Genomic DNA, 57,359 nt, shown 5'->3' on the forward strand with positions numbered 1-57,359 from the left:
GCACCGGACGGCATACGACGCGGCTCGGCAGGCGGCCCGGACTGACCTGTCACTCCTTCACCGACACCGGCGCCGCGCGGCCGAGCGGATTCACCCTCCACATCCCCGTCAGGGACTACGCGCGGCACGACGGGGAGGCCCTGGCCCGCGCGACCGGACTGCTGCACCGCCACGGCATGGACGCCGCCGTGCTCACCCGCGCCCTGGCTGCCGTCACCGACCGGCGGCCCGAGGACGGTGTGGGGCTGATCGCCTATCTGGCGCTGGCCCACCAGCAGGGCCGTCCGCCGCGTGTGACCGCCTACCTCTCCTGTGAGGCGTACGCGGTCAGGCCGCCGGTCGTGGAGGCGGCCCGCCACGCGGTGGCGGCGCGCTGAGCCGGCCGCGGGACAGCACGAGGCTCCCGGTGGAATCCACCGGGAGCCTCGGTGCCGGGGCCGCGAATCCCCCCATCGGATGCGTGCGGCCGGGGCCGCGCCGGCGCTAGACCCTCAGGGCCTCCCGCAACTCCCCCAGGTACGGGCCCACGTCGACCTGGATCGAGGCGCCCCCGGTACGGCCGTACCGCCGGGCGATGCCGTCGAGGTAGGTGCTGATCTCCTCGCGCATCACCTCCGCCGGCGGCAGCTCCTCCTCGCGCTGCACGATCCCCGTCACCCACTGCGCCTGGGCCTCGACCAGCCGGGTGATCGCGCCCACGGGCCGGACGAGGCCGACGAAGTACAGTCCCCGGCGGTCGGGCGGGACGATCCGCTTGTACAGCTCGACCGAGCCGTCCGGTCCCACGGGACAGCCGGCGGGCAGGAACGGGAAGGCCATGCGGAAGCCGGTGCAGTAGATGACCGCGTCCGCCTCCACGGACGTGCCGTCGGTGAAGACGACACGGCTTCCCTCGAACGAGGCGATCGCGGGCTTCGGCGTCACGGCGCCGTGGCGTATCCGGCTGAGGATCTCGTCCGAGATGGTCACGGCGGAGGAGAACACCGGGTGGTCGGGCTCGGGCAGGCCGTAGTCCGCCAGTCTGCCCCGCGCGACGAGCAGGGCCTGCTCCACGAAACGGCGCTGCTCGGCGAAGGACATCTCGTTCCACCACGGGGCTTCGGCGATCTCGTCGACCGACATCCCGAAGAGCTGCTTGGGCACGATGTGCAGGCCCCGGCGCACCGAGAGCACGGTCTGCCCGGCGTGCCGGGAGAGGTCCGCGGCGATGTCCACCGCCGAGGCGCCCAGGCCGACCACGACGACGCGCTGTCCGGCGAAGTCGCTGCCGTCGCGGTAGTCGAGCGAGTGCAGAATCGTTCCGCCGAAGGAGTCGGAACCCGGCGGCAGGGGATCGGGCAGGGCGGGCTCCGTGTGGTGCCCCGAGGCGACGATCACATGCTCGAACCACCGGGAGGCCACCGCGCCGTCCGCGTCCCGGCTGACGACCGTCCACAGCCCCTCGGCGTCCGCGCGCACGGAGACCACCTCGGTGCGCGTCTCGACGTGGTCCAGCACGCCGGCCCACCGGGCGAACGACCGCAGATAGGCGGCGACCTCGCTGTGCCGGGGATAGAGCGGGTACGACTCCGGCATCGGGAAGTCGGTGTAACCGGTCAGCTGCTTGGCGGTGTTGAGGTGCAGTGAGAGATAGCCCGGGCCCCGCTCGCCCGCCTCCGGCTGACGCCAGACCCCTCCGACGTCGGGGGCCTTCTCCAGGCAGACGAACTCGACACCGCGGTCCCTCAGGGCGTGCGCCACAGCCAAGCCCGACAGACCCGCACCGATCACACATACGCCCACGGTTCTCCCCAGGACGATCACCTTCCTTCGCCGAACATGCATTGACTGCCCACACGCATCACCTCGCACACCAGTCACGGCATCGAACAGATGTGTCTGTCCTCACGTTTTGTGCTCCCCGGCTACCGCCACAGCTCCCGCAGCGCGGCGTTGACGGTGGCGGGGTGCTGGGTGTGCGGGTAGTAGCCCGGCACGCGCAGCAGACGGGCGCCGACGGCTTCGGCGACGGCCTCGGCACAGGCGATCAGCGGTTCGCCCGCGTAGGTCCGGTAGAGCTCCGGCGCGTCCTGCCAGATCCCGCAGATCACCAGCGTCGGCCACGGCGCGGACCTCAGCGGTTCCAGCGGTACCGTCGCCTCCCACACCGGGCGCTCCCGCATGGAGGTGGCCACGGCGCGCAGGCGCTGCGGGGTGGGGGCCGGCATGGTCATCCCGAGTCCCTCCGTGGAGGCGCGCAGGTACTGCTCCGGCATGACCGACTCCGGTACCGCGGGGCTGTTGCGCACCCGTTCGAGCATGGCGTCGACGGCCGGGTGACCGGCGGCCGCGGAGAACGCGGCGGGCTGGATCAGCGTCAGGGAGCGCACGAGGCCGGGGCGGCGCCCGGCGGCGAGCATGGCCGCCAGGCCGCCGTTGCCGTGGCCGACCAGGTGGGCGCCGCCGTCCTGCCGCGCCAGCAGGTCCACCAGGTCGTCGGCGTCGGTGTCGAAGTCGCTCCGGTCGGTACCGGGGCTGTGGCCGTAACCGCGGCGGTCCACCAGCAGCAGGCGGTGGTGCGCGGCGAGCGGCCGCTGGGCCGCGAAGCCGTACGCCTCGTCGCTGCCCCAGGTGAAGATGTTGTGCACGAAGACGGCGGGGGCGCCCTCGCCCCCGGTCTCGTCCCACACGGTCGTGTGAAGGTCGGTCATCGGCGGTCCTCCGTTCGCCTCGCGGTCCGACGTCGCGCGTCCCCGTCAGTGCTCCCCACGTCGCCGCCCGGACATTCACGGGACGTGGCCCCGGGCCCCTTGCCGCACGTCACCGGTTGCCTGGCCCTGCCGGTACGAGGGAGCCGTGGCCGTCCGCGGGCGCGCGGCGCACGGTGAGGACATGACCGGTCGCGCCGCCGGCGGCCGAGGACGCCGGCCTTCTCGACCCGGTGTTCCGGGCCGGACTCGCGGCCTTCGGAGCCCGGAGCCCCGAACTCGCCTCTCGCTACCGGGCCGGCTGAACCACCGGCCGTTGCGTGCCGGTCGGGCGCCCGGGCGGGTGCGGCCCTGTGGACCCGGTGGCGGGGTCGCGGGCATCCTGGATGCGGACGGAGGGGGTGCCATGGCGGAGCGGGTTCCGGAGGGTGTCGACACGAGCAGGCCCAGCATCGCGCGGGTGTACGACGCCGTTCTGGGCGGGGAGCACAACTTCCCCGTGGACCGGGCGATCGCGGAGGAGGCCCTGCGGATCGTCCCCGAGATCCGTGATGTCGGCCGCTACAACAGAGCCGTGCTCGGGCGGGGCGTGCGGTATCTGGCGCAGGCCGGCATCAGGCAGTTCCTGGATCTGGGCTCCGGGCTTCCGACCGTCCGCAACACTCATCAGGCGGCCGGGGACGCCGCGCCCGGCTGCCGTGTGGTGTACGTCGACAACGACCCCGCGGTGTCCGCGTACGGACGCGAGATCCTCGCCGCGGACCCCCTCACCGCCCTGCTCACCGCGGACCTGCGCGAGCCCGGCACCGTACTGGACCATCCCGTGGTGCGGCGGCTGATCGACTTCGACGAGCCCGTCGGCCTGATGCTGCTCGGCGTGATCCACCACCTCAACGACGACGAGGACCCCGCCGGCATCGTGCGGACGTACGTCGACGCGCTCCCCCGCGGGAGTCACCTCTTCCTGACCCATTTCTGCGCGTCCGGCCCCGACGCGGCGGAGTTGGAGCGAGCGATGCTCTCCGACCTGGGGACGGGCCGGTTCCGCACGCTGGAGGAGATCACCGCGTACTTCGACGGGTGCGAACTGGTCAGCCCGGGAGTGACCTATCTGCCGCAGTGGCGGCCCGACGAACCCGTCGGACTCCCCCTCACCGTGGGACAGCGCCTGATGGCCGGCGGAATCGCCCGCAAACCCTGAGCACGGCGCCGCCCGGGGGCCGGCTCAGGCGTCGTCGGTCTCGGCCGCCCTCTCCGGGACCGCGATCGTGCCCTGGGCCACGGCGCACAGGGTCTCCACCCCGTCGGCGTCCACGGACGAGATGTCGCAGCGGCACACCACCCGGGAGCGGCCGGCCCGCACGACCCGGGCGCGGGCCCGCAGCAGCGTGCCGGCCGCGGGGCGCAGGTAGTCGATGGTGAAGCCGGCGGTGAGCAGCCGGGTGCCGGCCACGGTGCCCGCGGCGAAGGTCAGCGTGTTGTCCGCGGCGTAGGCGAGCACGCCGCCGTGCACGAAGCCGTTCTGCTGGAGCAGTTCGTCGCGGACGTCCAGTTCGAGGGTCGCCTCTCCTTCGTCGAAGGCCGTCAGCCTGGCACCGAGCAGATTGCTGAACGGCTGGGCCGCCAGCGCCTTCTGGGCGACCGTCAGGTCCGGAACACTCCGCACACCACACCTCGGCTTCCGTGATCGGCCGGCGGTTCCGCCGCCGCGTGCGCGCCGGGACGACGACGACCGGCAAGGGACACTCACCAAACCACGAATGCGTGTGCTCCGCGGCGCGATGCCCGGGAAAATCGGCGCACATGAGCGAAGTGAAGACGTATTCCGGACCGTTTCCCGTCGACGAGGACCTCGTCCGGCGGCTGGTCGCGGGCCGGTTCCCGCAGTGGGCGGGGCTGACGGTGGAACGGTTCCCGTCCGGGGGCACGGTGAACGCCATGTACCGGCTCGGCGACGACATGGTCGTACGGCTGCCGTTGGTGGCGGGCGGGGCCCAGGACGTGGCCGTGGAGCGGGAGTGGCTGCCCCGCCTCGCCGCCCTGCTGCCGACGGCCGTCCCCGAGGTGCTGGGGGCCGGGGAGCCCGCCGAGGGGTATCCGTGGCCGTGGTCGGTGTACCGGTGGCTGGCCGGGGAGAACCCCGAGGCCGGGGCGCTCGGTGAGCCGGTGGGGCTGGCCGGGGACCTGGCGGGGTTCGTGTCGGCAATGCGGAGCGTCACCCTGCCGGGGGCGCCGCAGGCCTATCGCGGCGGGCCGCTCGCCTCGCTCGACGCCTCGACGCGGGCGGCGGTCGAGGAACTGCGCGGGATACCGGAGGAAGGTGTCGACTGCGATGCCGTGCTCGCCGTGTGGGAGGACGCGCTGCGGGCTCCGGACCCGGACGGGCCGCCGGTGTGGCTGCACGCCGATCTGATGCCGGGCAATCTGCTGGTCGAAGCCGGCCGGCTGACCTCGGTGATCGACTTCGGGTGCATGGGGATGGGCGATCCGGCATGCGATCTCTTCCCGGCGTGGAACCTGCTGCCGGCCGACGCGAGGCAGGTCTTCCGCGCGGCGCTCGACGTGGACGAGGCGACGTGGAGGCGCGGCCGCGGCCGGACGCTGTCCCAGGCGCTGATCGCGCTGCCGTACCACCGCAGGAGCAACGCGGCCATGGCGGACAACGCCCGGCACGTGATCCGGGCGGTGCTGGAGGAGGCCGGCTGAGACGCGGCGCCCCGGCCGCGTCACGGGGCCGCGTCACACCCCGGTGACCGTCCGCGGTGCCGCGCCCCTGCCGGGGGGCGTACGGGCACGCCGAGCGACGGTTGTCGCTCGGCGAGCCGGCTGACCTCCGGAGCGCTCAGGCGAGTTCCACCAGGAGGTCACCGCCCTCGACCTGCTGGACGCGGTTGATGGCGAGCCGGGCCACCGTGCCGGCCCTCGGGGCGGTGATCGACGCCTCCATCTTCATCGCCTCGATGGTGGCCACCGTGTCACCGGCGTCCACCTGGTCGCCCTCGGCGGCCACGAGCGTCACCACGCCGGCGAACGGCGCCGCCACGTGCCCGGGGTTGGCCCGGTCGGCCTTCTCGGTCACCGGGACGTCGGAGGCCGCCGACCGGTCGCGGATCTGGATCGGCCGCAGCTGGCCGTTGAGGGACGACATCACCGTGCGCATACCGCGCTCGTCGGCGTCGCCGATGGCCTGGAGTTCGATCAGCAGCCGCACGCCGGGGTCGAGGTCGACGGCGTACTCCTTGCCGGGACGCAGCCCGTAGAAGAAGTCCTTGCTGTCCAGGACGCTGGTGTCGCCGTAGGCCTGGCGGTGCGTCTCGAACTCGCGGGTGGGTCCCGGGAACAGCAGCCGGTTCAGTGTCGCCCGCCGCTCCTTCGCGAGGCCGGCACGGTCGTCCGCGGTCAGTTCCTGTACGGGCTTGGGCTCGGCACGGCCCTGCAGCGCCTTGCTGCGGAAGGGTTCGGGCCAGCCGCCGGGCGGCGTGCCCAGCTCACCGCGCAGGAAGCCGATGACGGAGTCGGGGATGTCGAACCGGTCGGGGGCCGCCTCGAAGTCCTCCGGGTCCACGCCCGCGCCCACCAGGTGGAGTGCCAGGTCGCCGACCACCTTCGACGAGGGGGTGACCTTCACCAGCCGGCCGAGCATCCGGTCGGCGGCGGCGTACATGGCCTCGATGTCCTCGAAGCGGTCCCCGAGGCCGAGCGCGACCGCCTGGGTGCGCAGGTTGGACAGCTGCCCGCCGGGGATCTCGTGGTGGTAGACGCGGCCGGTGGGCGAGGCCAGGCCCGCCTCGAAGGGGGCGTAGACCTTGCGGACGCTCTCCCAGTACGGCTCCAGGTCGCCGACGGCCTGGAGGTCCAGGCCGGTGGGCCGCGGGGAGTGGTCGGTCGCCGCCACGATCGCGGACAGCGACGGCTGGGAGGTGGTGCCGGCCATGGACGCCACCGCTCCGTCGACGGCGTCCGCTCCCGCCTGGACGGCAGCGAGGTACGTGGCGAGCTGGCCCCCGGCGGTGTCGTGGGTGTGCAGGTGCACCGGCAGGTCGAACTCCCGGCGCAGGGCCGACACCAGGGTCGCCGCCGCCGGTGCCCGCAGCAGGCCGGCCATGTCCTTGACGGCCAGCACATGGGCGCCCGCGTCCACGATCCGCTCGGCCAGGCGCAGGTAGTAGTCGAGGGTGTAGAGCTTCTCGGAGGGGTCGGACAGGTCGGAGGTGTAGCACAGGGCCACCTCGGCGACCGCCGTGCCGGTCTGGCGTACCGCGTCGATGGCGGGCCGCATCTGGTCGACGTCGTTGAGGGCGTCGAAGATGCGGAAGATGTCGATGCCGGTGGCCGCGGCCTCCTGCACGAAGGCGTCGGTCACCTCGGTCGGGTACGGCGTGTAGCCCACGGTGTTGCGGCCGCGCAGCAGCATCTGCAGGCAGATGTTCGGCACCGCTTCGCGCAGGGCGGCCAGGCGCTCCCACGGGTCCTCGGCGAGGAAGCGCAGGGCGACGTCGTAGGTGGCGCCGCCCCAGCACTCCAGCGACAGCAGCTGGGGCAGGGTGTGCGCCACCGTCGGGGCGACGGCGAGCAGGTCCTTGGTGCGGACCCGGGTGGCGAGCAGTGACTGGTGGGCGTCGCGGAACGTGGTGTCGGTGACGCCGAGGGTGGGTGACGAACGCAGCTCGCGGGCGAACCCCTCCGGGCCGAGCCCGGCCAGCCGCTGCCGGGATCCGGCCGGTGGCCGGCCGGTGGGCACCGCCGGCAGCTTGGTCGTGGGGTCGATCAGGTCGGGGCGTTCGCCGTGCGGCTTGTTGACGGTGACGTCGGCGAGGTAGGTGAGCAGCTTCGTGCCGCGGTCGGCGGAGTGGCGTGCGGTGAGCAGGTGCGGGCGCTGCTCGATGAACGAGGTGGTGACCTGGCCGGCCTGGAAGTCCGGGTCGTCGAGCACCGCCTGGAGGAACGGGATGTTCGTGGCGACGCCGCGGATGCGGAACTCGGCCACGGCACGCCGGGCGCGGCCCACCGCCGCGCCGAAGTCCCGGCCCCGGCAGGTGAGCTTGACCAGCATCGAGTCGAAGTGCGCGCTGATCTCCGTACCGGCGTGGGTGGTCCCGCCGTCGAGGCGGATGCCCGAGCCGCCGGGCGAGCGGTAGGCGCTGATCCGGCCGGTGTCCGGGCGGAAGCCGTTGGCCGGGTCCTCGGTGGTGATACGGCACTGCAGTGCGGCGCCCCGCAGGGTGATGCTCTCCTGGGCGAGCCCGAGGTCGGCGAGCGTCTCGCCGGCGGCGATGCGCAGCTGCGACTGCACGAGGTCGACGTCGGTGACCTCCTCGGTCACCGTGTGCTCGACCTGGATGCGCGGGTTCATCTCGATGAAGACGTGGTTTCCGTCGCGGTCGAGGAGGAACTCCACGGTGCCGGCGTTGCGGTAGCCGATCTGCCGGGCGAACCGCACGGCGTCGGCGCAGATCCGCTCGCGCAGTCCCGGGTCGAGGTTGGGCGCGGGGGCGAGTTCGATCACCTTCTGGTGGCGCCGCTGCACCGAGCAGTCCCGCTCGAACAGGTGGATGACGTCGCCCTGTCCGTCGGCGAGGATCTGCACCTCGATGTGGCGGGGTTCGACGACGGCCTTCTCCAGGAAGACGGTGGGGTCGCCGAAGGCCGACGCCGCCTCCCGGGAGGCCGCCTCGATCGCCTCCCGCAGGTGCGCGGGGTCGTCCACGCGCCGCATGCCGCGTCCGCCGCCGCCCGCCACCGCCTTGACGAACACGGGGAAGCCGACGTCCTCGGCGGCGCGGACGAGTTCGTCCACGTCGGTGGAGGGCGCCGAGGAGCCCAGCACCGGTACCCCGGCCTCACGGGCGGCGGCCACGGCGCGCGCCTTGTTGCCGGTCAGCTCCAGGATCCGGGCGCTCGGTCCGACGAAGGTGATGCCGGCCTCTTCGCAGGCCCGGGCGAGTTCGGGGTTCTCGGACAGGAATCCGTAGCCCGGGTAGACGGCGTCCGCTCCGGCACGGCGGGCCGCACGGATGATCTCCTCGACGGAGAGGTAGGCCCGCACCGGATGCCCGGGCCGGCCGATCTCGTACGCCTCGTCGGCCTTCATCCGGTGCAGCGAGTTGCGGTCCTCGTACGGGAAGACGGCGACGGTTCGGGCGCCCAGCTCGTAGCCTGCGCGGAACGCGCGAATCGCGATCTCACCACGGTTGGCGACCAGCACCTTGCGGAACATTGTCGATCCCTTCAGCCTGCCGGTGACGAAGACCATGGTGTCGACGGCACCCCCGCTACGCCATGTGAGCCGGGCCACTCCCGGTCATCTGCCCGCCACTGGCGGGGACATAACACCGTGTTATGGGAGATCGGTATTGGTGATCACGGATCCGGCACCGGAATCCTGAGGCTCCCCACACCCCACACACGCCGCCGTGCGTGTCAGCGGAATCGAGGAGCCTTGCGCATATCCAGACTGATCCCTGCCCTCATGGCCGTGGTGCTGTCCGTCCTCGCCCTCGCTCCGAGCGCCTTCGCCGCGGACCAGCGACCCGGCAGCGGCGGCCCCCAGCCGATCATCGGCGGAGGCTACGCGCAGAACGCCCCCTGGGCGGCGCGGCTGTTCTCCAACGGCACCCAGACGTGCAGCGCCACCATCATCGCCCCCACGTGGATCCTGACCGCCAGGCACTGTGTCGGCGGGGGCGGGCTGTCCTTCCGGATCGGCAGCCTCGACCAGAGTGCGGGCGGCACCGTCGCCAATGCCACCCAGGTCCAGACCCACTCCTCGGCCGACCTGGCGCTGGTGCGGCTGGACCGGTCCGTCCCGGCCTCCTACGCCCAGCTGGGTCAGCCGGGCACGGTGAGGGTCGGGCAGTCCGTGCAGGTCTACGGCTGGGGCGCCACCTCCCGGTGCGGCTCCGAGATCAACTGCCAGTCCCGGTACCTGAAGGTCGCCAACCTGAGCGTGACCGGCGGCTGCCGTGACGCCTACTACGGCTCGGCGATCTGCGCCCGCCCCGGTGACGGCATCACCGCGGGCGGCGACTCCGGCGGCCCGATGATGGCGGGCGGCGTCCAGGTGGGTGTCGCCTCGACCAGCGACCGGCAGACCACCACGGCCTACACGAACGTGACCGCCTACCGCTCCTGGATCCAGTCCATCGCGGGCGTGTGACCTCGTCCGGGCCGGCCCGCCCGCAGCACCGGAGCCCGCGGACCGTGTGACGAGACCGGGGCGAGGACGTCCACCGACGGGACGTCCTCGCCCCGGCGCGCTCAGAGCTGGTCCAGGGCTATCTCGCACCACACGGTCTTGCCGGCGCCGCGGGGTTCGATGCCCCACGAGGTCGCGAGTTCCTCGACGAGCAGCAGCCCTCGGCCCGAGGTGCACTGTTCCGTGGCGGCCCGGCGCCTGGGGGTGACCGGTGAGGCGTCGCTCACCGCGAGCCGCAGGCCCCGGCCGCCCCGGTGCACCGGCCTGGCCGTCAGTGTGGCGTCGCGGCCGGTGTGCAGGAGGGCGTTGGTGGCGAGTTCGCAGGCCAGCAGCTCCGCGGTGTCGTCGAGTGCCTCCAGCGACCAGTCGTGCAGTGCCGCGCGCAGGGCGAGCCGTACGGCCACGAGCGCGTCGGGGTCGGCGGGGGAGATCGTGGCTTCCATCTGCGGCACCGGATCCGGTCCGGCGGCCCGGGAGCGCTGCAGGACGAGGAGGGCCACGTCGTCCTCCTCACCGGTGTAGGCGGCCATGGTGTCCAGCAGGTGGTCGGCGAGGAATTCCGGGGGCCCGGGGCCGGTGCGGATCGCCTCCAGCAGCCGGGTGCGTCCCTGGTCGATGTCGCGGGCACGGGCCTCGATGAGTCCGTCGGTGCACAGCACCAGGGTGGAGCCGGGCTCCAGGACCGTCTCCAGGGCCGGGTAGGCGGGCTGGGTGCCGGGGGCGGCGAGACCCAGCGGGAGGCCGCCGGGAGTGGCGATCCAGACGCTGCTCCCGTCCCGCCGGCGCAGCACGGGCTCCGGATGGCCCGCGCGCACGATGGAGGTCGTCCCGGTGCCCGGATCCAGCTGGGCGATCAGGCAGGTGGCGAAGCGGTCGGTGTCCAGTTCGGCCAGGAAGGCGGAGGCGCGGGCCATGACGGTGGCCGGCGGGTGCCCCTCGGCGGCGTAGGCGCTCAGCGCTATGCGCAGCTGTCCCATGACGGCCGCGGCCGTCACGTCGTGGCCCTGCACATCGCCGACGATCGCGACGATCCTGCCGTCGGGCAGGCAGAGGGCGTCGTACCAGTCGCCGCCGATGCCGCCGCGGGCCCGGGTGGGCCGGTAGCGGGTGGCGAGGGCCAGGTCGGGCACCTGCGGCAGGCGGCCCGGGAGCATCGCGGTCTGCAGTCCGGCGGCGAGTTCGTGCTCCTGGTCGTACAGGATGGCACGCTGCAGGGACTGGGCGATGACCTTGCCCAGCGCCGTCAGGACCGTCCGCTCGTCCGGCGGGAACCGTGCACCGTGCTCGTAGACGAGTCCGACGGCGCCGATCGGCGTGTCCTGGGCGATCAACGGCAGGAAGGCCGCCGCCGCGGTCTCGGGGAACCTCTTCAGGTACGGCTGCAGCGCCCGGTAGCGCACCGCGATCTCCGCCCGGCCGGTGACGAAGACCGGCCGGCGGGTGCGGACGGCCTCGGCCAGGGGCAGGGGCGCGCCCAGCCGGGACAGGTGGAAGTCGCGGACCAGCTCCTCGGGCAGGCCGTTCGCCCCGACCAGCTCCATGCGCCCGTTGTCGATCAGGCCGAGAACGATGCCGGAGGCGCCGACCCGCTCCAGGAGGCGGCTGGTGGTCAGCGCCTCGGCAACGTCCTCCACCGTGACGGTCGGGACGAGCACGTCGCTGACGTGCCCCACGATGTCGGCCTGACGCCGGCGGTCGTCCCTGGCCTGGCGCAGTTGCTCGATCTGGTCGAGGGCCAGGAGTTCCTGACTGGCGTCCCGGATGATGCCGATGACCCGGACCGGGCGCCCCTGCGGGTCGCGGACGATGTGCCCCTGGGTGTGCGTCCAGCGCAGCAGGCCGCCGCGGTGCCGTACCCGGAAGTAGAGGCTGAAGCCGGAACGCTCCCGCAGCGCGCGGTCCACCAGTTCCCTGATCGCCGGCAGCTCCTCCGTCACCATGCGCTCCCCCAGGGTCGGCAGACGGCCGTCGAACTCGCCCGGGCGGAATCCCATCACCGCCAGTCCGGCATCGTCGTAGTGCATCACGCCCTCGGCGACGTCCCAGGTGAAAGTGCCCATGCCGTTGACCGCGAGGGCGACGTCGGCGGTGGTGACATGGGGGCTGCGGGCCTGCGGCGGGCCGTCCGGTGCGAAGAAGCGATGCATGACTTCCTCCCGGGCCGCACGCTCTCAGTGCCAGGTGATGCGCCGCGACTACGACAGCTCGGACGTGGCCACGCCTTCATTCTGCGCGGAATCGTGCGCGTGCGCCCGTCCGGCACCGGTGGGCCGGGAGGCCCCCCGGCGCCCGGTCGGCAGGGCGACACGCCGGGGCCGCCACCCGTTCGGCGGGGCCGGGCCGTGAGCGTGTCGGCACCTCCGCGTCTAGGGACACGCCCATCGCCTACGCCGGACGGGGGAGACACGCAACACGACATAGCACCTGGTTCCGGAAAAGCTGGGACGAACATGTCCGCACCCGGAGTCGGAGGATGTCATGCCCGTCAGGAAGACCGTGGTCTTCGCGATCAGCGCGGCCGTGTGCACGGGCGCGTTGGGGGGCGGCTGCACCCAGGCGCCACAGAGCCCCTCCCAGGACCACGGCACGCCCAGCAGCGCCGCTCCACGCCCCGCGCCACCCCGCCCCGCCGCTCCGCCCCCGCCGGTCCGCCTTCTCCCGGAGCTGGGGCCGGCCATGCAGGCCCGGGTCCCCGCCGACACCCGGCAGGCCCTGGTGGTCAGCGGCAGGACGCAGGAGGCGAATCGGGCGCGGGCCGCGCTCTACGAACGGGACACCGGACACGGCTGGCGTCTCGTCGCGGGCCCCTGGCGTGCGCACAACGGCCTGCGCGGCTGGACCAGTGACCACTGGATCGGCGACCTGCGCACTCCCATCGGGGTCTTCGGCCTCAGTGACGCCGGGGGCCGGCTGCCCGATCCGGGGACCAGGCTCCCCTACGACCAGGACCCGCTGTTCCGCGCCGAGGGCACCGGCCACCTCGGCGAACCGCTGGAAGGGTCGTTCGACTACGTGGTCGCCGTCGACTACAACCGGGTCACCGGCACGACTCCGCTGGACGAGACCAGGCCGATGGGCGAGGCGAAGGGCGGCGGTGTGTGGATCCACGTGGACCACCAGGGGCCCACCAGCGCCTGTGTGTCGCTGAGCGAGGACCACATGCGGGCGCTGCTGCGCGCGCTGGACCCCGAGAGGAAGCCGGTCGTCGTCATGGGGCCGCGGGCGGACCTGGCGCAGTAGCCCCGGCGTCGGCCGGGGCCCCTCCTCCGCAGCCCGGGGCAGCCGGCGTCCACCTCCCGTAGACACCCGGTGCGAAACGGCGGCGGAGCACTACGTCTTCGGGCCGAGCCGGGGGTACCGAATCGCCTCACGCGGACTTGACGGGGCGGAAGGGCACTCGGCCTACTGGAAGGCGCAGTAGGGGCGCATTCGGGGGACTCGTCCGGTGTCAGGCTGTATGTCGGCCCCCGCCGAACCAGGTCAGGAGTCCGGCAGTGCGGCATCGATGGGCGGCGGTGACGGTCCTGCTGGCCTGCGTGCTGCTGCGTCTGTTCGTCCCGGAGTCCGCGCCGGACCGGGTGGCGTCGGTGGAGGCCACCGTGGCGGTGGACACGGGAGCGCCCGCCGTTGCGGCCGGAGCCGGCACCGAGACCGCCGGCACATCGTCCCCGTGCGAAGAGGACCCGTCCGTCCGTCATGTCGCGGTGCGGCCGCCGAGGGCCGCGGGAGCGGCCGGGACGGGCGGCCAGAAGCCTGCCGGAACCCCGGCCCGGGCGGGCACCGTGGTGCGTGGCGCCGCGGAATCCGGCGCTCCGGGAACCGGGCACGCACCCGGGACGCGTGCTCCCGGCCCAGGCGCACCCGGACTGCAGACCTTCCGCTGCTGAGTGACGGCGGTACGACCCAGGGCCTGTGCCGTGCGGCCCGCGTACCGCCTGGTGCCGGGACGGGACACGGTGTCGAGCAGGCCCTCGTGTGTTCTCCATCGACGACGCAGGAGGCGACGGACGTGTCGGGAAAGCGCATTCTCGTGGTGGGACCGGGCGAGCTGAACGCGGACGACCGGAAGATCTGGCGCGACATCAGAACGGCTGCCGGAGCCCCGGCGAACCCCTTCATGGACCCGGCGTTCACCACGGCCGTCGGGCAGGTCAGGCCGCAGGCCAGAGTCGCGGTGCTCCAGGAGGACGGCTGCCCCGTCGGATACTTCCCGTACGAGAGGGGGTTATCGGGGCGGGGCCGGCCCGTCGGGGCGGGGGTGTCGGACAGTCAGGGTGCCGTTCTGCGCCCGGGAATCCGGCTCGACGCCCGCCGGCTGTTACGGGCGTGCGGACTGGCGTCCTGGGAGTTCGACAACCTGGAGGACGGTCAGCACGTGTTCGTGCCGCACGCGGTGGAGGAGCTGGCCTCCCCCGTCGTCGACATCGGGGCGGGGTTCGAGCGTTACACGGAGGGGCTGCGCCGCAGCTCGCCCGCCTTCCTCAAGCAGATCCTGGCCAAGGAGCGCCGGCTCGCCCGCCGGGTCGGCGAGGTGCGCTTCGCGTACGACGCGCGGGATCCCGGCGCGCTGCGGGCGCTCATGCGGTGGAAGTCCGCCCAGTACCGGCGGACCGGCCGGCGGGACCGGTTCGCGCAGGAGTGGATCACCCGGCTGGTGGAGCTGCTCGCACGGAGCGAGGAGCCCGAGTGCCGGGGGGTGCTGTCCGTCCTGTACGCGGCCGGCCGGCCCGTGGCGGCCCACTTCGGGCTGCGCTCGCAGACGGTGCTGTCCTGGTGGTTCCCGGCGTACGACCCCGCGTACGGCAAGTACTCGCCCGGGCTGGTCCTGCAGCTGCGGATGCTGGAGGCCGCGGCGGCCGACGGGATCGGGACGGTCGATCTCGGCAGCGGGCCGGCGCGCTACAAGGACTCGTTCAAGACGCGTGACCTGCGGGTGTACGAGGGTGCCGTGGTGCGTCCGGGGCCGGGTGGGGCCGTGCACTGGCTGGGCAGGGAGCCGGCCCGGGCCGCCCGCCGCTTCGTACGCGACCGGCCCCGGCTGGCCCACGCCGCCCGCAGGGTGCTGGCGGAGGCCGGACGCCTGCGGGACCGCTGAACGCCCGTGCACCCGCCGCAGCGACCCGCCACGGCCGCGGCTGCGGTGGCCGTGGCGGGCGGGCGCTGCGCGGCGGGGGGGTCAGGTGGCCGTGGCCCGCCAGCGCTGGCGGGCTCCCCCGTCGTCGGTCGCCTGGACGACGAGGCCGTCGGCGGTGGCGGTCAGGGAGAGTCCGCTGTGCTTGGCCCTCAGCGTCAGCGTGCCCTGGTCCTCGGTGACGGTCCAGCGCTGGTTGGCTGTGCCGGTGCAGGTGTACTGGACCACCTCGGCCCCGGACGCCTGCGAGCTCGCGGCCACGTCCGCGCACAGTCCGCTGCCGGCGTTCTTCAGCTGGTAGGTGCCGTCGTCGTCGCGGGTCACGTTCCACTTCTGGGCCGGCGACGTCGAGGCCTGCCCGATCCGCAGCCGGCCGGCGCCGGTGTCGCCGGGGGCCTCCAGCCGTCCGCCTCCCCCGGTGGTCGCCAGCGCGTACTGGCCGTCCGGCACCGGCGGCGGGACGATCTCCTCGTCGCCCACGTCCAGGGCGAAGACGTGCACGGCGCTGTTCGCCGGCAGGGTGACCGCGGCGACCTCCTTGCCGGGGTCGATGCGCAGGGTCTTGGTGTAGAGGCGGTACTCGACGGTCTCGTAGGCCGGTCCGGACGGGGTGTTCTTGCCCTTGGTGGTGATCGCCGTCTTCGCCCCGTACCGGTCGGCCGGCAGACAGCACCAGTTGGGAAAGCCCAGTTTGGCCTCGGTGGCCGTGCCGTCGGTGTAGTGCACGGTCGCCGTGCCCTCGGCGCTGCCGCTGGTGCCGGTGCCGAGGAAGGCAAGCGCGTTGCCCTTCTGCTGACCGGAGACCTTGATGGTCTGGCCCTTGCCCGTCACGTTGTCGGGGGTGCCCGGCTCGGCGTCGGGCCAGGTGAAGGTGAAGCCGTTCGCCGCCACGGTGGCGCCCGGCGAGACGCCCTTCGCCGCCAGCCGTTCGGCGATGAAGCTGGAGCCGCCGCCGTCGATGTCGCCGGGCGCGGGGTCGTCCTGCCTGGTCACGCCGACGTTGTCGGCGGCCGAGGCGAGTGAGGGGTGGGCCAGTGTGGTCCCGGTCCGGGTGCGCACGGTGTACTCCTTGTTCCGCGTCGCGTAGGACGCCGTGGCGGAGACCTCGTACTTCCCCGGGCGGGCCTCGTCGGCGGGTGTCACCGTGAAGCGCGCGGTGAAGGTGGCGCCGTCGGGCAGGTCCCGGGTGCCCGTCGGTCCGGCGGCGTCCGTCTTCCAGCCCTCGGGTGCGTCGACGGCCGTTCCGGTCACCGTCACGGGCTTGCCCGTGTCGTTGGTGAACGCCACCTCGACCTGCTGGGACCGGCCGACCGTGCCGACGGCCGCGGTGGTCGCGTCGAGGCCGACGGCACGGTCCTGGGGATGCGTGCCGCCGACGGAGCCGGCGCCGTCGATGCGCACCGTCAGCCGCTCGCCGGTGGGCACCTCGGCGGTCTTGACGTGGACGACGCCGGTGCGGCCGTCGTAGTACCAGCCCGAGGGCGCGGTGCCCAGTTCCCGCTCGGAGGCCACCTCGCGCAGTCGCTGTCCGGCGGCCCGCACTCCGGACGGGGCGGTGTCGGTGTGCACGGTCAGGCCGTAGCGGCGCTGGACGGGCTTGCCGTCGTAGGCGCCCCTCAGTTCGCCGATGCGGATCTCCACCGGGCCGCGACGGCGGGCGTCCGGCGCCGAGACCTCGATCTTCTGGGCGGCCGACTGGCCCGTGGCGTGGTCCCGGGTGCGGCCGTCGTCCTCGTGGAGCGTGAAGGAGGAGTCGCCCTCGGGGTAGACGTCGAGGTCGAGGCGCCCGGCCTTCTTGCCCTGCGCCCAGTCGGTGGTCCCCTCGGGGAACATCGGCACGATCGCGCCGGCGCGGACGAACAGCGGGAGCGTGTCCAGCGGTGCCCGGTAGCCGTCGAGGGTCCGGCCGCCCTCGTGGACGCGGCCCGTCCAGTAGTCGACCCAGCGGCCTTCGGGGAGGTGGATGCCGTCCCGGACGTCGCTGTCCTCGTAGACGGGGGCGACCAGGAAGTCGTCTCCGGCGAGGAACTGGTACTTGGCCCGGTCGCCCCATGTTGCGGGGTCGTCGGGGTAGTTCAGGTACAGGGGCCGGGTGGGGCCGACGCCGTTCCTCGCCGCGTTCGCCAGGTGGGTGGAGAAGTAGGGCAGCAGGCGCTCGTGGAGCAGCAGGTACTTCTTGTTGATCTCCGTGTACGGCTCGCCGTAACGCCAGGGCTGCTTGTCGCTCGCCGCCCAGCCGCTCATGCCGTACGTCATCGGCAGCAGCATCTTCCACTGCAGGTCGCGCACATAGGTCTCGGCGCTGCCGCCGAAGATGCCGTCGATGTCGCCGGTCGTCACGGCCTGGCCGGACATGGTGGCACCGGCGTAGGTCGGGATCTGCCAGCGGATGTAGTCCCACGAGCCCGACTGGTCACCGCTCCACATCGCGCCGCAGCGCTGGGTGCCCGCCCAGCCCTCGATGGTGAGGACGGTCGCCCGGTCGCGGCTGTGCCGCTCGATGCCGTCCCGGGCCTTCTCGCAGGCGTCGAGGGCGAAGCGGTAGCCGGGGCCGACCCAGGCGACGTCGGTCTTGCGCACCCGCACCCCGGCGGCGACCTCGGACTCCTGTTCCGTGAGGTCCGCCTCGGTCCACAGGCCGAGTTCGGCGCCGTGCCCGTGCAGCATGTCGCCGGTCTCGGGAAGGTCCTCGTAACCGCAGCCGTAGCCGTCGTTCACCAGCATCCAGCCGAGCGGGATGCCCCGCTCGGCATAGCCGGCGGCGATCTCCCGGGAGTCGCGCAGCGTCTCGCGTTCACCGCGGTTGGCGTTGTGCAGGTAGCAGTCGGCGTCGCCGATCTCCAGGGCGTACATCGGCAGCAGGGCGGGGCGGCCGGTCAGTTCGGTGTAGCCGTCGATGACGTCCTTGGCGTCGCCGACGAAGTAGTAGGCGTCGAAGCGCTGTTCCGCGTGTGTCGTCCGCACCGGCGCGCCGAAGTCGTACCGGCCCGGGGCGAAGGTGTTGCGCAGCACCCCGTAGCCGTTGCTGGAGAGGTAGAACGGGGCCGCGTTGGGGTTGCCGCCCTCGTTCCAGTCGTAGTCGCGGCTGATGTCGATGGTCTCGCCGCGGTGGCTGAAGCTGCCGTTCTGCATGCCGCCGCCGAAGAACTGCTCGCGCTCGCCCTGCCGGAGGGTCTGCACGGTGCCGTCGTCGGACCAGGCGAGCGGTGCGGTCTCCCGCCACAGCTGCCGGCCGTCCTCGTCGGCGAGCGCCAGGGTGACGGGCGACTTGGTGACCGTCAGCGTCGCCTCGTCGGTGCGGATGACGTAGGCGTCGTCGGTCTCGGTGTGGGTCGAACGCGCGCCCTGGTAGTCGTTCTTGACGACGATGTCGGCGTCGGGGGCGTCCGGGTCCTCGGGGTCGTCGTTGGCCGGATCGGAGAAGCGGCCGTCGGGTGCGAGGTGGACGCGGAAGAGGTCGTCGTCGGGGAAGCTGATGCGCAGCTCGGCGTCGCCCGCGGTCACGGTGTAGGTGTCACCGTCCGCGGTGAAGCCGGTGGCGTCGCCGAGCCGGCCGCCGGCGGCCTCGGACGTGCCGGACGGCTGGGCGGCCGCGTACGACGGCACCAGTGCCGCGACCAGCGCGGCGGCCAGGGCGGAGACGAGCAGTCGCGCTCGGGACTGACGGTTCACGGGGTCCTCCGGTGGACGAGCGGGGGAACGCCGGGGCCCAGGCCCTCGGTCCTGCGGGTGTGCGGCCGGCCGGCCGCGGTGCCGTCGTACGCGCACGGTGTTCAGCCGACGGGCGGCATGTCGGTGGGGGTCGAGTCGAGGCCCGGCCTCCGCTCACGCCAGGCGCCCCGGGTGAAGTCGGGTATCTCGACCGGACGGCCTCCCCTGGCCAGGGACGCGGCGCTCAGCGGTACCGGCGCGCACCAGGCCGCCGAGTCGTACACGTCGATGTCCGGCACCAGTCCCGCGCGCATCAGCTGGACGGTGCGCCACTGCAGGACGTAGTCCATGCCGCCGTGACCGCCGTTGTTCGCCGCGTCGTCGCCGACCTTCCGCCACAGCCAGTGGTCGTACTCCTTGCGGTAGTCGGCGAAGTCGCGCCATGTGTGTCCGCCGTGGTCGGGTTCGAGGTAGACCCGCGCGCCGGTCGGGGCGGGCCCCGCGTAGTCCTCGACGATCCCGCGGCTGCCGGCGAGGGTGTTGATCCGGCTGTAGGGCCGGGGCGAACTGACCTCGTGCTCGGCCCGGATGGTCCTGCCCCGCTCGGTCTCGATCATGCAGGTGATCAGGTCGCCGTTGATGTAGGTCTCTTTCCAGGACGGATGGTCCCGGGGGACGAAGCGTTCGCGGTAGTCGGCCAGTCCCCTGGGGGCGGTCGCGGTGGCGCTCAGGGTGGTCATGCGGTCGCCGCGGTTGATGTCCATGGCCGCCGCGATCGGGGCCAGTCCGTGCATGGGGTAGAAGGAGGCCGTGCTGCGGGTGTGCCACAGCCGCCGCCAGGAGTCGGTGTAGTAGGTGTCGGAGAAGAGGAGTTCGCGCAGGTCGTGGCAGTATCCGCCGTGGCCGTTGGTGATGTCTCCGAACAGGCCGGCGTGCGCCATCCTGAGCATGGCGAGCTCATTGCGGCCGTAGTTGCAGTTCTCGGACAGCATCAGGTGCCTGCGGGTGCGCTCGGAGGTGTCGACGAGGTCCCACAGCTCGCGCAGTTCGGTGGCGATGGGCAGCTCCACCACGGCGTGCTTGCCGCTCAGCAGCGCCGCCCTGCCGTGTTCGTAGTGGAACTCCCACGGTGTGGCGACGTACACCAGGTCGATGTCGTCGCGCTGGAGCATCTGCGCGTAGGAGTCGGCGGAGCCTCCGTACTCGGCCGGCCGGGGCTCGCCCTTGCTCACCAGCCGGTCGGCGGCACGTTTGGCGCGGTCGGCGCGGATGTCGCAGACGGCGGTCACGGTGCAGCCGGGGACGGCCGCCCAGCCCGTGATCATGCCTGCGCCCCGGTTTCCCAGGCCGATGACGCCGACACGGACGGTTCTGTGGGCGTCGTAGGGGACGCCGATCATCGACTTCTGGCCGGGTCTGCGGCGGGGCGCCGGCTCGGCTGCCGACGCGGTCGGGGCCGCGGCGGTCATCCCGGCCGCGAGCGCGCCGGTGGCGACGGCTCCCCCGAGGAGCAATCGACGTGAGACAGCGGGCATTTCGGACATGACGGCAACACTCCTCAGTGGGTGGCCTGCATCACTGTCGGAGCATGACTCTGCGGGCTCGCCAGTTACATGTCAATACGTGCTCGATATGAAGCCGTTCCGAGCAGTACCGAGCATCAAGGTCGCCGGCCGGCACGGCCCGGTGCCGGTGCGGTGCTGGCGCGCACAATCAGCGCGGGCTCCACGGAGGCGGGCTCCGGCGGTGCCTCCGGGTGCTCGACGAGCCGCAGCAGATGGGTCACCGCCAGCGCTCCCATCTCGGCGAACGGCTGGGCGACCGTGGTCAGCGAGGGCGAGCAGTACTCGGCCAGCGCGATGTCGTCCACGCCGACGACGGAGATGTCCTCCGGCACCCTCCGGCCGAGCTCGTGCAGGGCGCGGATCACCCCGAAGGCCATCTCGTCGCTGGCCACGAACACCGCGGTGACGTCGGGGATCTTGCCGAGGATCAGCCCGTTGCGGTAACCGGAGGCGGGCGTCCAGTCGCCCTCCAGCACCGGCGGGACCGACAGCCCCTCCGCCTCCAGCGTGTCGCGCCAGCCCTCGACGCGGCTGGCGGCGTCCAGCCACTCCTTCGGCCCCGCGACGTGCCAGACGGTCTCGTGCCCCAGCTCGATCAGGTGACGGGTCGCCAGACGCGCCGCCAGCGTCTGGTCGACGGCGACGACCTCGGTGGCGGCGGTCCGCGATCCGTCGACGGTGACGGTCGGCACCGAGCGGGTGAGCTGCTCGATCCTCGGGCTCACATGGACCAGCGGCACCGAGAGGACGACCCCCTCGACCCCCTGCTCCGCCAGCCGGGACATCGCCCCCTCGATCGCCGCGGTGTCCAGCGACGCGGTGGTCGCGGTGCTGACGGAGTACCCGGCCTCGCGCGCCGCCGTCTCGATGCCGAAGGTCAGGTTCGTGCGCGAGTAGAAGTTGGTCTGCAGGGTCACGACACCGATCGTCCGGCTGCGGCCCGAGGACAGTGTCCGCGCCGCGTTGTTCCTGCGGTAGCCGAGCTGTTCGACGGCGGCGAGCACCTTGGCCCGGGTCTTCGCCTGCACGTTGGGGTGGCCGGCCAGGGTCCGGGACACCGTCTGGGCCGAGACCCCCGCGAGCCGGGCGACATCGGTCATGCCGGGCTGCCGCGCGGCGCCGTCACCGGCCGTCCGCCCGGTGGTGCGCCCGAGTCCCTCGCCGGCTGCCGGTGTTCGCGATGCCATCGCTCGTTCTCCAGAGAAAAACCGCGGCTCTCGGCCGCTTCGTCGCAGGTGCTGCTCCCGCGAGGCAGTCTAGCCACGCGGGCCCTATTGGCATCGATAACATCCTCTGCCATAGTTCCGGCCATTGCCCGGGACCGGTTACGCGGGCTCCCGTGTGGGGAGCCGATGCCGACGAGGGGACGGAATCACAGCGAGATGGCATCGATAACATCACAGGGAGCCGCCACGTGAGCAGCACGCCGCCGCAGGATCCCCCGCCCGGGCCGGAGCCCGTCCTCACCCACGCCGACGGCCGGTTCCTGCGCTCGGGCCGGCCGCACCGCGTACTCGCCGGATCGCTGCACTACTTCCGGGTCCACCCCGACCAGTGGGCCGACCGGCTCCGGCGGGTCGCGGCCATGGGTCTCAACACCGTGGACACCTACGTCCCCTGGAACTTCCACGAGCCGCGCCCGGGACGGTACCGCTTCACCGGCGGACACGACGTCGAACGGTTCCTGCGCACCGCCCAGGAGACCGGCCTGGACGTGATCGTGCGCCCCGGTCCGTACATCTGCGCCGAGTGGGACAACGGCGGGCTGCCCGTGTGGCTGACCGGGCGGCCGGGGATGCGTCCGCGCTGCTCCCACCAGCCCTACCTGGACGCCGTGGGGCGCTGGTTCGACGAGCTGGTACCGCGCATCGCCGCCCTGCAGGCGTCCCGTGGCGGTCCGGTGGTCGCCGTCCAGATCGAGAACGAGTACGGCAGTTACGGGGACGACCACGACTACGTCCGCTGGGTGCGGGACGCCCTCGTGGCGCGCGGTGTCACCGAACTGCTCTACACGGCCGACGGGCCGACCGAGCTGATGCAGGACGGCGGGTCCCTCCCCGGTCACCTCGCGGCGGCGACGTTCGGCTCGCGCGCCGACGAGGCCGCCGCGCTGCTGCGCACGCGCCGCGGGGACGAGCCCTTCGTGTGCGCCGAGTTCTGGAACGGCTGGTTCGACCACTGGGGCGAGAAGCACCACGTCCGCACGGTGGAGAGCGCGACACGGACGCTCACCGACATCCTCGACGCCGGCGGCTCGGTCAGCCTCTACATGGCGCACGGCGGCACGAACTTCGGCCTGTGGGCGGGGGCCAACCACGACGGTGACCGGCTCCAGCCGACGGTGACCAGCTACGACTCGGACGCGCCGATCGCCGAGCACGGCGCCCTCACCCCCAAGTTCTTCGCGTTCCGGGAGCGGCTGCGTGCCGTCACGGGGGTCCCGGAACGCCCGCTGCCCCCTCAGCCGCGCCTGCTGGCCCCCCGTACCCTGCCCGTCACCGCGGGAGCCGGTCTGCCGGCAGCGCTGAGGGCGGTGTCCGAGCCGGTCCACTCGCCCCATCCGCTGAGCTTCGAGGAGCTGGACCAGGCCTCGGGGCTCGTCCTCTACCGGGCGCTGCCGCGGCTGCCGAACGGCACCCACACCCTGACCGTCTCCGGCCTGCACGACCGCGCCCAGGTCTTCGTCGACGGCGTTCCCGTCGGCGTCCTCGACCGGGAGACCGCCTCGCTCGGCCTGCCGGGCCGGGGTGAACGCGTCCGTCTGGAACTGCTGGTGGAGAACCAGGGACGCGTGAACTACGGGCCGCTGCTCGGCGCGCACAAGGGCATCCTCGGCGGCGTGTCGGTCGGCCGCCGGCTGGTGCACGGCTGGACGATGCACCCGCTGCCGCTCGACACCTGGACGCCGGACGACCTCGCACACGCGGTGTCGGCCGCGGCCCCGGACGGCCGCGCCGGGTTCGCGACGGCACGGTTCACGCTCTCCGAGCCGGCGGACGGCTTCCTCGCCCTGCCCGGTTTCGCCAAGGGCTTCGTGTGGGTCAACGGCACGCTGCTCGGCCGGTACTGGGAGATCGGCCCCCAGCGCACCCTGTACCTGCCCGCGCCGCTCCTCGTCCCCGGTGAGAACACCCTCACCGTGCTGGAACTCCAGCGGCTCGGCGACCACGTGGAGCTGCGCGACCGGCCCGAACTGGGGCCCGCCGAGGAGTACGTCGAGACCTTCTCCTGACCGCCCGTCACCACTTCACCACCGTCTCCCGCCCCTCACCCGACCCGAGGAGGAAGTACCAGGTGGAAACCATGACGTCCCCGCCGCCCCGCCCGCCCCGGCGCAGACGCGTGCCGCGTCCCCGCGCCGTGGCCGCGGCGCTGGGCCTGTCCCTGGGCATGCTGTCGACCGCCGCCGTCCCCGCCGGCGCGGCACCCCCGCACGCCGCTTCCGCCCCGGCCCCGGCGGCGACGCCGGTGGAACTGAGCCGGGGCGGACTGACCGTCACGGTGGCCAAGGAGTTCCCCCAGGTCATCTCCTACCGGCTGGGCGAGCGCAGCCTCGGCGGGCAGGCGGCCGCCCTGGACACCTTCACCGTCAACGGCACACCGCACCGCGCGACCACCACCATGGAGGCGGAGGGGAGCAGGGCGACCTACACGTCCACCTTCGAGGACCTGCCGGACCTCACGATCACCTCCACCATCACGGTGACCGAGGAGACGACGGTCGTCTTCGCCGTGGAGAAGATCTCCGGCGAGGCCGCCCCGACCGTGCGCACCCTCGCCGTCCCGGGCCAGTCCCTCGTCTCCGTCGACTCCTCCGACCCGGGCGCGAACCTCGCCCGGACCAGGATCTCCACGGACTCGACGACGACCGCCGACCGGTTCATCCCCATCACCGCCGGCACCGCCCCGGACAAGGAGCCCGTCGGCACGCCGTACGCGTTCGTCGGCAACGCCCAGCTGTCGGCGGGCATCATCACCAACGCGACCGAGGACTCGCCGCAGAACGACAACACCAACTGGAACACCCGCCTGCAGTCGCGCATCGTCGACACCGGCGACGGCCGGCGGCGGGCGGAGCTGTCGGCCGGCACCTACACCCACGCGCCCCAGGGCGCGACCGACCCGCGGGTGCGCACCTACGAACTGCCCCGGGCGACCGTCGTCCTCGCCGCCGACGCCAACGACGACGGCACCGTCGACTGGCAGGACGGCGCCATCGCCCACCGTGAGCACATACGGCGCCCGTTCGGCGCGGACCGGGTGCCCGAGCGCGTGGTGCAGCGGATCCCGTTCAACTTCGCGAGCCAGGCCACCAATCCGTTCCTGAAGACGCTGGACAACACCAAGCGCATCTCCATGGCCACCGACAACCTCGGGCAGTGGGTGCTGGAGAAGGGCTACGCGAGCGAGGGCCACGACTCCGGCCACCCCGACTACGGCGGCAACGAGAACGTCCGCGCGGGCGGGCTGAAGGACCTGAACAGGCTCACCTCGACGGGCGCCCGCTACAACGCCGACTTCGGCGTGCACGTCAACGCCACCGAGGCCTACCCGCAGGCGAAGACCTTCAGCGAGGACCTGGTCAAGGGCCAGAAGAACGGGTGGGACTGGCTCAACCAGGCCTACCACATCGACCAGCGCAAGGACCTCGGCACGGGCGCCGTCCTGGACCGGTTCGAGCGGCTGCGCAAGGAGGCGCCGGGCGTCCGGACCGTCTACGTCGACGCCTACTACTCCAGCGGCTGGCTGGCCGACGGACTGGCCGCCGCCCTGCGCAGGACGGGCTTCGAGGTCGCCACCGAGTGGTCGTACAAGTTCGAGGGCTCCTCGCTGTGGTCCCACTGGGCCGCCGACAAGAACTACGGCGGCGCCACCAACAAGGGCATCAACTCCAACATCGTCCGGTTCATCGCCAACTCCGACCGTGACGTGTGGAACGTCGACCCGCTGCTCGGCGGCGCCAGCATCGTCGAGTTCGAGGGCTGGACCGGCCAGGACGACTGGAACGCCTTCTACCGCAACATCTGGACCGACAACCTGCCGACCAAGTTCCTCCAGCACTTCCAGGTGATGGACTGGGACTTCGGCAGGTCCGCGAGGCTGACCGGCGGCGTGAGCGTGAAGTCCGTGGACGGCCGGCGGCAGATCTCCATGGGCGACGCCGTCGTCCTCAGGGGCGACACCTACCTGCTGCCCTGGGGCGAGGCCCGCGGCGGCAACGGCACCTCGTCGCCCGGCGACGCCGACAAGATGTACTTCCACAGCGCCTCCGGCGGCACGCACACCTTCGACCTGACCGACCAGTTCGCGGGGACCGAGAACTTCACCCTCTACCAACTCACCGACCAGGGCCGGGTGAAGACCGCCCGGGTGAAGGCCCACGACGGGCGGGTGACGCTGACCGGTGAGAAGGGACGGCCCTACGTCCTGGTGCCGAACGGCGGCAAGGCACCGCACGAGGACCCGCACTACGGCGAGTTCTCCGGGCTGTCCGACCCCGGTTTCAACGCCGGGAACCTGGACGACTGGAACCCGGGGGGCGGCGCGGAGATCGTCCGGGCCGGCAACGGCGACAACGTGGTCCGGCTGGGCAGCGGCGCCTCCGGCATCTCCCAGAAGGTCTCCGGCCTCGCACCGGGCAAGCGGTACACCCTCAGCGCCGACGTCGAGATCGGCCCCGGCGAGCGCCGGGCCACGACGCTCCGGGTGCGCGGCGGCGGCGACGGGGCGGTGAAGACCTTCGACATCACTCCGGCACTGAACAAGATGGCCGCCGACGAGAAACGCGACACCTACGCCCAGCGGGCCGCCGTGTCCTTCACGGCACCGCGCAGCGGCCGGGTCACCGTGGATCTCGCGGCCGTCGCGGGCACGCCCGCGGTCGTCCTGGACGACGTACGCGTCATGCAGGACACCACCGCGCCCCTCCCCCGCGGCAAGGACGGCACCGTGATCGCCCACGACGACTTCGAGGGCAACCAGCCGGGCTGGGGGCCGTTCGTCAAGGGCGACGCCGGCGGTGTCACCGACCCGCGCACGAGCATCAGCGACCTGCACGAGCCGTACAGCCAGAAGGAGTGGAAGAACACCTACTCCCCGTACGACACCGGCACGTTGAAGGGCAAGGCGGTCGACGACGTGCTCGCCGGGCGGCACTCGCTGAAGTCGCACGCGGAGAACACCGGGCTGGTCTACCGCACGACCCCCGCCACGGTGCCGTTCGAGGAGGGGCACAGGTACGCGGTCTCGTTCTCGTACCAGACCAACATCGAGGGACAGTGGGCCTGGGTGACCGGCGCGGACCGGATCGCGGACGGCAGGACCGGCACGCGGGACATCTTCCGGGACGTCCTGGAGCCCGCGCTGGACACCGCCACCTACACGCGTGAGATCGTCGCGGGCTGCGGGGACACCTGGGTCGGGCTGCGCAAGCTCGGCAGTGCCCGCGGCACCGACCTGGTGATCGACGACTTCACCGTGACCGACCTGGGCGAAGCGGAGAACGCCGCCGCCTGCGCCGACGTCACGGTCCCGCCCGGCACCGAGCTGAGCCCGGGGGTGCCCGGTGAGTACGTCACGACGTTCACCAACCACGAGTCGGCCGACGCCGTCGACGTCGGCGTCCGGCTCCAGGGGCTGCCGGAGGGCTGGAAGGCGGAGGTCGAGGAGAAGGACGGCAACCTCTTCGAGACCGTGAAGCCGGGCCAGAGCGTGCGCACGACCTGGCTCCTGACGCCCCCGGCGGACGCGGCCGGCACCTCCCCCGCCTGGAAGGCGACCGCGACGTACGACCACGCGGGGACCACGAAGACCGTATCGGCCGACGCGCGGGCCGCGGTGGCCACCGAGCCCGTGCTCTCCCCCGGCTCGATGACGGCGACCGCCGACTCGGAGAACCGTTCCTCGGGCCCCGGGGAGGGTCCGGTGTCCAACGTGCTCGACGGTGACGCCGGAACCATCTGGCACACCGACTACACCGACTCCCAGGCCCCGTATCCGCACTGGGTCACGCTGAAGCTCGGCGGCGCCGCCGACGTCGACGGCTTCGGCTACCTGAACCGGCAGAGCGGCGGCCAGAACGGGCGCGTCGCCGGCTACGAGGTCGCCGTGTCGGACGACGGCACGACCTGGACGACCGTGGCCAGGGGCACCCTGAAGGACGCCCCGCAGATGCAGCGGATCTCCTTCGACCGGGTCCGCGCCTCGCACGTGCGGTTCACGGCGCTGAACGCGCTCAACGGGCAGCCGTTCGCCGCCGCCGCGGAGATGCGCGTGTACGGCACGCCGGTGGACCTCCCGACGGGGTATCCCCCGGGCGAACGGCCCGCCGACCGCCGCTGAGCCGGCGTCCGCGGCCCGGCGCGCCCGGCCGCCGCCGCGTCGTGCGCGGTGGCGGCCGGGCGCGGCCGGTGTCCCGCCGGGCGGTGGGGCGGGCACCGGTCAGGGCACGGCGGGGCCGGTGATGGGCCGGCCGCTGGCGTCGTAGGGCCAGACGTTGACCTTGCAGCCGTGCAGCCCCTTGATCTGCTGCATCATCACCGGCGCGAGCCGGCCGGTGCCGGGGCAGGTCTCGTGGCCGTGGCCGAGGAAGTGACCGACCTCGTGGTTGATGATCAGCGCGCGGTAGGAGGGCACGTCGTCCGCGTAGTACTGGGTGGCCAGCAGCCACCGCTTGAGGTTGACCATGACGTTCTGTCCCACGTTGCAGTTGACCTCGCCGCCGGTGTCCAGGCCGTACTCGCCGCATATCCGGTCCACCGTCCCCGCCGTGGCGAGCCGCACCCGGAAGTCGGAGGCATCGCCGGACACCCGCCGGAACCCCACCTTCCCGTCGGCCGTCCAGCCGCGGGGGTCGGCGAGGATGTCCTCGACCTCGGCCGCCACCTCGTCCGGTGAGATCCCGATGCCGTCCTCCACCTCGACCCGGTAGGTCAGCATCCTCTGGCTCCCTCCGACGTGCCCGCTGCCGCCCCGGGCCGTGGCGAACGTCCCGGGTCCCGACGCCGGGATCGACGCGGTGGAGGCCGGGGCCTTCTCCTCGTCCTCCTCCTTCTTCTCGTCCTCCTCCATCTCGTCGTTCTTCTTCTCCGCGGACCCGCTCGGCGCCGAGCTCACGGTCTTGGCGGAAGCGCCGGGCGACGCCTCCCCCTGCACGGTCGACGTGGGTGCGGCGGCAGGGTCCGGGTGACCCGAGCCGGTCCGCCCCTTGAGGGCCATGCCGCCGGCCACGAGCAGCACGACGGCCGCGAGACCCACCCACAGGGCGGGCCTTCCGCCCCGTCTTCGGCGGGCGCGGCCCTTGCGGCGGCGCCGGTGGGCCGCGGCGGACGGCGGGGACGTCGATCGGTGCACGTTCATGATCATTCAGAGTGCCGCCGTCGTGTGATCGGCCGTGGACCGCTTTTGGACCGCTCTGTAACAGCCACCACCCGGCCGACGACCCGCGATCGTCTCCCCGCATACTGAGGTCCATGCCACGTGTCCTGATCATCGAAGACGACCGCGCGGTCCGGGAGGGGCTGCGGCTCGCCCTGCGCCGTCAGGGGCACGAGGTCGCGGCGGCCGCGACGGGCGAGGACGGCCTGGAACAGCTGCGGTCCTTCCGGCCCGACGCCGTGATCCTCGACCTGATGCTCCCCGGCATGCCCGGTCTGGAGGTGTGCCGCCGGATACGTGCGCACGACCAGGTGCCGATCATCATGGCCACCGCCCGCGGCGACGACACGGACGTCGTGGTCGGACTGGAGGCCGGGGCGGACGACTACGTCGTCAAGCCCGTCCGTGCCCGGGTCCTCGACGCACGCATCCGGGCGGTGCTGCGGCGTGCGAGCGGACCGCCGGCCGAGTACGGCGCACCGCCGACCGAGCACCACGGGGACCTCGCCATAGACCGCGCCGGGCTGACCGTCACCCACCAGGGGCGGCCCGTCGCCCTCGGCCCCTCCGAGCTGAGGCTGCTGCTCGCCCTGTCCGCCTCGCCCGGGCAGGTCTTCAGCCGCCAGCAGCTCCTGGAAGCCGTGTGGGAGCACAACTACCACGGGGACGCCCGGCTCGTGGACGCCTGCGTCAAACGCCTCCGGTCCAAGATCGGCGAGGCTTCGGGCAACCCGCGCTACATCCACACCGTGCGCGGCTTCGGCTACCGGTTCGGGGCCCGGTGAGAGCTCCGCGACTGCTGCGCGCGCTGAGCAGCCTGCGCGTCCGGCTGGTGGTGGCCTTCGCCCTCGTCGCCGCCGTGGCCACGGTGACCACCGGCGCGCTCACGTTCCGTGAGGCGCGCACCGGGGTGCTGCAGCAGAGTCAGGACACGGTGATCGAGGACTTCCGGGAGCGGGTCAACACGCTGGTGCCCAACTACCGGTTCCCGCCCGCCCGGCCGGACCTGGAGGCGTTCGCCGCCGACATCGCGCGCGGCGGACGGTCGGACAACTGGCGGGTGCTGGCCGTCTACCGTGAACTGAGCGCCACCTCCGTCCCCGCGGACTCCTTCCGGGAGCTGTCCCCGGCGATGCGCGAGGCGGTCCACTCGGGCAGCGCCACGGTCTTCCAGAGGGTCACCCGGGACGCCCGGTCCTCGCTCGTCGTCGGCATGCCCGTCACCTTCGCCGGGCAGCACGCCGCCGACCGGGGCCCGTCCGGGCTCGAGGTCTATCTCACCGTGCCGCAGACGGAGGAGCAGGGCTATGTCGACGCCCTGGTCACCGCCATCGAGCGGGCCACGGTGCCCGCTCTCGCCCTGGCCGTGCTCCTCGCCCTCCTGGCGGCGCGCGGGGTGCTGCGGCCGGTCAGGGCACTGCGCCGGGCCACCCGCAGCATCGCCGAGGGCCGTCTGGACACGCGGCTCAAGGTGCACGGCTCCGACGAACTCGCCGACCTGTCCCACACCTTCAACGAGACCGCCGCGGCGCTGGAGGAGTCCGTGGCCGAACTGCGCAGGATGGAGGCCGGTGCCCGCCGGTTCGCCGCCGACGTCTCGCACGAGCTGCGCACGCCCCTGGCGGCGATGTCGGCGGTGACCGACGTGCTGGACGAGGACGCGGCGGGCCTGGACGACGACACCGCGATGGCGGTACGGCTCATCAGCGAGGAGACCACGAAGCTCGCCGACCTGGTGAACGACCTGATGGAGATCTCCCGGTTCGACGCGGGCGCGGCCGCCCTCCACCTGGACGACATCGATCTCGCCGAGTCCCTGCGGCGCACCCTCGCCTCCCGCGGCTGGCTGCACACGGTGCACACCAGCCTTCCCGAGCCCGGTGTGCTGCGCGGCCGCGTCGACCCGCGGCGCCTCGACGTGGTCGTCGCGAATCTGGTCGCCAACGCCCTCAAGCACGGCGGACTCCCGGTCCACCTGCGTCTGTACGAACAGGAGGACGCGGAGGGGGGACGGCAGGCGGTCATCGAGGTCGCCGACAGCGGGGACGGCATCGAGGACGGCGTCATGCCGCATGTCTTCGACCGCTTCTACAAATCGGACACCGCCCGGACCCGCAGTGAGGGAAGCGGGCTCGGGCTGGCCATCACCGCGGAGAACGTGCGCCTGCACGGCGGTACCGTACGGGCGGCCAACCGACCGCAGGGCGGTGCCGTCTTCACGGTCGTACTCCCCCTGGAGCACGACGACGCGGCGCAGCGGACGGCCCGCCCGGGGAAGGGAGACCGGTCATGACGCCTTCGACGGCGAGGGGCGCGACGCCGGCCCCGGGACAGAGCCGCGGCGTCCGGCGCGGGCTTCCGCTCCTGCTGGCGGCTCTCCTCCTGCCGCTCTCCGCCTGCGGCATCCCGGCGACCGGTGTGGTGGGGGCGGGCGAACCCGCCACCGGTGTCCGGGACCCCGGCAGCACCGCCGTCCCGGACCGGGCCCCGAGCGCCGCGGTGCCCGTCAACTCGGTCCCGCTGTACTTCGTCGGGGACGGTGGCCTGGTGGCGGCGGCGCGGCCGGTGCAGGTCTCCGCCGAGCCCACGAGCGCCGTGCTCATGGTGTTCAAGGGCCCGAACCGCCGGGAGCGGGAGGAGGGACTGACGACGGAGCTGCCGCGGATCACCGTGGCGCCGACGATCCGCATCGACGGCGCGACGGTGACCATCGAACTGCCGCCGGAGCTGAGGGGACTGAGCGACACGGCCATCGACCAGCTCGCCTGCACGGCCGCGGCCGCCCGTCTCCGGCAGGATCCCGCGCTGGACACGGCGCAGGTCACGGTGGAACAGCCCGACGGCCGGCTGGCCGGCCGGTCCAGCGACAACTGCCCGGGCCTCGCGGGCACGCCCGTCGGCATCACGAGCCCACCGTCGTCCGGCTGACGCCCAGGGCTAGGAGGTCCGGATGCGGGCCCACTCGTGGTCCAGGATGGCGTGGACGACGGAGTCACGCCACGCTCCCGCCTTGCGGACGTGTTCGCGGATGGTGCCCTCCTCGGTCAGGCCGGCGGCCGCCATCGTCCGCGCCGAGGCTTCGTTGAGGGGGCTGCGCGCTCCCCACAGGCGATGCAGGCCCAGGTCGTCGAAGCCGAGGGCGAGCAGGAGACGTACGGTCTCCAGGCCGTGGCCGACGCCCCAGGCGTCCGGGCGGAGGGCGAAGCCGAAGGTGGCGGCCCGCGGCTGGTGCGGGTCCAGGGCGATCCTGCCGGAGCCGATCAGCCGGTCCGTGTCCCGCTGCACGACGGCGAGCGCGTACTCGCTGCGGGGTTCCGCCAGGGCCGCGGCGACGGAGAGGACCACGTACCGGCCGACCTCGTCGCGGGTGCGTGGTTCGAAGGAGAGGTGGCGCGTGGTCTCGGGGCTGCCGTAGACGGCGTGCATGGGGTCGATGTCCTCGACGGCGAGCTCCCGCAGTTCGAGTCGCGGGCCGGAGCGCTTGACCGGGTACATCCTCCGGACCCTACCCAGCGGCGCAGGGTCCGGACAGACGGCAGGGTCGGCGGCCCCGTCCTGCCGGGTGCTTGCGCCAACGGGTGACGGCGTCGCCGGCGCTCACGCCGCGCGGGCCCATCGCTGGACCGCGCGCGGGGCCGGACCCGGGTCGTGCGCCGCACGCACCCGGTACGTCGTCCTGCTCGGATCGGTGATCGCCTCGCCGAGGCTGATCCGGCCGGCGGCGTGCAGGGCGTCGCACGCGGCGGTGGGCAGCGCCACGTAGCAACCGCCGCGGCCGGTGCGGGAGTCCAGCGGCCGCCAGTAGCTGTACCGGCGCCGTCCGCTCGCGAACTCGGTGACGAACACGGGCGTACGCGCGTCGGCGACTATCCGCAGAACGTCCGCCTCGTCCTGGCCGAGCGGGGTGCAGGCGCGCACGGCGGGTACGCCGTGGGCCGGTGCTCCACGCCCGAGGCGGCCCGGGAAGCGGGTGTCGGAAACCGGCGGCAGGTCGGCAGTGAACGGCATCGGTCAGGGCCTTTCCAGAGCAGGGGTCGAGACCGCCTGCCGGGTCAGGCCGGTCATGATCTCGTCAGAGGCATTCTCCAATACCGCACTGACAGCCCGCCCACCTTTTCCTGTTGACGGCATGTCGCACACCGGCACCCGGACGCGGATCAGCCCCGGGGCGCCCCTGCGTCGCCTCGCGCACGCCGGACCGGGGACGGGTTGAGCCGGGCGAAGCCCTCCTGGCGCTCGTAGGGGAAGTGGGGGTACGGAGCCGTCCTGGCGCTCGCCGCGTCGAGCCTGGCCACCTGGTCCTCGGTCAGGGTCCAGCCGACGGCACCGAGGTTCTGCCGGAGCTGTTCCTCGTTGCGGGCGCCGATGATGACGGAGGAGACCGTCGGGCGTCGCAGCAGCCAGTTGAGGGCGATCTGGGGCACGGTCCTGCCGGTCTCCTCCGCGATCTCGTCCAGGGTGTCGACCACCCGGTACAGCAGCTCCTCCTCGACGGGAGGGCCGTAGTCCGCGGTGTCGTGCAGCCGGCTGCCCGCGGGCAGCGGGCGTCCCCGGCGGATCCGGCCGGTCAGCCGTCCCCACCCGAGCGGGCTCCAGACGACGGCGCCGACGCCCTGGTCGAGGCCCAGCGGCATGAGCTCCCATTCGTAGTCCCGGCCGACGAGGGAGTAGTAGACCTGGTGCGCCACGTACCGCTGGTGGCCGCCGGCGTCCGCCTCGGCCAGCGACTTCATCAGCTGCCAGCCGCTGAAGTTGGAGACGCCGGTGTAGCGGAGCTTGCCGGCCCGTACGAGATCGTCGAGGGTGGAGAGCACTTCCCTGACCGGGGTGCCGGCGTCGAAGGCGTGGAGCTGGAAGAGGTCGATGTAGTCCGTGCCGAGCCGGCGCAGGGCGTCGTCGACCGCCTTGACCAGGCGGGCTCGGGAGGTCCCGGCGTCCATCGGCCCGTCGCCGGTCGGCAGGCCGGCCTTGGTGGAGAGGATGACCTGGTCGCGGCGCCCCTTCACGGCGGCACCGAGGACCTCCTCCGACGCGCCGCCCGAGTAGACGTCGGCGGTGTCGAACATGGTGACGCCCGCGTCGAGGCAGATGTCCACGAGCCGGCGCGCCTCCCTCTCGTCGGTGCTGCCCCAGGCACCGAAGAGCTCTCCGCGCCCTCCGAACGTGCCCGCGCCGAAGCTCAGTGCCGGGACCATGAGTCCGGATGCGCCCAGCCGCCTGTGTTCCATGACCGTTTCCCTCTCTCCGCTGTCCCGCGAGCCGGGCCGGAGGATGACGACCCGACCCCACTCACTAACGGGACACAAGTTCCGTTAAGATGGGGCAGAGCCTAGCAGAGGCCGACGACTTAATGGAACAGGAGTGCCGTTATGACTGCTGCAAGCGCGGGACCCGGCGCTGTCCGCCCGGGCGGCCGTACCGCCCGGGTCCGGGCCGCCGTGCTCCGGGCCGCCGGCGACGCACTGGCGGAGGGCGGCCTGGCCGGCCTCGACCTCGCCGATGTCGCCCGTCGCGCGGAGGTCGGGAGGACGACGGTCTACCGCCGTTGGGGAAGTCCGGCCAACCTGGTCGCGGATCTGCTCGCGGACATGGCCGAACAGTCGCTCCCGCGCACCGAGACGGGCACGCTCGCGGGCGATCTGCGTGCCAACGCCCGGCTCGTGCAGCGCACCCTGGCCGACGCCCGTCAGGGCGCGCTCTTCAAGGCGATGATCGCCGCCGCCACCTGCGACGAACAGGCGGCCGCCGCCCTGCACCGCTTCTACGACACCCGTGTCACGGAGTGGGAGCCCTGCGCCCGTCAGGCCGTCGCCCGGGGCGAACTGCCCGAAGGCACCGACACCCGCGAGGTGATCCGGGCGGTCTCCGCGCCGCTCTACTACCGGCTGCTGACGACCGGTGAGCCCCTGGACGAGGCGGCGGCGGACCGCGCCGCCGACGCCGCGGTGGCGGCGGCGAAGGCGGGGGTCTTCGTCACGGCCCAGCCCTGAGAGGGAGACGGAATCGAGGGGCCGGGACGGAAGGGTCCGGGCCGGCCCCGCTCGGGCCGGCCCGGACCTCCGGTCAGACGAGGTCGAACCGGTCCAGGTTCATCACCTTGTCCCAGGCCGCGACGAAGTCGGTCACGAACTTCTCCTTCGCGTCGTCGCTCGCGTAGACCTCCGCGAGGGCGCGCAGCTCGGAGTTCGAGCCGAAGACGAGGTCGGCGCGGCTGCCCGCCCACTTGACCTCGCCGGTGACCGAGTCGCGGCCCTCGAAGGTGTTCGCGTCCGCGGAGGTCGCCTTCCACGTCGTTCCCAGATCGAGCAGGTTGACGAAGAAGTCGTTGGTCAGGGCCCCGGGCGTGGTGGTGAGAACGCCGAGCTGGGTGCCCTGGTGGTTGGCGCCGAGCACGCGCAGGCCGCCGACGAGGACCGTCATCTCCGGGGCACTGAGGGTCAGCAGGTTCGCCCGGTCGATCAGCAGGTACTCGGCCGGCAGCCGGTTGCCCTTGCCGAGGTAGTTGCGGAACCCGTCGGCGGCCGGCTCCAGCGCGGCGAACGACTCCACGTCGGTCTGCTCCTGCGAGGCGTCCACCCGGCCCGGCGTGAACGGGACCTCGATGTCGAAGCCGGCGTCCTTGGCCGCCCGCTCGACCGCGGCGGCACCGGCGAGCACGATCAGGTCGGCGAGCGAGATCCGCTTGCCGTCGGTCCGGCCGGCGTTGAAGGACTCCTGGATCCCCTCCAGGGTCCGCAGGACCGTCGCCAGCTGCTCGGGCTCGTTGACCTCCCAGCCGCGCTGCGGTTCGAGCCGGATGCGCGCGCCGTTGGCGCCGCCGCGCTTGTCGCTGCCCCGGAACGACGAGGCCGACGCCCAGGCGGTGGTCACCAGCTGGGCCACCGTCAGGTCCGAGGCGAGGACCTGGCTCTTGAGGGAGGCGATGTCGTCGGCGTCGACGAGGGCGTGCGTCACCTCGGGCAGCGGGTCCTGCCACAGCAGCGTCTCCGCCGGCACCTCCGGGCCGAGGTAGCGCACGACGGGGCCCATGTCGCGGTGGGTCAGCTTGAACCAGGCCCGGGCGAAGGCGTCGGCGAACTCGTCGGGGTTCTCGTGGAAGCGCCGCGAGATCGGCTCGTACACCGGGTCGAACCGGAGCGAGAGGTCGGTCGTCAGCATCGTCGGGGCATGGCGCTTCGACGGGTCGTGTGCGTCGGGCACGGTGCCCTGCCCGGCGCCGTCCTTCGGCCGCCACTGGTGGGCGCCCGCGGGGCTCTTGAACAGCTCCCACTCGTAGCCGAAGAGGATGTCGAAGAAGCTGTTGTCCCAGGTCGTCGGGGTGTCCGTCCAGATGCCCTCGAGACCGCTGGTGATCGTGTCACCGCCCTTGCCAGTGCCGAAGGAGTTGCGCCAGCCCAGGCCCTGCTCCTCCAGCGGGGCGGCCTCGGGGTCGGGGCCGACGTGGTCGGCCGGGCCCGCGCCGTGGGTCTTGCCGAAGGTGTGGCCGCCCGCGATCAGCGCGACGGTCTCCTCGTCGTTCATCGCCATCCGGCGGAACGTCTCCCGGATGTCGCGGGCCGCGGCGATCGGGTCCGGATTGCCGTTGGGGCCCTCCGGGTTGACGTAGATGAGGCCCATCTGCACCGCGCCGAGGGGGTTCTCCAGCTCACGGTCGCCGGTGTAGCGCTCGTCGCCGAGCCAGGTGGACTCGGGACCCCAGTAGACGTCCTCCTCGGGCTCCCAGACGTCCTCGCGGCCGCCGGCGAAGCCGAAGGTCTTGAAGCCCATCGACTCCAGGGCGACGTTGCCCGCGAGGATCATGAGGTCGGCCCACGACAGGCTCTGGCCGTACTTCTTCTTCACCGGCCACAGCAGTCGGCGGGCCTTGTCGAGGTTGCCGTTGTCCGGCCAGCTGTTCAGGGGCGCGAAGCGCTGCTGGCCGGCACCGGCGCCACCGCGGCCGTCGCTGATCCGGTAGGTGCCCGCGCTGTGCCAGGCCATGCGGATGATGAACGGTCCGTAGTGGCCGAAGTCGGCGGGCCACCAGTCCTGGGAGGTGGTCAGCACCTCCGCGATGTCCCGTTTCACGGCCGGGAGGTCGAGGCTCTTGAAGGCCTCGGCGTAGTCGAAGTCCTCACCGAGGGGGTTGGCCACGGCGGGGTTCTTGGCGAGGATCTTCAGGTTCAGCCGCTCCGGCCACCACTGGCGGTTCCCACCGCCCTGCGTCGGGTGCGGGGCGCGCCCGTGCGCGACCGGGCAGCCGCCGACCTCCTCGGTCTTCGCGTCGGTGACGATTGCGTCGTGGTTCTCGGACATGGGAATCCTTCCGGACCAAGCGGATCAAGGTGCTCAGGTACTGCGGGCTGTGGAACAGTCGGGGCACAGGCCCCAGTAGATGACCTCGGCCTCGTCGACGGAGAAGCCGTGGTCGTCGGACGCGGTCAGGCAGGGCGCCGCACCGACCGCGCAGTCGACGTCCGTGACCACTCCGCACGAGCGGCACACGAGGTGGTGGTGGTTGTCCCCGACGCGCCCCTCGAACCGGGCGGGGCTGCCGGGTGGTTCGACGCGGCGCAGGAGTCCCGCCGCGGTGAGCGCGTGGAGACCTTCGTACACGGCCTGCAGGGAGATGTGCCCCACGCGGTCACGCACCCCCGAGGCGATCGCCTCGGCGTCCAGGTGGTCACCGGCCCGTACCGTCTCCAGCAGCGCGACGCGGGCGGCAGTCACCCGAAGACCGGCGTCGCGCAGTACCTCGGCGGTGTTCGGCGCCCGGGATCCGGTCATGGCGGCGAACTTACCGCCCGGACACGAACGGCTCAAGGAAGCGAACGGTTCAAGTTCGGCGGGGTGTCCGGCGATAGCAGGCGTATTGTTGAATTTGAAAGTATCATGGGTGCCGGAGGTGTCCCGATGAGCAATGTGGAGACGGAACCCGCGCAGATGCGCTGCGGGCCCGAGGGCGGCGGCGAGCGGCCGGAGGGATGGCGGATCGACGTACTCACCCCGCGCGACGTGCCCCTCGGCGGCCCGCGCGCGATGACGGTGCGGCGCACGCTGCCGCAGCGCGCCCGGTCCCTGATCGGCGCGTGGTGCTTCGCCGACCACTACGGCCCCGACGACGTCGCCCGCACCGGCGGCATGGACGTCGCCCCGCACCCGCACACCGGGCTGCAGACGGTGAGCTGGCTGTTCAGCGGGGAGATCGAGCACCGCGACAGCCTCGGCAGCCACGCCTTCGTACGGCCCGGCGAACTCAACCTCATGACGGGCGGGCACGGCATCAGCCACTCGGAGGTGTCCACCCCGGGGACCACCACCCTGCACGGTGTGCAGCTGTGGGTGGCCCTGCCGGACGCCCACCGCCACGCACCGCGCGACTTCCAGCACCACGCGCCGGCGCCCGTGCGGACCGACGGCGCCGAGATCCGCGTGTTCCTCGGATCGCTGGCCGGCGACACCTCACCGGTGCGGACCTTCACGCCCCTGCTCGGCGCCGAGATCGTGCTCGACCCGGGCGCCTCGCTCACGCTCACCGTCGACCCGGCCTTCGAGCACGGCCTCCTCGTGGACCGCGGCGACGTCCGGCTCGCCGGCACCCTGCTGCACCCGGCCGAGCTGGGCTACGCGCCTCCCGGCGCGCAGACGCTGACGCTCCTCAACGAGTCCGACGGGCCCGCGCGCACCGTCCTGCTCGGCGGGCCCCCGTTCGAGGAGGAGATCATCATGTGGTGGAACTTCATCTGCCGTTCGCACGACGAGGTCGTGCAGGCTCGCGAGGACTGGATGAAGGGAACCCGTTTCGGCGAGGTGCACGGCTACGACGGGGCTCCGCTGCCTGCTCCCGAGCTCCCGAATATCCCGTTGAAACCGCGAGGAAACGCACGCTGACCAGCTCAAATGGAGTAGGCGAAGCCGTCGGGTGCCCCAGATGACCGCAGTGATCACCAGCAATACAAGGCTCCCGAGGCAGCCGCTCTGCTGCTGTGTGCTCGCATCGACGGAGGCGCCCACGTCGTGACGAGGCTGGCCGCGCCGTCTCTGCTTCTCTCTCCGTGCGGGCCCGGATTCCTTGTAGTCGCAGTCAGACGTGGCGGCGATGCCACCGACCGGCTCACACCTTCCCACGACTTCATGGTTCCGGAGCAGGCGCGTGCCGCGGTCACCAGGCGGCGACCCGGCATCTCCGGGCCGGCGGGCCGGCGGAGTTCGACGACGGCCATTCCCTGAAGGCGGGAGCCCGACGGGACGGGGCGGCTGCCGTGGACGCACTACCAGTGGCACCTATCACGTTGCGGATGGCGAACCGCGGCGGCCGGCGGACCGTTTCGGGCCATCAGGGTCTGTCTCTCGGACGAGCGCAGTTCAGCGGGCACCGGCTTCCTGGTCGGACTCCTCGCGCCTGGGGGGATGTGCGCGCAGTGAGCCGGGGTGGGCCTTGGCGGTCGGGTCGTGCCTCGTCTTGATCAGGCTTGCCACGGTGACGACCGCGAGTACCAGGGCGATCACGCCGAGGCTGATCGGGGTGGGAATCTCGGGGGCGGCCTCGTGCACGTCGACATGCGCCCAGTGAAGGATCAGCTTGATGCCGATGAACGCGAGGATCAGCGCGAGCCCGGCGGACAGATACACCAGCCGGTCCAGCAGCCCCTTGACGAGGAAGAACAGGGCGCGCAGGCCGAGCAGGGCGAAGGCGTTGGCGACGAAGACGATGTAGGGCTCTCTCGTGACCCCAAACACAGCGGGGATGGAGTCGAGCGCGAACAGCAGGTCGATGCTGCCGATGGCGAGCAGGACGATGAACAGCGGGGTGACCATCCGGCGGCCGTCGACGCGGGTGGTGAGCTTGCCGCCGACGTAGTCGTCGGTGATCGGCAGGAGCCGACGGGCAGCTTTGACCATGACGTTGTCCTCGATGTCGGGATCCTCGTCACGGTGGCGGAACAACTGCACGGCCGTGTAGATCAGCAGCAGGCCGAACAGCAGGAACATGAAGGAGAACAGCGCCAGCAGGGTGGCGCCCAGCGCGATGAAGATCGCACGCATGACCAGGGCGAGCATGATCCCGAAGGTGAGCACCTTGTGCTGGTGTTCCGCCGGCACGGCGAAGGTCGTCATGATGATCACGAAGACGAACAGATTGTCGACCGACAGGCTCTTCTCCACGATGTAGCCGGCGAAGTACTCGGTTCCGAACTCGCCGCCGTATCGCGCGGCGAACCAGACGCCGAAGCCCACGGCGACGAGGATGTAGAACACCGACCACGCGGTGGCCTCGCCGAAGCCGACCAGGTGCGGGCGCGCGGCAGCAAGGATCAGATCTAGGGCGAGCAAGGCGAGAATCAGGCCGACGGTGACGGCCCAGGTGAGTGCACTGACATCCAGCACCGGTCCTCCATTCGGTTTCCGGGTCGGTCTCAGTCGGTCGTCGTTCGGCGGGGGTGACGTGGTGGTGGGGCCGGTGCCGGCCTGGGCGGTGACCAGCAGGCGTTTCGCCTTCAACCGCAGCGTCTCCACCCGCGCCGGAGCACGTCGCCGGAGATTTGTAACTCTATGAGCTTGCAGACGGCTCCGCAGAGGGCGGCTCCTCGGACGACGCATAGCGTGTGCGCAGCTCGTGGACGAGGCCGAAGGCGGCGGCGGTGACCGGTACCGCAAGGAGCACTCCGACGATCCCTGCCCCGGACGCGCCTGCGGTGAGCTTCACCAGGATCACCACGGGGTGCATCCGCACGGTTCGGCTCCGGATCATCGGCTGCAAGACGTTCCCCTCCAGCACCTGAACCACGAGAACCACCCCGAGTGCCCACGGCGCGATGACGAGCCCTCGACCGGCCAGCGCCACCAGCACGGCCACGCCCCCGGAAACGAAGGCACCGAGGCACGGCACGTAGGCGCCGATGACGGCAATCGTGCCGAGCCCGAGGGCGCCCGGCACGCTCAGGATGAGCAGGCCGACGGTGATGAAGACCGCGTCGATGAAGGCCACCACGGTGGTGCCCCTCATGAACCCCCCGACGCCCTCAAAGGCCCGCCGGGCCATCGCCTCGACGGTGTCCGCGCCGCCGCGTGGGACGACCGGGCGCAGGGTGCCGGCGGCGCGGTCGGAGTCGCGCAGGAAGAAGAGACCAGCAGCAGCGCGAGCACCGCCATGCCGAAGGCCGGGGCGACGGGGCCGACCCCGGTGACGACACCGTAAGCGGCCGTCCCGCCGAATCTGCCCAGCGGTCCTGGGCGTCGTCGGCGAGATCCTCGACTATCGTGTCGGCCGCCCCGGAACTGATGCAGGCGACACCGGCGACCGACAGGTTCACGGCGCACCGGGCGGCAAGCCGACGAACAGGCTCCGGAAGCATCTGCACGCGCCCAGCCTTCGCACCGGCCGCACTGTCCGGAGCGAACGGCCCGCTGGGCAACAGAGCATCAGCCGCCGGAGCCACCGACTCAACGTGGTCCGACGGCACCGCGTCTCGTGCTGGCGTCATTGCCCAGAGAGTGAACTCGGAATGACCGCCCTTTTGGGGTGCAGTCTCAATATGGGGTGGTCGGCCTCTCGGATCCAGGTCGTGGGACTCTGGCCACCGACCTGCACGCGGGAGATGACGCCATCCAGATCATCGACCCCGACGGAGAGTTCCCACTGCGGGGTGGCGATGGGTTCACGCGTCGCGATGAATGCAGCAGCCTCCCACTGCCTGGGCAAGGTCGTTGGTGGCGGTGCAGGCGGCCTGGAGCTGGACCAGGAGCGCGAGCACCTGCTTGCCGAGCGCGTCCTCGATGAGGGCTGGTTGATGGGCGTAGTCGTCGCGACTGCGGTGGAGTCGCTGCGTGTACCTGGGTCGCGTCCTGCTGCCACTGCTGGACCAGGAGCCATGGCGTCGGGATCGCCGCCGAGAGCGGCTGCACTCCCGGGGCATTGACGTGGCGGTGGGGGAACGGCTCATGAAGGCCTTCGCGTCCTTGGCCGCTCACGCTGTCGCGGTGGACGCTTCCTTGTCCGCTTCAGAGTTCGAGACCCTGCCCCTGAGCGTCGTGGCCGACGCGGCGACCGGCAAGCAAGACTTCGAACTACTCGCTGGCCTCCCAGACACCTTCGCTGACGACCGCGACGACGTTGCAGTCAAGGTTTTCCGCTTGTACGCCGGTACTGACCTCTGCTCGTCGGGGTGAACCGTGGTGAAGTTCCCGAGGTGATGTCGTGCTGTCGGCGCCTCGTAGGCGTCCACTCCCGCACGATGTCATCCGCTCCTGAAAGCTTCGACACGCCGCCGGTGTCAGCCGGCTTGTAGACCGTCGAGAAGAACGGTCAGCACCAAGTGGTGACCGTGTGCGGGATCAGGCTCAAGTCCCAGCACACATCCCCGTACCGCTGGGGCGCCGGTCAGCCGCAGCACGTCCTGCCAGGCCAGATCCCGGCGAAGACGTCCCTGGTCCTGAGCGCGTTCGATGACCCTCCGGGTGAGGTCGAGGAGCTCGTGGCGCTGCTGGGCGACAGCGGGCCCGCCGTGCTGGTCCAGGGAGCCGGACAGTCCCGCGTTCTGAGCGGTGCGCAGGGCCAGGCCGGTGAAGAGCAACGAGAAGCCCTCCCAGGCGTCATCGCAGTCCAGAGCCTGGTGTGCGGTGTCGATCAGTTCGGTGAGGATGTCGCTCAGCACCGCCGCCATGAGCTGGTCGCGTTCGGGGTAGCGCCGGTAGACGGTGCCCACACCGACGCCGGCCTCCCGCGCGATCTCGTGATAGCTCACGTCCAGCCCGGCAGAGGCGACGGCACGACGCGCGGCCGCGAGAACCCGCGCGGCATTGCGCTGGGCGTCGACGCGCACAGGCATCGCCGTCCCCTGGGACGCCGCGGGCCGCTCCGTGTTCATCACCCCATCTTATCCATAAGTGGACAGCCTCTGTCCGCCTCCTCTACTCTCGCTGAAACGGACAAGATCGGTCCGTTTGTTTGGCTCGTGCGAGAGGTGCGAAGCATGGGGTCCCGCGTGTGGCTGGTCACCGGCGCGTCCGGCGGGTTGGGCCAGGCCCTGGTCAGTGAGGTTCTGCGTTCAGGTGAGCGAGTGATCGCGGTCACGCGCCACGACGAGCCGCTGCAACCGCTGACCGCCGCCTTTCCCGGGCGTCTGCGCACCGTGAGCGTGGACATCACCGACGCCGGTACCCTGCGTCCGGTACTGGATGACGCGATCACCAGGTTCGGCCGCCTCGACGTCGTCGTCAACAACGCCGGCTACGCGCTGGCGGGCCCCTTCGAGGAACTGGACGACACGGAGCTGCGCGCCCAGTTCGAAGTGAACTTCTTCGCCGCCGCCAATGTCCTGCGCGCCGCTCTGCCACATCTGCGCGCGGCGAAAGCGGGCCGTGTGCTGCAGATCAGCTCGCTGGCAGGGCAGATCGGCGCGCCGGGGATGAGCGCCTACACGGCCAGCAAGCACGCCCTCGAAGGTCTGAGCGTCTCACTGGCCGCCGAGCTCACCCCGCTGGGCATCCGGACGACGATCGTGGAGCCCGGAGCAGCCCGCACCGACTTCCGCGCCAACTGGTCAAGCCGGCTGCCCAGCGGCGCCGCCCTCCCCGATTACCTTCCCGTGCACGAAGCGCTGGCGCGCTCCGCCGGCGCCGTGGGAGGCCAGGTCGGCGACCCCGCCCGCATGGCCCAGGCCCTCGTCGTCCTCGCCGATATGCCGAGCCCCCCGCTGCGCCTTCCTCTCGGCAGCGACGCCCTCGCCGGCATAGAGCACGCCCGCAGCGACCAACTCGAACAGCTACGCCGATTCGCGACCCTGAGTGCTTCCACCGACCACACAAAGGCGATCTGACATGTCCGAGCACCGCACCACCAGCCGTTTCGCCGTCGTCACCGGCGGCAGCGAGGGCCTGGGCCTGGCCATCGCCGATGCCCTCGCCCACGACGGAGCGGACCTGATCCTTGTCGCCCGCAACCGCGGCAAGCTCGAGACCGCCGCCAAGGAACTTGGCCGGCACGGCACCACCGTGCACACTGTGCCCGCGGACCTCTCGGCGCCCGATGCCCCCGCCCGGATCGCCGCGCACGTCGGAAACCTGACCGACCGGGTCGACACCCTCGTCAACAACGTCGGCACCGCACACTTCGCCTCCCTTGCCGACACCACGGTCGACGAGATGAACACCATGTGGCACCTCAACGTCCAGGTGCCGCTGCTGCTGAGCCAGCAACTCCTGCCCGCCCTCCTGAACGCTCGGGGAAGCATCATCAACATCAGCAGCTACTGGGCCCGCAAAATGGTCGCCGGCCGTCATTCGGCCGCCTACTCCGCCACCCGCGGAGCGCTCAACTCCATGACCCGGGCGCTGGCCAGTGAACTCGGCCCCCAAGGAGTCCGTGTCAACGCCATCGCTCCCGGCGCCGTCCGCACTCCCAAGTACGAACGCTCCTATATCGCCCCCATGACCGCAGAGGAACGCACCGCACACGACGAGCAGATCGAGCACTCCTACCCCCTGGGACGCCTGGGCACTGCCGAGGACGTCGCCACCGCGGCCGCCTACCTGGCCTCGGCCCAGTGGACCACCGGCACCATCCTCACCGTCGACGGCGGCCTCACCATCCGCTGACTTCTGCAAGGTTCCTACCCTGCTCAACGCCGTGAATGACCAGGTCGCGGGCATCGGGCAGATGGTCGTGCCGGGCACCCCGCGCGACTCCCTGCACATCCTTGACACGCTGCTGAACCTGGACGCCGGAGTGAAGCCCGAGATGGTGGCCACCGACAACGTCTCGTACTCCGACATGGTCTTCGGCCTGTTCTCCCTGCTCGGCTACAACTTCTCCCCGCGCTTCAAGGACCTGGCCGGCCAGCGGTTCCGGCGCGCGGAGATGCCCGGCATCACCACCGGCGGCTACGGGCCGCTGGAGGGGCTGGCGCGGAACCGCGTGAACCTGAACAAGGTCGCGGTGCACTGGCCGGACATGCTGCGCGTGGCAGGCTCCCTGGTGAACCGCGACGACGCTCCCTCACTCAGGGAACGAAAAGCCCAGCTCACGCAGACGGGGCAAACACTCTGCGAGGCATTGCTCCACAGACGCGGCATCAGTTCGCACAAGGACGTCCTCGCGCAACGGGGCCCCACTGGCGACGAAGGTCCAGGGCCTGCGCCTCTCTGCCATCCGCTCAGCGTCGGCCTTGAACAGCACCGTTACGCCCTGCTCAGCCAGTGCTTCCATGATCGCGACGACGTCCACCGGCAGTCCCCCCCCCGAAGCGCCACCACTTGACCCTTGCCACCTGCTTCAAGCCGCTGCAATCGACAGCGCGCGGTGACGTCGGGTTCTGCGCGAAGATATGCCGGGGATACGTGCCTCAGCCGTGGTCCCGCACCGCCGCGAGGCACTGGTCGTAGAGGTCTGCCAGGTCGATCCGTCCGTCATGTCCGGCCCAGAGTTCGGTTGCCGTGTCGATACAGGCGAAGACCGTCGCGACGATCGCTTTGGCCTGCGTGTCGGGAGCCGGGCGGCCGGGGCCGCTGCCCAGCCGCGCCCGGATGACGGGGACGAGTTCGGCCTGCCAGCGCAGGCGCTTCTCGATGTAGCGGGCATGCAGCGAGGGCGTGTCGAAGATGAGGCGGGACAGTTCCAGCGCACGCTCCGGGGGGTGGTTGGCGGTCAGAATGACCTCGAATCCGGCGCGCAGGGCATCCCAGGCGGACATCTCGGCCGGTTGCTGCTCGACGGTCCGTTTCAGCAGCTCGCCCAGCGCCTCCTGGTCGCCGCAGACCAGGTCCTCCTTGGTTCCGAAGTAGCGGAAGAGGGAGCGCTGCGAGATCCCCGCCTCTCGCGCGATCTGCGCGATCGTCGTCTGCTCGTAGCCCTGCTCGGCGAACAGACGAACCGCCGTATCCAGGATCGCCTGGACGGCAACCTGCCGCGAACGCTCCCACAAGGTCGTCATGGACATCAGGGTACCCCTCTAGACAGCGACCGCCTACTTGGCATTAACTGCCAGAAAGGCAGCGACTGAAAGAAGGACGACCATGCCAGCCGTCGACTACCACGGACACACCACCCTCATCACCGGGGCCAGCGCGGGCCTCGGCGCCGAGTTCGCCCGCCAGCTCGCCGCCCGCGGCTCCGACCTGGTGCTGGTCGCCCGCCGCAGGGAACGCCTGGAGAAGCTGGCCACCGAGCTGCGCGAACAGCATCGGATCCAGGTGCACGTGGTCGAAATGGACCTGGCCACGGAACACCCCGGGCAGGCGCTGGCCGCGCAGGTGGCCCAGCTCGGCCTGCACGTCACGAGCCTGATCAACAACGCCGGGTTCGCCACCTTCGGCCCCTTCCACCAGGCGGAACCGGACCGGCTGCGCCGGGAGATCGCGGTCGACGTGACCGCGGTCGCCGACATCAGCCGTGCCTTCATCGACCAACTGCGTACCGCGGGCCGCGGGGTCCTGGTCAACGTGGCGAGCATGGCCGCCTACCAGCCCAACCCGCGCATGGCGCTCTACGGGGCGACCAAGGCGTTCGTACTCAGCCTCACCGAAGCGCTGTGGGAGGAGTCACGCGGCACCGGTCTGCGGGTACTGGCCCTGTCCCCCGGAGCGACCCGGACCGAGTTCTTCGAGGTCGTGGGCACCCCACAGGCCGCCGGAGGGACCAGGCTCGCCTCACCCGTCGACGTCGTCCGCACCGCGCTGGCCGCCCTGGACCGCAGGAACCCGCCGCCCAGCGTCATCGCAGGCCGCATGAACCGGGTGATGGTCTTCCTCGCCCGCCGCCTGGCCACTCGGCGCCAGGTCATCCGGGCCATCGGCCGGCTCACCGCCAAGGGGGCATGACGATGGGCGGAAAGGCCGTAGGGACTCCCGAACTCATGCCGGTCATCTCCGTCCCTGGGGCGTTGCCGTTCCGAGGGCGACACACGCCGGTCGAGCGAGTGGACAAGGCAGTGACGGGGCTTCCGGACCAGGCGCCTGGAAAGTCACATACGTTCGTCCGGCCGCGTGCACGGCGGCCCGGTTTCTGGATGCTGCCGCCGAACGCGGGGACGAACCTGTTCCCGCATCGTTCGAACACGCCCGCATCGCCTGGGTCCGCGATGGCTACGACATCGCCGGGCGGGTCGCCGCGATCCCCGTGCTTCCGCCGAAGTGCTGGGAAAGCCGAGCCATCTCGTTCATGTCCGAGGTCCGGTGGCACGGAACCGACTTCCTGCCGCAGGCCATCGCGTTGGACAACACGTTCCTGCTGCATCACGCCGCTGTACACACGGTCAGCGCCGGCGGGCGGGCCCTGCTCGCGTTGAATCGGACGCTCTTTCGCGGGCCGAGGTACCTCGACGCCACGCTCGCCACGCTGGACCGAATCCCGGACGGATACAGCAACCTCGCACGACAGCTCATCACCCAACCCAGCCGAGAAAGCGCCGACGCATACGTGCAGGCCCTGGAGGACTTTCACCCCTGGCCAGTGGATCCGGCGGCAAGTGCCTCGATATTCATCCGGGACAACGAACTCGCCTGGCTCACCGGGATACTCCCGCCGGAGCTCAGCTGAGCTGACCCCTCGCCACATCACATTCGCCACAGCTGTCGGCGAGCCGGGGAGGGCCGGATCGACGGATGTAGTGGTTCCCAATCGTCTGGGCGGCTATCCGGCTTCGTCGAGCAGGCGGGGTGGGTCGAGGACGGTAATGCGGCCGCGGGCGAGGCGGAGCAGGCCGCGGTCGGCGAAGTCGCGCAGGACCTTGGTGGTCGTTTCGCGGGAGGTGCCGGCCAGGGCGGCCAGCTGTTCGTGGGTGAGGGCGATCTGGGGGTGGCGCGGGCCCGGACGGAGCTTGCCGGCGGGAGCGTCGGTGCGGGTGGCGAGGGTGGTCAGGGTGGTGGCGATGCGCTGGGGGACGGACTTGAAGACGCTGTCGGACAGGCGTTGTTCGAGGTCGGCGAGGCGGCGGCCGAGGATCTCGGTGATACGGGCGGCGATCCGCGCGTCGGACAGCAGGAACTTGTGGACGTCGGCGCGGCTCATCACGCAGACGGTGACGTCGTCGAGGGCTTCGGCGAAGTTGTCGAACATGCGCTGGCCGAGCAGGGCCATCTCGCCGAAGATCGTGCCGGGGCTGATGATCGCGCAGGTCAGGGCGCGGCCGTCGGCGGAGACGCGGAAGATGCGGACCCGGCCGCGTTTGAGGATGAACAGTACCTCGGACGGCTGCGCCGGGGAGTGGAGCGGGGAGACGTGCGCGGTGGTGGTCATGATGGTGATCTCCTCTCCCTTCCGGTCGTTCCGCGTTCGCTTGTGACGCTAGGCGGTGGACCGGGGCACGTATGTGAGGGCGCTTACGTACGGGCCGGTAGCAGAGTGGGAGCAATGCTCCGTACCTGTGGATCACCGGTGGTGGCGGGCGGCGGTGCTGGTCAGGCCGTCGTGTCCGATGGGCCCACGAATCCGGCCTGATCCACACCAGGCTCGGCGACCTTGCCGCCGCTGACGGACTGGACTGCAGGAGGACACGGGCCATCGTGCTCGCCGACCTCGGCCATGTTCAGCACGAACGCGGCAACACCGAGGCCGGTCTGGCCAGCTGGAGCGAAGTGGAACCGTGGGAGGATTGCGAGAGTGACAGCAAGAACCAGTGATATCGAGAAGGCGACCGGTGTGCTGCGCGCCGGCGGTCTGGTGGCCCTCCCGACCGAAACCGTCTACGGTCTGGGCGCCAACGCCGAGGACCCCACCGCCGTCTCGCGCATCTTCCAGGTCAAGGGCCGTCCGCCCACCCATCCGCTGATCGTCCACATCGGCGGCGCGGAGCACCTGGGCGACTGGGTCCAGGACGTGCCCGCGACGGCGCGCCTGCTGGCCGAACGCTTCTGGCCGGGCCCGCTCACGCTGGTCCTGCGGCGCGGTCAACGGGTGCCCCTCGAAGCGACCGGTGGTCTGGAGACGGTCGCCGTGCGCGTGCCCGACCACCCCGTCGCACTCGCGCTGCTGTCGGCCTTCGACGGCGGTGTCACGGCCCCGTCCGCCAACCGCTTCGGCTCTGTCAGCCCCACCACGGCGGACCATGTCCGTGCCGAGCTCGGCGACGCCGTCGACTTCGTGCTGGACGGCGGCCCTTGCGAGGTCGGTGTCGAGTCGACCATCGTCGACGCCACGGGCGAGATCCCGAGCATCCTGCGACCTGGCGGGGTGACGCGCGAGGACCTCGAAGCGGTGCTGGGGTGCCCGCTTGCGGTCCCCTCGACGAGCCGGGTCCGGGTGCCGGGCCAGCATCCGTCGCACTACGCGCCGCGCGCACGGGTCGTCCTCGTCGAGCCGGAAAAGGTCGTCGCCGAAGCGGAACTGGCGCAGAAGCTGGGGCACCAGGTGGGCGTCCTTCTTCCTGCCGCCTTCGCCGACGCCACGGTGAAGGCCCACGCGGTGGTGACGCTCCCCCGTTCGACGGCCCTCTATGCACGCGGGCTGTACGGGTTCCTGCGCGAGCTCGACCAGCGGGGGTGCGACCTCATCGTCGCGTCCTTGCCGGTGGAGGAGGGGCTGGGGCTGGCGATCGCCAACCGGCTCCGCCGCGCCGCGGGGCCCCGGTCCACCGTGTGACCGGCACCGACGCCGTGCCCTTACTGCCCCCGAATGCGGGAGCCGGGCGGATTCGTGACAACTTCGGCTGGGCTCCCGCCGGTCCGGCAGGCCGGGCACAGCTCGTGCCACTCGTCGTCGGTGACGATCGTTCCCCACCCCCGGCCACCTCGCGGCCCTCGGCCCGCGCCAGGCCGGCGGGGGGCCGAGGGCCGCGCCAGGTCGGCGCGGGGACGGTGCTGGACGCGTGGTCGGCTCCGTGAGCCATCGGGCGGTGCCCCTGCGTGGATGACCGAGCGGCGAACCCGGTGGTTCCTCATCCACCTGTACGGGTCTCCTGCGGCCGGGTCAGATCACGCCGGGTCAGCCATGGCCGGGGTGGTCAGGACGCGGCGGGTACCGGCGCATCGAGGCCGCGGGAGGCGACGAGCTGTGCACTGCCGTCGGCCAGCCGGTAGGACAGGCCCACCACGCCGAGACGGCCGGCGGCCACCCGATCGGCCAGGACGCGGGAGCGTTCCAGCAACAGGTCGACGGTGTGCTCGATGTGCTCGGCCAGGATCTCTTCGGGCTGGTCGCGTCCGGCGGCGCGGGCTGCCAGCACGCTGGGGGTCACCCGTTCGACGACATCACGGACGAAGCCGGCGGGCACCCTGCCACCGTCGGCTGCGGCACGGGCGGCTGCGATGGCCCCGCACGAGTCGTGGCCGAGCACGACGACGAGCGGGGCGTCGAGCACGCTCACGCCGTACTCGATGGAACCGAGGACCTCTGCACCAGCGACATGACCCGCGGTGCGCACCACGAACAGGTCGCCCAGGCCGCGGTCGAAGATGATCTCGGCGGCCAGCCGGGAGTCGGAGCACCCGAACAGCACGGCGAAGGGCTGCTGGGCCGGGGCGATCTCCGTGCGGCGGGTGGCGTCCTGGTTGGGGTGCTCGGGGGTGCCGGCGACGAAGCGCTGGTTACCGGCCAGCAGCAGCTCGAAGGCGTCGCGGGGCGTCAGGTTCTGGATCTCGGTCATAGCCGCAGCCTACGATCCGGCACCAGCCGTCACACCGCCTGGTCCCGCCGGAGCTCACCGGATCGGGCCACACTGACGGCCTTGGCGGGCCTCAGGGCCCCCTGGCAGGCCGCTCCCGTCCGAACCGCGGAGCCGCCACCTCGGGGGCCCCGCAGCCGGGCGACGGGCTGCGGGGCCCCGAGGCTCATGGCGTCACGCACCCGTTGAGGGACGCATGCGGGTCGCTGTCTCTGCTGACGGGGCGGCCTATGCGCCGGCGGGCTCGGGGTCTGGCTGCACCAGCGCCTCGGCGAGCTGCTGCAGCTGGACCCCGCGGGACGCCTTGACCAGGACGACGTCACCGGCCCGGAGCGTGGAGCGCAGCAGGTGCAGCGCGGCGTCCTGGTCGGGCAGGTGTACGGCCTTCGCCCCGGCGTCGCGGGCGGCCTGCTGGATCCATCCGGCTTCGTCCCCTCCTACCGCGATGATCTGGTTCAGGCGCAGGCCGGCGGCGTGCCTGCCGACGTCCTCGTGCGCTGTGCGCGTGTCGTCGCCGAGTTCGTTCATCTGGCCGAGGACGGCGATGGAGCGCTGGTCGTGACCGCGGGTCATGGCTGCAAGCGCGTCGAGGGAGGAGCGCATCGAGTCGGGGTTGGCGTTGTAGGCGTCGTTGATGACGGTGACGCCGTCGGCCCGGGTGTGGGTCTCCATCCGCCAGTGGGACTGGGGGGTGGCAGCGGACAGCAGGTCGGCGGTCCGGGCGGCACCGAGGCCGGCTTCGCGGGCGACGGCGGCCGCGGCGAGGCTGTTGTGGACCTGGGGGCGGCCGACGAACTGCAGCCGCACCGGCGCGGTGCCCTCGGGTGTGTGCAGAGTGTAGGAGGGCCGGCCGTACTCGTCGAGGACGATCTCGGTGGCCCGGATGTCGGCGGCCTCGGCCAGGCCGTAGGTGATGACGCGGGCGGTCGTGCGTTCGGCCATGGCGTGCACGCGGGGGTCGTCGGCGTTGAGGACGGCGAGCCCCTCTTCGGGGAGGGCTTCGACGATCTCGCCCTTGGCGCGGGCGATGTTGTCCTGGCCGCCGAACTCGCCGACGTGGGCGGTGCCGACGTTGGTGACGACGCTGATGCCGGGTGGCGCGATCCGGGTCAGGGTGCGGATGTGGCCGATCTTCCTGGCGCCCATCTCCAGGACGAGGAAGCGGGTGGAGGGGTCGGCCGTGGTGATGGTCAGCGGCAGGCCGATCTCGTTGTTGAAGCTCTGCGGGGTGGCGACCGTGGGACCGGCGGCGGGCAGGAGCTGGGCGATGAAGTCTTTGGTGGAGGTCTTGCCGGCGGAACCGGTGATCGCGACGACCTGGGTGTCGGGGAGGGTATGGGCGACGAGATACCGGCCCAGGCGCGCGAACGCTGCGAGGACGTCGTCGACGACGATCGCGGGGGCGCCGACGGGCCGGGTGGCCAGCGCTGCCACGGCACCGTTCGCGGCTGCCTGCTCCGCGTAGTCGTGCCCGTCGCGGGTCGTGCCCGCAAGAGCGATGAACAGCGAGCCGGGCTTGGCCTGTCGCGAGTCGAACACGGCCGGCCCCGCGACGAGGGCTTCCGGGTCGGGGACGTCGGTCAGGCGGCCGCCGACGACCTCGGCGACAATCTGCAAAGGCAAGGGCTGCACAGTTATCTCCCAGCACAAGAGACTTGCCTTGAACGCTACCGGGCTGAGCCTGACAGGCGGTCGTGACAGGCCCGCAGAAGGCACGGGGGTGAACAGTCCGTCGTGCTTCAGCGGCTGCAGGGAGCTGAAGACGGCGGACGGACACGCCGAACTCGGCTGCGAACAGCCTGCACCGCGTGGACATGACTCCAGAACCTCTACCCGCGCACCACCGCCACCTGCCCGTACGCCGAGCTCGAAGAGCACAACGACGGCATCTGGACCTGACCGACTCCAGCGCCGGAGTCCTGCCACCGCTGCTGATCACCCATGAGGGCGACACACGCTACCTGGACGGAGGTCACGGCCTCCTGCTCGGCGTCGACCCCGATGCGCCCCGCCCCCCATGCCACCGAACGCCTGCCCGACCGGTCTACGCCAAGCCGGGAGTCGTCCCGATCGGCCTCTTTTTCGAGTCAACCGTCACCAGCCACCCTCCCTCTCCTGCGCCTGCTCATCACGCCTCCATCCGAAGGACCGGCCGCACCGCGTCCTCTCGCGGGCGGGCCGGCGCTCCGGACCACTTTTCCGGAGCGCTGAAGGAGAGCCGGACCTGGCGTGTCGGGCCCTGGGCGACGTCCGGCTCGCCAGAGTGTCCGGACTGCAGAGGGCTGCACTGAATCGAACTTGCGCTCTCAGCTCGGCAAGCGACGGCCCGCAGGCGCCGGCGTAGTCGTTGACCTGTGCTGACGCGACTCGGCGGCGGCCCCGGGAGAGCAGGTTCGTACCGCTGGTAACCGTTGTTGCTCGCCTCCCGGGCAGGCGAGCAGCGATCAAGAAGCACGGCTGTCGTGTCTGTTCTGCCCGGCGTGTCCGGACGGTAGCTTGGTGGAGAGGGCCCCTGAAGGAGGGCGATTCGATGCCGTGGTTCGTATGGCTGTTCGCTGCCGCGGCACTGGGTGTCGCGGAGTTCTTCACGCTGACACTGGTCTTCGGTTTGCTGGCCGGTGCCGCGTTGGTTGCCGCCATAGTCGCCGGTGTGGGCATCGGCCTTCTCGGCCAGCTGGTGGCCCTGGGCGCGGCAGCGGCAGCGGGCCTGCTCGTCGTCCGTCCCATCATGCGGCATATGGCACAGCAGCCCCTCCTACGCGAGGGCAGCGACGCGCTGATCGGGAAGCGGGCCGAGGTCGTGCAGGAGGTCACCGCGACCCGTGGCCTGGTCAAACTCTCCGGTGAGGAATGGTCCGCGCGCGCCCTCGACGAGAGCCTGGTCATCCCGGTGGGAGCGTTCGTGGACGTCATGGAGATCGAAGGGGCCACGGCCATCGTCCATCCCCGCGAACTCCTTCCTTGAACGGCTCTTTCGTCAACGGCTCCTTCCTTGAACGGCTGAACACACAGCAATGGAGGCACTGTGGATCCAGTTGTCATCCCCATTCTTGTGGCGGCCCTTGTTGTCGTCTTCCTCGTGGCCTCCACTGTGCGGATCGTCCCGCAGGCGCGCCGCTACAACATCGAGCGGTTCGGCCGATATCGCCGGACACTGCAACCCGGCCTGAACTTGATCGTGCCGGTGGCTGACCGCATCAACACCAAACTTGACGTGCGCGAGCAGGTCTATTCGTCCGACCCCAGGCCGGTGATCACCGAGGACAACCTCGTGGTGAACATCGACACCGTGCTCTACTACCAGATCACGGACCCCCGGGCGGCGGCCTACGAGGTCGCCGACTACCTGCAGGCGATCGACCAGCTCACCGTGACCACGCTCCGGAATGTCATCGGCAGCATGGACCTGGAGGAGACGCTCACCTCGCGTGAGGAGATCAACTCCCGGCTGCGTGCCGTCCTCGACGACGCCACCGGCAAGTGGGGCATCCGGGTCAACCGCGTCGAGATCAAGGCCATCGATCCACCGCACACCATCAAGGAAGCGATGGAGAAGCAGATGCGGGCCGAGCGTGACAAGCGCGCGGCCATCCTGCACGCCGAAGGGGAGCGACAAGCCAAGATCCTTACGGCGGAAGGCACGAAGCAGAAGGACATCCTGGAGGCGCAGGGCACGCAGCAAGCCATGATCCTGCGGGCGGACGGTGAGGCAAAGGCGGTGGAGCTCGTCTTCCAGGCCGTCCATCGCAACAATGCCGACCCGAAGATCCTGGCCTACAAGTACCTCGAGACGCTGCCGCACTTGGCGAGCAGCGACAACAACACGTTCTGGGTGATCCCGGGGGAGCTGACCGAGGCAGTCAGGACCGTCACCCGAGCGTTCGGTGATCAGTCGGCGGAGCCTCCTCACACGACTGCGCAACCTGAGGAAACGGCCACCGCCGGCGCCGACCACACGTCGGACGAAGGGCGGACTCCGGAGCTCGATGCGGGTGGGACGGCTTCGCTCGATGCCGCCGCGGCTGCCGACGAGGCCGGGAAACAGGCCGCCGCCGCGGTGAGCGACGCCAAGGCGGAGGCGGCGGAGGCCGCGAAGTCGCCCCGGACGCCGCGCCGGGGGCAGACGTCCGGTGGTTGAGACCACCGTGGGCCAGCGTCGGCGTCCGGCGAGCCACCGGCCTGCGCGTCGGGCACAGGACGGCCGCGAAGCCTGCCGTCGGCGCGTCCTGCCGCGTAGCGCGACCCTGCACGGCGGTCATCGTCGCCAGTTTGCGGAACAGCAGTGCCGGCGCCGCGGTGAGCAGGTGACGGCGCGATCGCGGCCAGGTCATGCGCCGTCCGCTTCGGTGCGCTGGTAGATGTCGGGAATGCCGTCGGCGTCCGCGTCGAGGTGTTCTTCCTCGGACAGGCGCCGGTAGACAGCGTTCCTGCGGCGCAGGAGCAGGGTGGCCAGCAGGGCGGCGGTGAGCGAGGCGATGAGGACGGCGGCTTTGACGTGCTCGCCGACGGCGGCCGTGCCGGGGAAGGCCAGCTCGCCGATGAGCAGGGCGACCGTGAAGCCGATTCCGGCCAGGGCCGCCAGGGCCAACACGTCGGCCCAGGCCAGGTCGGGATTGAGGCGTGCGCGGGTGAAGCGGGCCGCCATGTACGTTCCGGCGAAGATCCCGAGAGTCTTGCCCGCGACCAGCCCGACGATCACTCCGAGGGGTTCGGGGGTGGTGAACACCTTGCCCAGTGCGTCGCCGGAGACGCTGACCCCGGCGGCGAACAGCGCGAACAGCGGGACGCACAGGCCGGCGGAGAGCGGGTGCAGCAGACGACCGGTGCGTTCTGCCGGTGATTCCTCTTCGTCCCGGTCGCGGACCGTGCGCAGGATCAGGCCCATGGCGACTCCGGCGACGGTGGCGTGGATGCCGGCGTTGTACAGCAGCGCCCAGATCGCCACTCCGAGTGGCGCATACCACCACCAGCCCCGTACCCGCTGCCTCTGCAGCATGGAGAAGACGACCAGCCCGGCAATCGCCCCCGCCAACGCCCGGTGATTGATGTCCGAGGTGAAGAAGACGGCGATGACCAGGATCGCGCCGAGGTCGTCGACGACCGCGAGGGTGAGCAGGAAGGCCCGCAGGGCGGTCGGCAGGTGGGTGGAGATGACCGCCAGGACCGCCAGGGCGAAGGCGATGTCGGTGGCCATCGGCACGGCCCACCCGTCCCTGCTGCCTCCGCCGGCCGCGACCGTGACGGCGTAGAAGGCAGCGGGTACGGCCATGCCGCACACGGCGGCGATGACGGGCAGCGCCGCGGTGGCGGGGGTGCGCAGCGAGCCGACCACCATTTCCCGCTTGAGCTCGATCCCCACGACCAGGAAGAAGACGGTCAACAGCCCGTCGGACGTCCAGTGGCCGACCGACAGGTCCAGTCCCAGCGCGGGTATCCCGAAGTGGAAGTCGCGGATGGTGGTGTAGGCGTCGCTCAGCGGAGTGTTCGCCCATGCCAGCGCGACGACCGCGGCGGCCAGCAGGACGAGCCCTCCCACCGTCTCGGTGCGCAGGGCCCGGGCCACGGCCTGCCGTTCGGGCCAGGGCGGAAGACCGAGGAACGGGGTACGGGGTGGGGTGGCGGCCAAGGCGGCGAACCTCCAGGGTGTCGGAGAAATGGGCACACGGCCCCGCCGACGCCGACCAGACTTCCCGGCACACCCCGCGCCGTTCTTGACGCGTTCTTTACACCCTAACCGCAGCGGACCCGGCGGCCCAGCCCCACCTCTTCCGCCGCGCATCGGCCGCCGGCGAGGAAGGGGGTCGTCGGAGCGCGTACCCGGTGACGTACTGGAGCGAGGCACCAGTGGCGACGGGGTACACGCGTGGCCTGAGAGTGATCGCGTCGGGCAGGAGGTCGCAGTGACGCTTTCGGACGGGGTCTACCTCTGTCTGGGCCTGGGTGCGCTGGGGGCTGCTGTGCTGCCCCGGGTGGTGTCCAAACGGCCGTTGTCCCTGCCCATGGTCTTCCTTGCCGCGGGGGTTCTGATCGAGTTGCTGCCGGTGGGCGTGCCGGCTGTGGATCCCGTTCGTGAGCGCCTGTGGGTCGAGCACACCACCGAGGTGTGTGTGATCGTCTCGCTGATGGGCGCTGGGCTCGCCATCGACAGGCCCTTCGGGTGGCGCCGGTGGTCCAGTACGTGGCGGTTGCTGGGCATCACGATGCCGCTGACCGTGGTGGTCGTCGCCCTGCTGGCCTGGGGGCTGCTCGACTGGCCGCCCGCTGCCGCTCTGCTGCTGGGGGCCGTGCTCGCGCCCACGGATCCCGTGCTGGCCGGTGAGGTGCGCGTGGGCGAGCCGCTCGGTACCGAGGGCGACGAGGACGAGGTGCGGTTCTCCCTGACCAGTGAGGCGGGGCTGAACGACGGCCTCGCCTTTCCGTTCGTCTACGCGGCGATCGCCCTCGCTGCGGCGGCCGGGACGGGGTGGTCGGCGGACTGGATCGGTTCGTGGGCTCTGACCGACCTGCTGGGCAGGTGTGCTGTCGGGCTGGCTGTCGGGTGTGCTGTCGGCTGGTTGTTGGGGTGGATGTTCTTCCGGGTGCGCGCGTCGGTATTGCGCCTGTCCGAGTACATGGAGGGCTTCGTGGCGCTGGGGGCCACCTTCGTGTCGTACGGCGTCGCCGAGGTGCTCCACGGCTACGGTTTCGTGTCCGTGTTCGTGACCGCATGCGTCATCCGGGCGGCCGAGCGCAGCCACGGCTATCACAAGGTGCTGCACGAGTTCACCGAGCAGATCGAGCGGCTGCTCACGGCCGTGCTGCTGTTCCTGCTCGGCGGATACCTGGTGGCCGGTGCCCTGTCCGCCCTGACGCCGCTGGGCGCCGTGCTGGGCGTGCTGGTGCTGCTGGTCGTACGGCCGCTGACCGGGTGGTTGGCACAGGTGCGGACTGCCATGGGGAAGAAGGAGCGTGCCGTGGTCGCGCTGTTCGGGATCCGGGGCATCGGTTCGCTGTTCTACCTGTCCTACGCCCTGGGGCAGGACTCCTTCGGCGGGCTGGAACGGGAGCTGTGGGCGATCGTGGCCCTCACCGTGGTGGTCTCGGTGGTGCTGCACGGGGTCATGGCGACCCCGGCCATCGGTTACCTGGACCGGCGGCGCGACGGGGCGGAGCTCGACGGCCGGTCGTAGGTGGCAGGCG

General features: G+C 71.6%; 44 protein-coding genes and 2 pseudogenes (1 of these 46 running past the window's edge). 24 read left to right on the plus strand and 22 right to left on the minus strand.

Annotated elements, in window-relative coordinates:
• Window positions 1-377 carry the 3' portion of a tryptophan dimethylallyltransferase family protein gene (locus H0H10_RS22285; RefSeq protein ID WP_188182794.1) on the plus strand. 754 nt of this gene lie to the left of the window's left edge, so the window shows 377 of its 1,131 coding nt (coding positions 755-1,131); its start codon lies beyond the left edge, outside the window; it ends in the stop codon at window positions 375-377.
• 106 nt (window positions 378-483) lie between these two features.
• Here the strand turns inward: H0H10_RS22285 and H0H10_RS22290 are convergent, their stop codons facing one another.
• Together H0H10_RS22290 and H0H10_RS22295 are read right to left on the minus strand one after the other, a co-directional pair.
• Window positions 484-1,782, minus strand: coding sequence for a flavin-containing monooxygenase (locus tag H0H10_RS22290; protein ID WP_188182795.1), 1,299 nt, complete (start codon window positions 1,780-1,782; stop codon window positions 484-486).
• A gap of 122 nt (window positions 1,783-1,904) precedes the next feature.
• Window positions 1,905-2,690, minus strand: coding sequence for an alpha/beta fold hydrolase (locus H0H10_RS22295; protein WP_188182796.1), 786 nt, complete (start codon window positions 2,688-2,690; stop codon window positions 1,905-1,907).
• A 403-nt stretch (window positions 2,691-3,093) separates the two neighbouring features.
• On the opposite strand from H0H10_RS22295, the gene H0H10_RS22300 reads away from it, so the two are divergent.
• On the plus strand, window positions 3,094-3,888 hold the full coding sequence (locus H0H10_RS22300; protein WP_188182797.1) for an SAM-dependent methyltransferase: 795 nt from the start codon (window positions 3,094-3,096) through the stop codon (window positions 3,886-3,888).
• A gap of 24 nt (window positions 3,889-3,912) precedes the next feature.
• Here the strand turns inward: H0H10_RS22300 and H0H10_RS22305 are convergent, their stop codons facing one another.
• Window positions 3,913-4,353 (minus strand): PaaI family thioesterase, encoded by a 441-nt coding sequence (locus tag H0H10_RS22305; RefSeq protein ID WP_188182798.1) that lies wholly within the window; start codon window positions 4,351-4,353, stop codon window positions 3,913-3,915.
• Between the two features lie 137 nt (window positions 4,354-4,490).
• On the opposite strand from H0H10_RS22305, the gene H0H10_RS22310 reads away from it, so the two are divergent.
• On the plus strand, window positions 4,491-5,393 hold the full coding sequence (locus tag H0H10_RS22310) for an aminoglycoside phosphotransferase family protein (protein ID WP_188182799.1): 903 nt from the start codon (window positions 4,491-4,493) through the stop codon (window positions 5,391-5,393).
• Between the two features lie 136 nt (window positions 5,394-5,529).
• On the opposite strand, the gene H0H10_RS22315 is transcribed toward H0H10_RS22310, so the two are convergent.
• Window positions 5,530-8,904 carry a pyruvate carboxylase gene (locus tag H0H10_RS22315; protein WP_188182963.1) on the minus strand — a complete coding sequence of 1,125 codons (3,375 nt, stop codon included), beginning with the start codon at window positions 8,902-8,904 and terminating at the stop codon, window positions 5,530-5,532.
• A 222-nt stretch (window positions 8,905-9,126) separates the two neighbouring features.
• Here H0H10_RS22315 and H0H10_RS22320 point away from each other — a divergent pair, with 222 nt between their 5' ends.
• Window positions 9,127-9,843, plus strand: a complete 717-nt coding sequence (locus H0H10_RS22320) for a S1 family peptidase (RefSeq protein ID WP_188182800.1) — start codon at window positions 9,127-9,129, stop codon at window positions 9,841-9,843.
• A gap of 101 nt (window positions 9,844-9,944) precedes the next feature.
• On the opposite strand, the gene H0H10_RS22325 is transcribed toward H0H10_RS22320, so the two are convergent.
• Window positions 9,945-12,029, minus strand: coding sequence for a SpoIIE family protein phosphatase (locus H0H10_RS22325; RefSeq protein ID WP_188182801.1), 2,085 nt, complete (start codon window positions 12,027-12,029; stop codon window positions 9,945-9,947).
• A 331-nt stretch (window positions 12,030-12,360) separates the two neighbouring features.
• On the opposite strand from H0H10_RS22325, the gene H0H10_RS22330 reads away from it, so the two are divergent.
• The 3 genes from H0H10_RS22330 to H0H10_RS22340 all read left to right on the plus strand — a co-directional run bounded on the left by H0H10_RS22330 (window position 12,361) and on the right by H0H10_RS22340 (window position 14,977).
• Window positions 12,361-13,122 carry a hypothetical protein gene (locus H0H10_RS22330; RefSeq protein WP_188182802.1) on the plus strand — a complete coding sequence of 254 codons (762 nt, stop codon included), beginning with the start codon at window positions 12,361-12,363 and terminating at the stop codon, window positions 13,120-13,122.
• A 254-nt stretch (window positions 13,123-13,376) separates the two neighbouring features.
• Entirely contained in the window at window positions 13,377-13,769 is a 393-nt protein-coding gene (locus H0H10_RS22335; RefSeq protein ID WP_188182803.1) for a hypothetical protein, read from the plus strand.
• A gap of 122 nt (window positions 13,770-13,891) precedes the next feature.
• Window positions 13,892-14,977, plus strand: a complete 1,086-nt coding sequence (locus H0H10_RS22340) for a GNAT family N-acetyltransferase (protein WP_188182804.1) — start codon at window positions 13,892-13,894, stop codon at window positions 14,975-14,977.
• 81 nt (window positions 14,978-15,058) lie between these two features.
• Here the strand turns inward: H0H10_RS22340 and H0H10_RS22345 are convergent, their stop codons facing one another.
• The 3 genes from H0H10_RS22345 to H0H10_RS22355 all read right to left on the minus strand — a co-directional run bounded on the left by H0H10_RS22345 (window position 15,059) and on the right by H0H10_RS22355 (window position 21,416).
• Window positions 15,059-18,685 (minus strand): RICIN domain-containing protein, encoded by a 3,627-nt coding sequence (locus H0H10_RS22345; protein WP_188182805.1) that lies wholly within the window; start codon window positions 18,683-18,685, stop codon window positions 15,059-15,061.
• A 101-nt stretch (window positions 18,686-18,786) separates the two neighbouring features.
• Window positions 18,787-20,208 carry a Gfo/Idh/MocA family protein gene (locus H0H10_RS22350; RefSeq protein ID WP_188182806.1) on the minus strand — a complete coding sequence of 474 codons (1,422 nt, stop codon included), beginning with the start codon at window positions 20,206-20,208 and terminating at the stop codon, window positions 18,787-18,789.
• 116 nt (window positions 20,209-20,324) lie between these two features.
• Window positions 20,325-21,416, minus strand: coding sequence for a LacI family DNA-binding transcriptional regulator (locus H0H10_RS22355; RefSeq protein WP_223180207.1), 1,092 nt, complete (start codon window positions 21,414-21,416; stop codon window positions 20,325-20,327).
• Window positions 21,417-21,643: 227 nt separating this feature from the next.
• Between H0H10_RS22355 and H0H10_RS22360 the strand changes: the two genes are divergently transcribed.
• Both H0H10_RS22360 and H0H10_RS22365 read left to right on the plus strand, forming a co-directional pair.
• Complete coding sequence (locus tag H0H10_RS22360; RefSeq protein WP_188182807.1) at window positions 21,644-23,461, plus strand: glycoside hydrolase family 35 protein; 1,818 nt, start codon at window positions 21,644-21,646, stop codon at window positions 23,459-23,461.
• Window positions 23,462-23,532: 71 nt separating this feature from the next.
• Window positions 23,533-27,570, plus strand: coding sequence for an endo-alpha-N-acetylgalactosaminidase family protein (locus H0H10_RS22365; protein WP_188182808.1), 4,038 nt, complete (start codon window positions 23,533-23,535; stop codon window positions 27,568-27,570).
• 99 nt (window positions 27,571-27,669) lie between these two features.
• On the opposite strand, the gene H0H10_RS22370 is transcribed toward H0H10_RS22365, so the two are convergent.
• Window positions 27,670-28,587 carry a DUF3152 domain-containing protein gene (locus tag H0H10_RS22370; RefSeq protein WP_188182809.1) on the minus strand — a complete coding sequence of 306 codons (918 nt, stop codon included), beginning with the start codon at window positions 28,585-28,587 and terminating at the stop codon, window positions 27,670-27,672.
• 113 nt (window positions 28,588-28,700) lie between these two features.
• On the opposite strand from H0H10_RS22370, the gene H0H10_RS22375 reads away from it, so the two are divergent.
• The 3 genes from H0H10_RS22375 to H0H10_RS22385 are packed head-to-tail and all read left to right on the plus strand — an operon-like array spanning window position 28,701 to window position 31,533.
• Window positions 28,701-29,390, plus strand: coding sequence for a response regulator (locus H0H10_RS22375; RefSeq protein ID WP_188182810.1), 690 nt, complete (start codon window positions 28,701-28,703; stop codon window positions 29,388-29,390).
• An 11-nt stretch (window positions 29,391-29,401) separates the two neighbouring features.
• Window positions 29,402-30,898, plus strand: coding sequence for a sensor histidine kinase (locus H0H10_RS22380; protein ID WP_188182965.1), 1,497 nt, complete (start codon window positions 29,402-29,404; stop codon window positions 30,896-30,898).
• Window positions 30,895-31,533 carry a GerMN domain-containing protein gene (locus H0H10_RS22385; protein WP_188182811.1) on the plus strand — a complete coding sequence of 213 codons (639 nt, stop codon included), beginning with the start codon at window positions 30,895-30,897 and terminating at the stop codon, window positions 31,531-31,533. Before H0H10_RS22380 ends, H0H10_RS22385 begins: the two co-directional genes overlap by 4 nt.
• Before the next feature lie 9 nt (window positions 31,534-31,542).
• On the opposite strand, the gene H0H10_RS22390 is transcribed toward H0H10_RS22385, so the two are convergent.
• The 3 genes from H0H10_RS22390 to H0H10_RS22400 all read right to left on the minus strand — a co-directional run bounded on the left by H0H10_RS22390 (window position 31,543) and on the right by H0H10_RS22400 (window position 33,833).
• Window positions 31,543-32,100 (minus strand): GNAT family N-acetyltransferase, encoded by a 558-nt coding sequence (locus tag H0H10_RS22390; RefSeq protein ID WP_188182812.1) that lies wholly within the window; start codon window positions 32,098-32,100, stop codon window positions 31,543-31,545.
• 102 nt (window positions 32,101-32,202) lie between these two features.
• Window positions 32,203-32,613 carry a hypothetical protein gene (locus tag H0H10_RS22395; RefSeq protein WP_223180208.1) on the minus strand — a complete coding sequence of 137 codons (411 nt, stop codon included), beginning with the start codon at window positions 32,611-32,613 and terminating at the stop codon, window positions 32,203-32,205.
• Between the two features lie 149 nt (window positions 32,614-32,762).
• Window positions 32,763-33,833: an aldo/keto reductase gene (locus H0H10_RS22400; protein WP_188182813.1), complete on the minus strand. Its 1,071-nt coding sequence runs from the start codon at window positions 33,831-33,833 to the stop codon at window positions 32,763-32,765.
• A gap of 141 nt (window positions 33,834-33,974) precedes the next feature.
• Between H0H10_RS22400 and H0H10_RS22405 the strand changes: the two genes are divergently transcribed.
• Window positions 33,975-34,595 carry a TetR/AcrR family transcriptional regulator gene (locus H0H10_RS22405; RefSeq protein WP_188182814.1) on the plus strand — a complete coding sequence of 207 codons (621 nt, stop codon included), beginning with the start codon at window positions 33,975-33,977 and terminating at the stop codon, window positions 34,593-34,595.
• Between the two features lie 73 nt (window positions 34,596-34,668).
• Here H0H10_RS22405 and katG read toward each other — a convergent pair whose 3' ends face one another.
• Window positions 34,669-36,900: a catalase/peroxidase HPI gene (katG, locus tag H0H10_RS22410; RefSeq protein WP_188182815.1), complete on the minus strand. Its 2,232-nt coding sequence runs from the start codon at window positions 36,898-36,900 to the stop codon at window positions 34,669-34,671.
• Between the two features lie 33 nt (window positions 36,901-36,933).
• Window positions 36,934-37,371, minus strand: coding sequence for a Fur family transcriptional regulator (locus H0H10_RS22415; protein WP_188182816.1), 438 nt, complete (start codon window positions 37,369-37,371; stop codon window positions 36,934-36,936).
• A 126-nt stretch (window positions 37,372-37,497) separates the two neighbouring features.
• On the opposite strand from H0H10_RS22415, the gene H0H10_RS22420 reads away from it, so the two are divergent.
• A complete protein-coding gene (locus H0H10_RS22420; protein ID WP_188182817.1) occupies window positions 37,498-38,475 on the plus strand; it encodes a pirin family protein in 978 nt (325 codons plus the stop codon).
• A gap of 474 nt (window positions 38,476-38,949) precedes the next feature.
• Here H0H10_RS22420 and H0H10_RS22425 read toward each other — a convergent pair whose 3' ends face one another.
• Both H0H10_RS22425 and H0H10_RS22430 read right to left on the minus strand, forming a co-directional pair.
• The gene (locus H0H10_RS22425; protein WP_188182818.1) at window positions 38,950-39,972 is read right to left on the minus strand and encodes a TerC/Alx family metal homeostasis membrane protein; all 1,023 of its coding nucleotides are present in this window, start codon (window positions 39,970-39,972) and stop codon (window positions 38,950-38,952) included.
• A gap of 163 nt (window positions 39,973-40,135) precedes the next feature.
• A pseudogene (locus tag H0H10_RS22430) lies at window positions 40,136-40,940 on the minus strand (AI-2E family transporter).
• Between the two features lie 586 nt (window positions 40,941-41,526).
• Between H0H10_RS22430 and H0H10_RS22435 the strand changes: the two are divergent.
• A complete protein-coding gene (locus H0H10_RS22435; RefSeq protein ID WP_188182819.1) occupies window positions 41,527-41,754 on the plus strand; it encodes a hypothetical protein in 228 nt (75 codons plus the stop codon).
• A gap of 104 nt (window positions 41,755-41,858) precedes the next feature.
• Here H0H10_RS22435 and H0H10_RS22440 read toward each other — a convergent pair whose 3' ends face one another.
• On the minus strand, window positions 41,859-42,452 hold the full coding sequence (locus tag H0H10_RS22440) for a TetR/AcrR family transcriptional regulator (RefSeq protein WP_188182820.1): 594 nt from the start codon (window positions 42,450-42,452) through the stop codon (window positions 41,859-41,861).
• A gap of 105 nt (window positions 42,453-42,557) precedes the next feature.
• On the opposite strand from H0H10_RS22440, the gene H0H10_RS22445 reads away from it, so the two are divergent.
• The 3 genes and pseudogenes from H0H10_RS22445 to H0H10_RS40155 form a co-directional block, all read left to right on the plus strand.
• Window positions 42,558-43,403 (plus strand): SDR family oxidoreductase, encoded by an 846-nt coding sequence (locus tag H0H10_RS22445; RefSeq protein WP_188182821.1) that lies wholly within the window; start codon window positions 42,558-42,560, stop codon window positions 43,401-43,403.
• A 1-nt stretch (window position 43,404) separates the two neighbouring features.
• Entirely contained in the window at window positions 43,405-44,181 is a 777-nt protein-coding gene (locus tag H0H10_RS22450) for an SDR family NAD(P)-dependent oxidoreductase (RefSeq protein ID WP_188182822.1), read from the plus strand.
• Window positions 44,182-44,197: 16 nt separating this feature from the next.
• Window positions 44,198-44,842: pseudogene (locus H0H10_RS40155) on the plus strand (Tn3 family transposase); the annotation flags it as partial.
• Window positions 44,843-44,927: 85 nt separating this feature from the next.
• Here H0H10_RS40155 and H0H10_RS22460 read toward each other — a convergent pair.
• Window positions 44,928-45,515 carry a TetR/AcrR family transcriptional regulator gene (locus H0H10_RS22460; protein ID WP_188182823.1) on the minus strand — a complete coding sequence of 196 codons (588 nt, stop codon included), beginning with the start codon at window positions 45,513-45,515 and terminating at the stop codon, window positions 44,928-44,930.
• 82 nt (window positions 45,516-45,597) lie between these two features.
• On the opposite strand from H0H10_RS22460, the gene H0H10_RS22465 reads away from it, so the two are divergent.
• Entirely contained in the window at window positions 45,598-46,401 is an 804-nt protein-coding gene (locus H0H10_RS22465) for an SDR family NAD(P)-dependent oxidoreductase (RefSeq protein WP_188182824.1), read from the plus strand.
• 340 nt (window positions 46,402-46,741) lie between these two features.
• Entirely contained in the window at window positions 46,742-47,119 is a 378-nt protein-coding gene (locus H0H10_RS22470; protein ID WP_188182825.1) for a hypothetical protein, read from the plus strand.
• A gap of 93 nt (window positions 47,120-47,212) precedes the next feature.
• Here H0H10_RS22470 and H0H10_RS22475 read toward each other — a convergent pair whose 3' ends face one another.
• Window positions 47,213-47,818 (minus strand): Crp/Fnr family transcriptional regulator, encoded by a 606-nt coding sequence (locus tag H0H10_RS22475; protein ID WP_188182826.1) that lies wholly within the window; start codon window positions 47,816-47,818, stop codon window positions 47,213-47,215.
• Window positions 47,819-48,181: 363 nt separating this feature from the next.
• Here H0H10_RS22475 and H0H10_RS22485 point away from each other — a divergent pair, with 363 nt between their 5' ends.
• Window positions 48,182-49,159: an L-threonylcarbamoyladenylate synthase gene (locus H0H10_RS22485; protein ID WP_309141871.1), complete on the plus strand. Its 978-nt coding sequence runs from the start codon at window positions 48,182-48,184 to the stop codon at window positions 49,157-49,159.
• A gap of 361 nt (window positions 49,160-49,520) precedes the next feature.
• On the opposite strand, the gene H0H10_RS22490 is transcribed toward H0H10_RS22485, so the two are convergent.
• Together H0H10_RS22490 and H0H10_RS22495 are read right to left on the minus strand one after the other, a co-directional pair.
• Complete coding sequence (locus H0H10_RS22490) at window positions 49,521-50,162, minus strand: carbonic anhydrase (protein WP_188182828.1); 642 nt, start codon at window positions 50,160-50,162, stop codon at window positions 49,521-49,523.
• A 246-nt stretch (window positions 50,163-50,408) separates the two neighbouring features.
• Window positions 50,409-51,812, minus strand: a complete 1,404-nt coding sequence (locus H0H10_RS22495) for a UDP-N-acetylmuramoyl-tripeptide--D-alanyl-D-alanine ligase (RefSeq protein ID WP_373566859.1) — start codon at window positions 51,810-51,812, stop codon at window positions 50,409-50,411.
• Window positions 51,813-52,710: 898 nt separating this feature from the next.
• On the opposite strand from H0H10_RS22495, the gene H0H10_RS22500 reads away from it, so the two are divergent.
• Together H0H10_RS22500 and H0H10_RS22505 are read left to right on the plus strand one after the other, a co-directional pair.
• Complete coding sequence (locus H0H10_RS22500; RefSeq protein WP_188182829.1) at window positions 52,711-53,145, plus strand: NfeD family protein; 435 nt, start codon at window positions 52,711-52,713, stop codon at window positions 53,143-53,145.
• 60 nt (window positions 53,146-53,205) lie between these two features.
• Window positions 53,206-54,318, plus strand: coding sequence for an SPFH domain-containing protein (locus H0H10_RS22505; protein ID WP_188182830.1), 1,113 nt, complete (start codon window positions 53,206-53,208; stop codon window positions 54,316-54,318).
• Window positions 54,319-54,507: 189 nt separating this feature from the next.
• On the opposite strand, the gene nhaA is transcribed toward H0H10_RS22505, so the two are convergent.
• Window positions 54,508-55,806: a Na+/H+ antiporter NhaA gene (nhaA, locus tag H0H10_RS22510; RefSeq protein ID WP_188182831.1), complete on the minus strand. Its 1,299-nt coding sequence runs from the start codon at window positions 55,804-55,806 to the stop codon at window positions 54,508-54,510.
• A 274-nt stretch (window positions 55,807-56,080) separates the two neighbouring features.
• Between nhaA and H0H10_RS22515 the strand changes: the two genes are divergently transcribed.
• Entirely contained in the window at window positions 56,081-57,349 is a 1,269-nt protein-coding gene (locus H0H10_RS22515) for a cation:proton antiporter (RefSeq protein WP_188182832.1), read from the plus strand.
• Window positions 57,350-57,359 lie beyond the last annotated feature (10 nt).

The organism is Streptomyces griseicoloratus (genome assembly GCF_014534645.1).
GTDB classification, from domain to species: domain Bacteria; phylum Actinomycetota; class Actinomycetes; order Streptomycetales; family Streptomycetaceae; genus Streptomyces; species Streptomyces griseicoloratus.

Excerpts from the sequence above, each read along its gene's own strand:
- H0H10_RS22310 (WP_188182799.1), top strand. The coding sequence starts at position 4,491 with ATGAGCGAAGTGAAGACGTATTCCGGACCGTTTCCCGTCGACGAGGAC.
- H0H10_RS22330 (WP_188182802.1), top strand. The coding sequence starts at position 12,361 with ATGCCCGTCAGGAAGACCGTGGTCTTCGCGATCAGCGCGGCCGTGTGC.
- H0H10_RS22365 (WP_188182808.1), top strand. The coding sequence starts at position 23,533 with ATGACGTCCCCGCCGCCCCGCCCGCCCCGGCGCAGACGCGTGCCGCGT.
- H0H10_RS22390 (WP_188182812.1), bottom strand. The coding sequence starts at position 32,100 with ATGTACCCGGTCAAGCGCTCCGGCCCGCGACTCGAACTGCGGGAGCTC.
- H0H10_RS22395 (WP_223180208.1), bottom strand. The coding sequence starts at position 32,613 with ATGCCGTTCACTGCCGACCTGCCGCCGGTTTCCGACACCCGCTTCCCG.
- H0H10_RS22370 (WP_188182809.1), bottom strand. The coding sequence starts at position 28,587 with ATGAACGTGCACCGATCGACGTCCCCGCCGTCCGCCGCGGCCCACCGG.
- H0H10_RS22475 (WP_188182826.1), bottom strand. The coding sequence starts at position 47,818 with ATGACCACCACCGCGCACGTCTCCCCGCTCCACTCCCCGGCGCAGCCG.
- H0H10_RS22415 (WP_188182816.1), bottom strand. The coding sequence starts at position 37,371 with ATGACCGGATCCCGGGCGCCGAACACCGCCGAGGTACTGCGCGACGCC.
- H0H10_RS22490 (WP_188182828.1), bottom strand. The coding sequence starts at position 50,162 with ATGACCGAGATCCAGAACCTGACGCCCCGCGACGCCTTCGAGCTGCTG.
- H0H10_RS22460 (WP_188182823.1), bottom strand. The coding sequence starts at position 45,515 with ATGACGACCTTGTGGGAGCGTTCGCGGCAGGTTGCCGTCCAGGCGATC.
- H0H10_RS22500 (WP_188182829.1), top strand. The coding sequence starts at position 52,711 with ATGCCGTGGTTCGTATGGCTGTTCGCTGCCGCGGCACTGGGTGTCGCG.
- H0H10_RS22385 (WP_188182811.1), top strand. The coding sequence starts at position 30,895 with ATGACGCCTTCGACGGCGAGGGGCGCGACGCCGGCCCCGGGACAGAGC.
- H0H10_RS22440 (WP_188182820.1), bottom strand. The coding sequence starts at position 42,452 with ATGAACACGGAGCGGCCCGCGGCGTCCCAGGGGACGGCGATGCCTGTG.
- H0H10_RS22405 (WP_188182814.1), top strand. The coding sequence starts at position 33,975 with ATGACTGCTGCAAGCGCGGGACCCGGCGCTGTCCGCCCGGGCGGCCGT.
- H0H10_RS22300 (WP_188182797.1), top strand. The coding sequence starts at position 3,094 with ATGGCGGAGCGGGTTCCGGAGGGTGTCGACACGAGCAGGCCCAGCATC.
- H0H10_RS22355 (WP_223180207.1), bottom strand. The coding sequence starts at position 21,416 with ATGGCATCGCGAACACCGGCAGCCGGCGAGGGACTCGGGCGCACCACC.
- H0H10_RS22400 (WP_188182813.1), bottom strand. The coding sequence starts at position 33,833 with ATGGAACACAGGCGGCTGGGCGCATCCGGACTCATGGTCCCGGCACTG.
- H0H10_RS22435 (WP_188182819.1), top strand. The coding sequence starts at position 41,527 with ATGAAGGCCTTCGCGTCCTTGGCCGCTCACGCTGTCGCGGTGGACGCT.
- H0H10_RS22465 (WP_188182824.1), top strand. The coding sequence starts at position 45,598 with ATGCCAGCCGTCGACTACCACGGACACACCACCCTCATCACCGGGGCC.
- H0H10_RS22315 (WP_188182963.1), bottom strand. The coding sequence starts at position 8,904 with ATGTTCCGCAAGGTGCTGGTCGCCAACCGTGGTGAGATCGCGATTCGC.
- H0H10_RS22295 (WP_188182796.1), bottom strand. The coding sequence starts at position 2,690 with ATGACCGACCTTCACACGACCGTGTGGGACGAGACCGGGGGCGAGGGC.
- H0H10_RS22350 (WP_188182806.1), bottom strand. The coding sequence starts at position 20,208 with ATGTCCGAAATGCCCGCTGTCTCACGTCGATTGCTCCTCGGGGGAGCC.
- H0H10_RS22450 (WP_188182822.1), top strand. The coding sequence starts at position 43,405 with ATGTCCGAGCACCGCACCACCAGCCGTTTCGCCGTCGTCACCGGCGGC.
- H0H10_RS22375 (WP_188182810.1), top strand. The coding sequence starts at position 28,701 with ATGCCACGTGTCCTGATCATCGAAGACGACCGCGCGGTCCGGGAGGGG.
- H0H10_RS22445 (WP_188182821.1), top strand. The coding sequence starts at position 42,558 with ATGGGGTCCCGCGTGTGGCTGGTCACCGGCGCGTCCGGCGGGTTGGGC.
- H0H10_RS22325 (WP_188182801.1), bottom strand. The coding sequence starts at position 12,029 with ATGCATCGCTTCTTCGCACCGGACGGCCCGCCGCAGGCCCGCAGCCCC.
- H0H10_RS22470 (WP_188182825.1), top strand. The coding sequence starts at position 46,742 with ATGTCCGAGGTCCGGTGGCACGGAACCGACTTCCTGCCGCAGGCCATC.
- H0H10_RS22420 (WP_188182817.1), top strand. The coding sequence starts at position 37,498 with ATGAGCAATGTGGAGACGGAACCCGCGCAGATGCGCTGCGGGCCCGAG.
- katG (WP_188182815.1), bottom strand. The coding sequence starts at position 36,900 with ATGTCCGAGAACCACGACGCAATCGTCACCGACGCGAAGACCGAGGAG.